This is a genomic window from uncultured Sphingomonas sp. (assembly GCF_913062585.1).
Classification (GTDB): Bacteria; Pseudomonadota; Alphaproteobacteria; order Sphingomonadales; family Sphingomonadaceae; genus Sphingomonas.
Genome location: NZ_CAJXWX010000004.1, coordinates 1 through 57,671 on the forward strand (window position 1 = coordinate 1; position 57,671 = coordinate 57,671).

At 66.9% G+C, this 57,671-nt stretch carries 44 protein-coding genes and 1 pseudogene (1 of these 45 running past the window's edge); 20 read left to right on the plus strand and 25 right to left on the minus strand.

Translation table 11 applies throughout. The features are described 5' to 3' along the window. Positions 1-134: 134 nt before the first annotated feature. The 3 genes from QZ546_RS04580 to QZ546_RS04590 all read right to left on the minus strand — a co-directional run bounded on the left by QZ546_RS04580 (position 135) and on the right by QZ546_RS04590 (position 2,450). Positions 135-1,151, minus strand: a complete 1,017-nt coding sequence (locus QZ546_RS04580; RefSeq protein WP_294235268.1) for an LLM class flavin-dependent oxidoreductase — start codon at positions 1,149-1,151, stop codon at positions 135-137. Between the two features lie 109 nt (positions 1,152-1,260). Further along, positions 1,261-1,968, minus strand: a complete 708-nt coding sequence (locus tag QZ546_RS04585) for an anti-sigma factor (RefSeq protein ID WP_294235270.1) — start codon at positions 1,966-1,968, stop codon at positions 1,261-1,263. Further along, positions 1,965-2,450 carry a sigma-70 family RNA polymerase sigma factor gene (locus QZ546_RS04590; protein WP_294235272.1) on the minus strand — a complete coding sequence of 162 codons (486 nt, stop codon included), beginning with the start codon at positions 2,448-2,450 and terminating at the stop codon, positions 1,965-1,967. Before QZ546_RS04590 ends, QZ546_RS04585 begins: the two co-directional genes overlap by 4 nt. Before the next feature lie 86 nt (positions 2,451-2,536). On the opposite strand from QZ546_RS04590, the gene QZ546_RS04595 reads away from it, so the two are divergent. Beyond that, positions 2,537-3,811 carry a S8 family serine peptidase gene (locus QZ546_RS04595; RefSeq protein ID WP_294235274.1) on the plus strand — a complete coding sequence of 425 codons (1,275 nt, stop codon included), beginning with the start codon at positions 2,537-2,539 and terminating at the stop codon, positions 3,809-3,811. Between the two features lie 66 nt (positions 3,812-3,877). Then, positions 3,878-4,750 (plus strand): hypothetical protein, encoded by an 873-nt coding sequence (locus QZ546_RS04600; protein WP_294235277.1) that lies wholly within the window; start codon positions 3,878-3,880, stop codon positions 4,748-4,750. Between the two features lie 66 nt (positions 4,751-4,816). Here the strand turns inward: QZ546_RS04600 and mgrA are convergent, their stop codons facing one another. Next, positions 4,817-5,893: an L-glyceraldehyde 3-phosphate reductase gene (gene mgrA, locus QZ546_RS04605; RefSeq protein WP_294235279.1), complete on the minus strand. Its 1,077-nt coding sequence runs from the start codon at positions 5,891-5,893 to the stop codon at positions 4,817-4,819. 77 nt (positions 5,894-5,970) lie between these two features. After that, a complete protein-coding gene (locus QZ546_RS04610) occupies positions 5,971-9,156 on the minus strand; it encodes a TRCF domain-containing protein (RefSeq protein ID WP_294235281.1) in 3,186 nt (1,061 codons plus the stop codon). A gap of 179 nt (positions 9,157-9,335) precedes the next feature. Here QZ546_RS04610 and QZ546_RS04615 point away from each other — a divergent pair, with 179 nt between their 5' ends. Together QZ546_RS04615 and QZ546_RS04620 are read left to right on the plus strand one after the other, a co-directional pair. Further along, on the plus strand, positions 9,336-10,139 hold the full coding sequence (locus QZ546_RS04615) for an SDR family oxidoreductase (RefSeq protein ID WP_294235541.1): 804 nt from the start codon (positions 9,336-9,338) through the stop codon (positions 10,137-10,139). A gap of 68 nt (positions 10,140-10,207) precedes the next feature. Then, positions 10,208-11,062: a glycoside hydrolase family 16 protein gene (locus QZ546_RS04620; RefSeq protein ID WP_294235283.1), complete on the plus strand. Its 855-nt coding sequence runs from the start codon at positions 10,208-10,210 to the stop codon at positions 11,060-11,062. 133 nt (positions 11,063-11,195) lie between these two features. Here the strand turns inward: QZ546_RS04620 and mgtE are convergent, their stop codons facing one another. Then, positions 11,196-12,554 carry a magnesium transporter gene (mgtE, locus tag QZ546_RS04625; RefSeq protein WP_294235285.1) on the minus strand — a complete coding sequence of 453 codons (1,359 nt, stop codon included), beginning with the start codon at positions 12,552-12,554 and terminating at the stop codon, positions 11,196-11,198. A 277-nt stretch (positions 12,555-12,831) separates the two neighbouring features. On the opposite strand from mgtE, the gene QZ546_RS04630 reads away from it, so the two are divergent. The 4 genes from QZ546_RS04630 (at position 12,832) to QZ546_RS04645 (ending at position 19,943) form a co-directional block, all read left to right on the plus strand. Further along, positions 12,832-15,981: an autotransporter outer membrane beta-barrel domain-containing protein gene (locus QZ546_RS04630; protein WP_294235287.1), complete on the plus strand. Its 3,150-nt coding sequence runs from the start codon at positions 12,832-12,834 to the stop codon at positions 15,979-15,981. 139 nt (positions 15,982-16,120) lie between these two features. Continuing rightward, a complete protein-coding gene (locus QZ546_RS04635) occupies positions 16,121-16,615 on the plus strand; it encodes an RNA polymerase sigma factor (protein WP_294235289.1) in 495 nt (164 codons plus the stop codon). Next, on the plus strand, positions 16,612-17,550 hold the full coding sequence (locus tag QZ546_RS04640; RefSeq protein ID WP_294235291.1) for a FecR domain-containing protein: 939 nt from the start codon (positions 16,612-16,614) through the stop codon (positions 17,548-17,550). The genes QZ546_RS04635 and QZ546_RS04640 overlap by 4 nt, the downstream gene beginning before the upstream one ends. A gap of 29 nt (positions 17,551-17,579) precedes the next feature. After that, positions 17,580-19,943, plus strand: a complete 2,364-nt coding sequence (locus QZ546_RS04645) for a TonB-dependent receptor (protein ID WP_294235542.1) — start codon at positions 17,580-17,582, stop codon at positions 19,941-19,943. Here the strand turns inward: QZ546_RS04645 and QZ546_RS04650 are convergent, their stop codons facing one another. Beyond that, positions 19,944-21,188 (minus strand): SGNH/GDSL hydrolase family protein, encoded by a 1,245-nt coding sequence (locus tag QZ546_RS04650; RefSeq protein WP_294235293.1) that lies wholly within the window; start codon positions 21,186-21,188, stop codon positions 19,944-19,946. A 107-nt stretch (positions 21,189-21,295) separates the two neighbouring features. Between QZ546_RS04650 and QZ546_RS04655 the strand changes: the two genes are divergently transcribed. Further along, complete coding sequence (locus QZ546_RS04655) at positions 21,296-23,761, plus strand: glycosyl hydrolase 115 family protein (RefSeq protein WP_294235296.1); 2,466 nt, start codon at positions 21,296-21,298, stop codon at positions 23,759-23,761. A gap of 2 nt (positions 23,762-23,763) precedes the next feature. Here QZ546_RS04655 and QZ546_RS04660 read toward each other — a convergent pair whose 3' ends face one another. Together QZ546_RS04660 and QZ546_RS04665 are read right to left on the minus strand one after the other, a co-directional pair. Then, positions 23,764-24,768, minus strand: a complete 1,005-nt coding sequence (locus tag QZ546_RS04660) for a cupin-like domain-containing protein (protein WP_294235298.1) — start codon at positions 24,766-24,768, stop codon at positions 23,764-23,766. Further along, complete coding sequence (locus QZ546_RS04665; RefSeq protein WP_294235300.1) at positions 24,765-25,454, minus strand: SapC family protein; 690 nt, start codon at positions 25,452-25,454, stop codon at positions 24,765-24,767. Before QZ546_RS04665 ends, QZ546_RS04660 begins: the two co-directional genes overlap by 4 nt. Before the next feature lie 320 nt (positions 25,455-25,774). Between QZ546_RS04665 and QZ546_RS04670 the strand changes: the two genes are divergently transcribed. Then, entirely contained in the window at positions 25,775-28,693 is a 2,919-nt protein-coding gene (locus tag QZ546_RS04670) for a TonB-dependent receptor (protein WP_294235302.1), read from the plus strand. Between the two features lie 70 nt (positions 28,694-28,763). Next, on the plus strand, positions 28,764-30,308 hold the full coding sequence (locus QZ546_RS04675) for a tryptophan halogenase family protein (RefSeq protein ID WP_294235304.1): 1,545 nt from the start codon (positions 28,764-28,766) through the stop codon (positions 30,306-30,308). A 110-nt stretch (positions 30,309-30,418) separates the two neighbouring features. Here QZ546_RS04675 and QZ546_RS04680 read toward each other — a convergent pair whose 3' ends face one another. From QZ546_RS04680 to QZ546_RS04695, 4 genes and pseudogenes are all read right to left on the minus strand, one after another. After that, positions 30,419-31,957 carry a glycoside hydrolase 43 family protein gene (locus tag QZ546_RS04680; RefSeq protein WP_294235306.1) on the minus strand — a complete coding sequence of 513 codons (1,539 nt, stop codon included), beginning with the start codon at positions 31,955-31,957 and terminating at the stop codon, positions 30,419-30,421. Then, the gene (locus QZ546_RS04685; protein ID WP_294235308.1) at positions 31,954-33,621 is read right to left on the minus strand and encodes a glycoside hydrolase family 43 protein; all 1,668 of its coding nucleotides are present in this window, start codon (positions 33,619-33,621) and stop codon (positions 31,954-31,956) included. The genes QZ546_RS04680 and QZ546_RS04685 overlap by 4 nt, the downstream gene beginning before the upstream one ends. Next, positions 33,618-34,754 (minus strand): endo-1,4-beta-xylanase, encoded by a 1,137-nt coding sequence (locus QZ546_RS04690; protein ID WP_294235311.1) that lies wholly within the window; start codon positions 34,752-34,754, stop codon positions 33,618-33,620. The genes QZ546_RS04685 and QZ546_RS04690 overlap by 4 nt, the downstream gene beginning before the upstream one ends. Positions 34,755-34,836: 82 nt before the next feature. Further along, positions 34,837-36,695 (minus strand): annotated as a pseudogene (locus QZ546_RS04695) (NPCBM/NEW2 domain-containing protein). 209 nt (positions 36,696-36,904) lie between these two features. On the opposite strand from QZ546_RS04695, the gene QZ546_RS04700 reads away from it, so the two are divergent. After that, positions 36,905-37,183: a hypothetical protein gene (locus tag QZ546_RS04700; protein WP_294235559.1), complete on the plus strand. Its 279-nt coding sequence runs from the start codon at positions 36,905-36,907 to the stop codon at positions 37,181-37,183. Here the strand turns inward: QZ546_RS04700 and QZ546_RS04705 are convergent. Then, positions 37,113-38,183, minus strand: coding sequence for an alpha/beta fold hydrolase (locus QZ546_RS04705; RefSeq protein WP_294235313.1), 1,071 nt, complete (start codon positions 38,181-38,183; stop codon positions 37,113-37,115). The two genes, QZ546_RS04700 and QZ546_RS04705, sit on opposite strands and share 71 nt — an antisense overlap. Positions 38,184-38,489: 306 nt before the next feature. Between QZ546_RS04705 and QZ546_RS04710 the strand changes: the two genes are divergently transcribed. The 3 genes from QZ546_RS04710 to xylA are packed head-to-tail and all read left to right on the plus strand — an operon-like array spanning position 38,490 to position 42,414. Further along, positions 38,490-39,632 carry a glycoside hydrolase family 43 protein gene (locus QZ546_RS04710; protein WP_294235315.1) on the plus strand — a complete coding sequence of 381 codons (1,143 nt, stop codon included), beginning with the start codon at positions 38,490-38,492 and terminating at the stop codon, positions 39,630-39,632. A gap of 9 nt (positions 39,633-39,641) precedes the next feature. Continuing rightward, the gene (gene xylB / locus QZ546_RS04715) at positions 39,642-41,090 is read left to right on the plus strand and encodes a xylulokinase (RefSeq protein WP_294235317.1); all 1,449 of its coding nucleotides are present in this window, start codon (positions 39,642-39,644) and stop codon (positions 41,088-41,090) included. Between the two features lies 1 nt (position 41,091). Then, positions 41,092-42,414: a xylose isomerase gene (gene xylA, locus QZ546_RS04720; protein WP_294235319.1), complete on the plus strand. Its 1,323-nt coding sequence runs from the start codon at positions 41,092-41,094 to the stop codon at positions 42,412-42,414. Positions 42,415-42,638: 224 nt separating this feature from the next. On the opposite strand, the gene QZ546_RS04725 is transcribed toward xylA, so the two are convergent. Next, positions 42,639-43,829: an amino acid aminotransferase gene (locus tag QZ546_RS04725; RefSeq protein WP_294235321.1), complete on the minus strand. Its 1,191-nt coding sequence runs from the start codon at positions 43,827-43,829 to the stop codon at positions 42,639-42,641. Positions 43,830-44,363: 534 nt separating this feature from the next. Here QZ546_RS04725 and QZ546_RS04730 point away from each other — a divergent pair. From QZ546_RS04730 to QZ546_RS04750, 5 genes are all read left to right on the plus strand, one after another. After that, entirely contained in the window at positions 44,364-45,083 is a 720-nt protein-coding gene (locus tag QZ546_RS04730; RefSeq protein ID WP_294235322.1) for a Crp/Fnr family transcriptional regulator, read from the plus strand. Positions 45,084-45,212: 129 nt separating this feature from the next. Then, positions 45,213-45,803: an SRPBCC family protein gene (locus tag QZ546_RS04735; protein WP_294235325.1), complete on the plus strand. Its 591-nt coding sequence runs from the start codon at positions 45,213-45,215 to the stop codon at positions 45,801-45,803. Continuing rightward, on the plus strand, positions 45,800-46,975 hold the full coding sequence (locus QZ546_RS04740; protein ID WP_294235327.1) for a zinc-dependent alcohol dehydrogenase: 1,176 nt from the start codon (positions 45,800-45,802) through the stop codon (positions 46,973-46,975). The genes QZ546_RS04735 and QZ546_RS04740 overlap by 4 nt, the downstream gene beginning before the upstream one ends. A gap of 10 nt (positions 46,976-46,985) precedes the next feature. After that, positions 46,986-47,768 (plus strand): SDR family oxidoreductase, encoded by a 783-nt coding sequence (locus tag QZ546_RS04745; RefSeq protein ID WP_294235329.1) that lies wholly within the window; start codon positions 46,986-46,988, stop codon positions 47,766-47,768. A gap of 22 nt (positions 47,769-47,790) precedes the next feature. Next, the gene (locus tag QZ546_RS04750; RefSeq protein ID WP_294235330.1) at positions 47,791-48,309 is read left to right on the plus strand and encodes a ferritin-like domain-containing protein; all 519 of its coding nucleotides are present in this window, start codon (positions 47,791-47,793) and stop codon (positions 48,307-48,309) included. A 51-nt stretch (positions 48,310-48,360) separates the two neighbouring features. Here the strand turns inward: QZ546_RS04750 and QZ546_RS04755 are convergent, their stop codons facing one another. The 10 genes from QZ546_RS04755 to QZ546_RS04800 all read right to left on the minus strand — a co-directional run. Further along, positions 48,361-49,068, minus strand: a complete 708-nt coding sequence (locus QZ546_RS04755) for a ZIP family metal transporter (RefSeq protein ID WP_294235331.1) — start codon at positions 49,066-49,068, stop codon at positions 48,361-48,363. Between the two features lie 69 nt (positions 49,069-49,137). Beyond that, positions 49,138-49,869, minus strand: coding sequence for a 3'(2'),5'-bisphosphate nucleotidase CysQ (locus QZ546_RS04760; RefSeq protein ID WP_294235333.1), 732 nt, complete (start codon positions 49,867-49,869; stop codon positions 49,138-49,140). Beyond that, complete coding sequence (cysN, locus tag QZ546_RS04765) at positions 49,866-51,779, minus strand: sulfate adenylyltransferase subunit CysN (RefSeq protein ID WP_294235335.1); 1,914 nt, start codon at positions 51,777-51,779, stop codon at positions 49,866-49,868. The genes QZ546_RS04760 and cysN overlap by 4 nt, the downstream gene beginning before the upstream one ends. Position 51,780: 1 nt before the next feature. Then, the gene (cysD, locus tag QZ546_RS04770) at positions 51,781-52,680 is read right to left on the minus strand and encodes a sulfate adenylyltransferase subunit CysD (RefSeq protein WP_294235337.1); all 900 of its coding nucleotides are present in this window, start codon (positions 52,678-52,680) and stop codon (positions 51,781-51,783) included. Between the two features lie 49 nt (positions 52,681-52,729). Beyond that, the gene (locus tag QZ546_RS04775) at positions 52,730-52,948 is read right to left on the minus strand and encodes a hypothetical protein (RefSeq protein ID WP_294235339.1); all 219 of its coding nucleotides are present in this window, start codon (positions 52,946-52,948) and stop codon (positions 52,730-52,732) included. A 39-nt stretch (positions 52,949-52,987) separates the two neighbouring features. Continuing rightward, on the minus strand, positions 52,988-54,241 hold the full coding sequence (locus QZ546_RS04780) for an N-succinylarginine dihydrolase (protein ID WP_294235341.1): 1,254 nt from the start codon (positions 54,239-54,241) through the stop codon (positions 52,988-52,990). Between the two features lie 5 nt (positions 54,242-54,246). Further along, a complete protein-coding gene (locus QZ546_RS04785) occupies positions 54,247-55,266 on the minus strand; it encodes an arginine N-succinyltransferase (protein ID WP_294235343.1) in 1,020 nt (339 codons plus the stop codon). Continuing rightward, the gene (locus tag QZ546_RS04790) at positions 55,263-56,465 is read right to left on the minus strand and encodes a hydrolase (RefSeq protein ID WP_294235345.1); all 1,203 of its coding nucleotides are present in this window, start codon (positions 56,463-56,465) and stop codon (positions 55,263-55,265) included. Before QZ546_RS04790 ends, QZ546_RS04785 begins: the two co-directional genes overlap by 4 nt. Before the next feature lie 50 nt (positions 56,466-56,515). Next, entirely contained in the window at positions 56,516-57,439 is a 924-nt protein-coding gene (locus tag QZ546_RS04795; protein WP_294235347.1) for a YdiY family protein, read from the minus strand. Positions 57,440-57,450: 11 nt separating this feature from the next. After that, on the minus strand, positions 57,451-57,671 hold the final stretch of the coding sequence (locus tag QZ546_RS04800) for an RNA pyrophosphohydrolase (protein WP_294235349.1). The gene runs 295 nt beyond the window's last position; the window shows 221 of its 516 coding nt (coding positions 296-516); its start codon lies off the right edge, out of view; the stop codon is at positions 57,451-57,453.

Genomic DNA, 57,671 nt, shown 5'->3' on the forward strand with positions numbered 1-57,671 from the left:
CGTAGCTCAGCTGGATAGAGCATCAGACTACGAATCTGAGGGTCGGACGTTCGAATCGTTCCGGGCGCGCCATTTTCTTCATCGACATCGCCAGAGATTCAGGCCCCGACCGTGGTCGAGGCCCGTGCTTCGCGTCATCGCCAGCCGAGTGCAGGCGCGATGTGCGTCAGGATGTTCTCGATCACATGGGCGTTGTAATCGACCCCAAGCTGGTTGGGGACGGTCAGCAGCAGCGTGTCCGCCTCCGCGATCGCCTCGTCGCCACGCAGCTGTTCGATCAGGCGTACGGGCTCGGCGGCATAGGAACGGCCGAAGACCGCGCGCATATCGTCGATGATCCCGACCTGATCGGCGCTGTCGTCGCGCCCGAAATAGGCGCGGTCCTGATCGGTGGTCAGCGCAAAGATCGAGCGGGAAACCGAGACGCGCGGGGTCCGGCTATGGCCGGCCGCCATCCAGGCGTCGCGATAGGCGCGAATCTGCCGGGCCTGCTGGACATGGAAGGGCTCACCGCTCTCGTCGGCCTTCAGGGTCGAGCTTTGCAGGTTCATGCCCTGCCTGGCCGCCCAGATCGCGGTCGCGTCGGAGGCGGAGCCCCACCAGATACGGTCGCGCAGGCCCGCCGAATGCGGCTCCAGCCGCAACAGGCCGGGCGGGTTGTGGAACATCGGGCGCGGATTGGGCTTGGCGAAGCCCTGGCCCTTCAACAGGTGCAGGAACACCTCGGCATGGCGCCGCCCCATGTCCGCATCCGTCTCACCCTGGGCGGGGCCATAGCCGAAATGCCGCCAGCCCTCGATCACTTGCTCGGGCGACCCACGGCTGATCCCGAGTTGCAGCCGCCCACCGCTGATCAGATCGGCCGATCCCGCATCCTCGACCATATAGAAGGGGTTCTCGTAGCGCATGTCGATGACGCCGGTGCCGATCTCGATCCGCGAGGTCTTCGCACCCACTGCGGCAAGCAGCGGAAAGGGCGAGGCGAGCTGCTGCGCGAAGTGGTGGACGCGGAAATAGGCGCCGTCGGCACCCAGCTCCTCGGCGGCGACGGCCAGGTCGATCGACTGGAGCAGCACGTCCTGCGCCGAACGCGTGGCGGACTGGGGCGAGGGCGACCAATGGCCGAACGACAGGAAACCGATCTTTTTCATCCCGCCAAGATAGGGCGAATGCGGGATCGGTACACCCGGCCGCGCGGAAACACTCGCTTTCCGAAAAGCACCGCCCGGCCAGCCGCTTGGGAAGGCCGGGCGCGAGCGCCTAGTTCTGCCAGTCCTTCGCGATTGCGGCCTTTTCGCCTGCCGCGTCGAGCGGCATGTCGGCCATCATGTCCTGCGCCGCCGCCATCAGTTCGGCATCGGACGATCCGGCTTGGGCATAGCCGCCGCCGCTGGCCACCGGCGCGGTACCGGGCATGGTGCGGCGGAGCGCCCAGCCCTTGGGGTCGCGACAGGCAATGCCGTCGGCTTGTGCCGATTGGAACACCCGGCAAAAGCCATTGTCCTGCGCACGGAAGCTGACCGCGACACGGACCGGCCCGCTGCCGCCGCTCGCCTGGTCGTCCAGCGCGCGTGCCAGCGATCCGGCGGCGTAGAGGCCGTGGTTCGTCGCGGCGACCGGGCCCTGGTCGACACGCTGGCCGACCACCACCCCGACGACCAGACACGCCGCCATCGCCGCCGCCGATTGCCAGGACGGCAGCGAAAAGCGCGAGGCAGGGCGGGCAGGGCGCACCGGCATCGGCACGATGTTGCTGGTGCCGGTCAGCAGGGCGGCCAGGCGATCGGGAACCGATTCTTCCGCCAGCGGGGCATAGGCCTGGGCGAGCTTCACCTTCAGGCGCCGATGCCGTGCGACCTCTTCGGCCAGGGCGGGGTCCGCTGCGATGGCCCGCTCCACCCGCTTCGTCGTCAGCGGATCGAGCGCATTGTCGGCATAGCCCATCAGCAGTTCGGGTTCGATCGTCATGCCGCTTCTCCCAGCCGCGCCATCAGTGCCTGTCGCCCGCGCACCAGCCGCGAGGTCAGGGTTCCCATCGGGATGTCCAGTATCTCGGCCGCTTCCTTATAGGCCAGCCCCTCGACCAGCACGAGGGCCACCGCCTCGCGCTGCTCGGCGGGCAGGGCGCGCATCGCGGCATCGACCTCGCCGAGCGCCACACGCGCCTCGGCATTGCCTTCGGCACCGATGGCCATGCCCGCCTCCTCGGCGACGAAGGTTTCCGCCGCCCGGCGCCGCGAGCGGGCGGTATCGATCCAGGCGTTGCGCATGATCCGGTACATCCAGCTATCCAATCTCGTCCCGACCTGCCACGAACCCTGCGCCACCAGCGCCTTTTCGATCGCGACCTGGCAGAGATCGTCGGCATCCGCGGCATCATGGGTGAGCGATCGCGCGAACCGCCGCAATCGCGGGAGCAGCGCCAACAACTCATTCTCGAACGCGGCCAAGCCAATTTCCTTCTTGCGGGGATGAAACGGATGACGAGAAGCGTTTAATCCATGTCAGCACGATTTTTGGCAATGGGAGACCGAGGATGAAGTGGGGGGCACGCCGCTACCTGACGCTGCTGGCCACCGTCGCCGCGATCGGCGGCGGGGCGGGCGTCGTCCATGCTCAGCTGGGCGGTGGCCTGCCGAACCTGCCGTCGCCGGGCGGCGTGCTATCGTCTCTCGGGCTGCCCAAGGCACCCTCTCTGCTGGAGCCGGTCGACGGGCTTGCCCGCGCCACGGCGGCCCGACTGGAGACGCTGCGTCGACAGACCTTCGCGCAGCTTGTCCACGATCATCCGGATGCGATCGCCCTCGACCCACAGGGTTTCCCCGCGCGTGCCGGGGAGGTGGTGGTCGATGCGCCGAGCGATATGCTGATCGCCGAGGCCACCAAAGCAGGTTACGGCGTCATCGAACGGGACGATGTCCTGGGTGTCGGCTTTGTCCGGCTCAGGGTGCCGCAGGGCCTGTCGTTGAAAAAGGCACTGGACCAGCTGCGCAGGCTGGGGGGCGAGGTCAGCGCGGATCAGCTCCACCTGGCGAGCGGCGGGATCGAGACCGGCGCCCCCTATATGACGGCTGAGGCGGCACGCTCGGACACGATGGTCGGCGTCATCGATGGCGGCGTCGAGGGCGCGGCGATGGTACGAGGGTTCGCCAGCGGCGCGCCGCGTCCTAACGATCATGGCACCGCTGTCGCGTCGTTGATAGCCGGCGGCAACGGCATTCGCGGTGCGCTGCCCGGCGCACGGATCGCGTCGGCCGATGTCTATGGAACGGACCCGGCGGGCGGCAACGCCACCGCCATCGCCAAGGCGCTGGGCTGGCTGGTCGGCGTGCGCGTGCCGGTCGTGACGATCAGCCTGGTCGGGCCATCCAATCCCCTGCTCGCGCGCGTCGTAGCAGCGGCACAGGCGCGCGGGACGATCATCGTCGCGGCGGTGGGCAATAACGGCCCGGCCTCGCCGCCCGCCTATCCGGCGTCCTATCCTGGCGTGATCGCGGTCAGCGGCGTCGATCGGCGCAACCGGCCACTGATCGAGGCGGGGCGTGCCTCGCACCTCGACTATGTCGCGCCGGCGGCGGACATGCTGGCGGCGGGCGTGGGCGGTCGGCGTTTCGCGGTGCGCGGTACGTCCTTTGCCGCCCCGCTGGTCGCCGGGCGGATCGCGGCGGTCTATCCTACGCCGGTACCCGACCAAATTCGCGCCGCCCTGGCCAAAATCGACGCCGAAGCGCGCCGTGCGGGTCTGAAAGGTGCGGAAAAAAACATAGGCCGTGGAATGGTTTGCGGTGATTGCCGCACCGTGGTTCAATAAAATCGCAAAAATCCGGGATTAAATCCGCAGCACCCATCGTTGTCCCGACAGAAGTTAAGGAGAACGATGATGAAGAAGTTTCTGTCTGGCACCGCGATCCTTGCCGTTGCTCTGGTCGCATCGCCCGCTTCGGCGCAGCTTCTTGGCGGCGGCGGTCTGGGCGGCGGCCTGGGCGGTCAGCTCGGTAGCGTTACTGGCGGCATGACCGGCGCGGCGACGGGTTCGCTTGAGGGTGCGACGCAGCAGGGCCGGATCGCGACCGAAGGTGCGACCCGCACGCGGGGTTCGGTCCGCGGCGATCGCAATGTCGACCTTCGCCGGGGCCAGGTGAGTGCCTCGGGCAATGCCTCGGGTGACTCGGCGGTGGACAGCGCGACCCGCATCGGTCGCCAGTCGGGCGGTGCGAACGGTTCGGCCTCGGGCTCGGTGGGCGGCGGCATCGATGCGCAGCTGGTCGGGACCGACGCGGTGCGTGATGCGGCCGGTCGCGGTGTGAATGCCGTCGGCAACGTCGCCCAGCGGACGCGCGATACCGCCGGAGCGGTGGCCAACCGGGCTCGCGGTGCGGTCGGGAGTGTCGCCGAGCGTGCGGCCAATGTCGGTGGCAATACGGCGGGGTCCGCGAACGGAGCAGCCTCGGGCACGCTGTCGACGGGCGCCGGAAACGGTTCGCTGGCGGGCAATCTGGCGCTGGCCGGTAGCGGTGCGGCAGGCGGCGGTGCCTTTCCGGTGAACCCGGGCATGGCCGTCACCGATGCGCAGGGCCGGACGATCGGCGCGGTCCAGTCGGTGCGCACCAACGCCCAGGGCGCGGTCGAGCGGGTGCTGGTCAAGGTCGGCAACCGGGTCGCCAACCTGCCCGCCGCCAATTTCTCTGGTTCGGGCAGCGCCCTCGTCTCGGCCATGGGACAGGGCCAGGTGAGCAGCGCGGCGAAGTAAGCCGGGCCTCCCTCGAACGCGATGCGTCCGGCCCTTACGGGTCGGGCGCATCGTCGCGTTCGGGTGCTAAGCCGGTTTGCCCTGCGCGGCGGGCAGCTCGGCGATGTCGGAGGATTCAGCCCACAGGTTGATGCCGCCATCCTCAGCCGCCTGGTCGATCGCGGACAGTTCCCCGGCGGTGAAGTCGAGCCGTTCGACCGCGTCAAGCGAGTCGTCCAACTGCTCGACCGTGCGCGCGCCGATCAGCGCGGAGGTCACGCGCGGATCGCGCAGGGCCCAGGCGATCGCCATCTGCGCCAGGGTCTGGCCGCGTGCCTCGGCAATGGCGTTCAGCCGCCGGATGGCAGCCAGATTCTGCTCGGTCAGCAGCGATTGCGACAGCGATCCGCCCCGGCTGGCGCGCGCATCCTGCGGCACGCCGTCCAGATATTTCGACGTCAGCATCCCTTGCGCCAGCGGCGAGAAGGCGATGCAGCCCGTGCCCAGCTCCTCCAGCGTGGCCAGCAGGTCGCGCTCGATCCAGCGGTTCAGGATCGAATAGCTCGGCTGATGGATGAACAGCGGCACTTTTTCCTCCGCCAGAATAGCGGCGGCACGGCGGGTCAGTCCGGCATCATAGGAGGAGATGCCGACATAGAGCGCCTTGCCCTGCCGGTGCAGCTGGACCAGCGCGCCCATCGTCTCCTCCAGCGGCGTGGTGGGGTCGACGCGGTGCGAATAGAAGATGTCGACATAATCGACGCCCATCCGCTTCAGGCTCTGGTCACAGCTGGCGATCAGATATTTCTTCGACGAGCCGACATCGCCATAAGGTCCGGGCCACATGTCCCAGCCCGCCTTGGTCGACAGGATCAGCTCGTCGCGGTGCGCCGCAAAGTCGCTGGCCAGCACGCGCCCGAAATTCTCCTCCGCCGAACCATAAGGCGGCCCGTAATTGTTCGCGAGATCGAAATGGGTGACGCCGCGGTCGAAGGCGCGACGCAGCACCGCGCGTCCCGTCTCGAACACGTCCGTACCGCCGAAATTCTGCCACAGGCCCAGGCTGATCGCGGGTAGCCGCAGCCCGCTGCGCCCCGTGCGGCGATAGGGCATACGATCGTCATAGCGCGCGGGGTCAGCGACATAGGGGGCGGGGAAGGGCATGGCTCGGTTCCTCTCAGATTGGCGACGATGTCTACGCGCCGACCGCGCGCTCGCCAATCGCCTGGGTCAAGACGCGCTCAGCCGAGCAGCATCGCCAGCCGGTCCAGCCGCGCGGCCGGATCGTCATGGCGTTCCTTCAGCAGATAGCGCCCGTCCTTTTCCTCCAGCCCCTCGATCGCGCCGAGATCGTCCCCGCGACCATGGGGCGTGAAGGCGATGGCGGCGGGGCCGGCGTCGATCCGCGCGATGCCGAGCGCCCGCATCCGCTGGCGCAGCCGGGCAAGGGTCAGCAGCGTGTTCGCCTCTGCGGGCAATTCGCCGAAGCGGTCCTCCAACTCCTCCTCGAACGCATCGAGCGCCGCCTGATCGCGCAGGCGGCCGAGCCGGGCGTAGAGCGACAGGCGCAGATCCTCGTCGGGGATCCATGCGGGGGGCAGACGGCCTTCGAGACCCAGGGATAGCTCGGGCGTCCAGCGTTCGACCGTCTCGCCGCGTGCGGTGCGCAGCGCGTCCTCCAGCAATTGCTGGTACAGTTCGACGCCGATCAGCCGCATATGCCCGGCTTGCGTATCGCCCAGCAGGTCGCCCGCGCCGCGCATGTCCAGGTCGCGTGCGCTGATCGCGAAGCCCGCGCCCAGCCGGTCGAACGCCTCCAGGGTGCGCAGCCGCTTCAGGGTGCGCGGCGCGATGGCGTCTTCGCCCTTGGCGAACAGCAGCACCTGCCCCCGGCGATGGCCCCGGCCGACCCGCCCGCGCAGCTGGTGCAGCTGGGACAGGCCGAACCGGTCGGCATGGACGATCGCCATCGTATTGGCGCGCGGCACGTCCAGCCCCGCTTCGATGATGTTGGTGGCCAGCAGCACGTCGCCATCGCCCCGGCCGAAACGGACCATCACGTCGTCGATCTCGGCCGCCGGCAGCTTGCCATGCGCCTGCATCACCTCCAGCTCGGGCACCACCCGGGCGAGCGTTTCGGCCAGCGGTGCCATATCGGCGATGCGCGGCACGACGACGAAGCTCTGCCCACCGCGCGAGCGTTCCCGCAGCAATGCGGCGCGCAGCGTCTCCGGTGCGAAGGTCGATACGGCCGTCCGGATCGGCTGCCGCCGCGCGGGCGGCGTGGCGATGACCGACAATTGCCGCAGGCCGACCAGCGCCGATTGCAGCGTACGGGGAATGGGCGTGGCGGTCATGGTCAGGACATGGGTCTCGGACAGCGACTGAAGCCGGGCCTTGTCGGCCGCGCCGAAACGTTGTTCCTCGTCGATGATGACCAGCGCCAGATCATGGTAGCGAATGCCCTTGGCCGCCACCGCGCCGGTGCCGATCACGATGCGGATGCTGCCATCGGCGAGGCCGGCCTTGACGCGGCGTTTCTCGACGGCGGTCGACAGTCGCGACAACCCGGCGACCGCGATGCCGCTATCGGCGAAGCGGGCGGTGAAGCTCTCCAGATGCTGGCGGGCGAGTACCGTGGTCGGCGCGGCGACTGCGACCTGGCGCCCGGCCAGCGCCGCGACGGCGGCGGCGCGCAGGGCGACCTCTGTCTTGCCGAAGCCGACATCGCCGACGATCAGTCGATCCATCGGTCGACCGGACGCCAGGTCGGCCCGCACGGCCGAGATCGCGGTCAGCTGGTCGGGGGTTTCGCTGAACGGGAAACCGGCGGCAAAGCGTTCGTAATCGGCCACGGGCGGGTCGAGGACGGGGGCGTGGCGCTCGGCCCGCGCGGCAGCCAGTTCGGTCAGCTGGCGCGCGGTTTGGGCAATGGCCTCGTCGATGCCGCGACGGCGGTCCTGCCAGCTCCGTCCGTCCAGCGTGTCCAGCCGGACCGCGTCGTCCTCGCCGCCATAGCGCCATAGCCGGTCGGCATCGGCGATCGGGACCAGCCGGGTGGCGGACCGGGCATATTCCAGCCTGATCGCGTCGCCGGAAACACCGTCCTGCGTCTCGACCGTTTCCAGCCCCAGGACGGTGGCAATCCCGTGATCCTCATGGATGACGGTATCGCCGACCCGTATCTCGGCCGTCTGCATCAGCGAGAGGTCGACCGTCCGTGCCGCTCCGTCCTCCCGTTCGGCACGGCTGCCCAGCAAATCGGCCGCGCTGACCGCCAGCACGCCGTCGCGCACGAAGCCGCGTTCGGCGGGCGCGGCGAGGGTCAGAACCTCGCCCGGCTTCGCCGCTGCCACGTCCCGCCAGTGCAGGACGCGCCGGGCGGTGGTCTTGAGGACATGGTCGACCCGCCGCCCCAGAAAACGCAGGTCGCGCTCGCCGCCGATCAGGACGACGCGGTCGCCCTTCCTCATCGCCGCCCGCGCGGCAGAGGCGAAGTCGCGTAGCGGTCTGGGCTGCTCCACGAAACGTGGCGGCGGCTCGGCGATGCGTCGGATGGTTGCGGTCTCTCGCCCCTTCAACGCCTTTTGCCACGGACCGTCGCCGATCATGTCGCGGGTAGCGCGTTTCGATCCCCGTTTGGCGACATCGGCACTGAGCAGCAAAAGCCGACGACGGCGCTCGTCCGCGGCCGGTTCGATGATAACGCAGGCACCGGGCATGTGATCGAGCAGGCTGGTGGGCTCTGTTCCCACGGAGGGTTGGGCGACGCGGCCGAGTTCGCGTCGCTCGACCTCGCCGGTGCTGCGCTGGTCGGCGGAATCATAGGATCGGATCGCCGTGATATGGCCGTCCGCCACCTCGATGCGCAGCGGGTTCTCCGCGTCGGCGGGGAAGATGTCGAGCACCTGTCCGCGCAGCGCGACCTCGCCCGGTTCGTCGACCCGCTCGTCCGCGATATAGCCCAGGTCGAGCAGCGTCGCGTGCAGCTGTGCCAGATCGCAGACCTCGCCGCGCACGACACAGGGCGGTTCGGCGGCGAATGTTTCGGGTGGCGGCAGGGCGCGGGCCAGTGCCTCGCCGGACGTCACCAGTGCGATCCGCCCACGCTTCCTGCTCTGAAGGGCAACGCGGAGCCGGTGGAGGGCGGACACGCGCTGGCCGACATTGGCGGGCGAGGCGGGGGCCTGGTCGCCGGGCAGGGCATCCGAGCCTGGGCAGAAGAGTATCGTCGCATCGGGCATAATGGCGCCCAGCATCCGGGCGACGGCCAGCGCGCGGGTTTCGTCGGTGACGGCCAGGATGATGTCGGCGCGCGCGAGTATCTCCGCTGCCCCGGCCGCCAGTTCGGCCAGGCCGAGCGGCGCGTGGTGCGCGTCCCCGGACGGGGGAAGGGTGGCGATTTCGGCCTCGGACAAGGTTCGCAAGCGGCGATCACTCCGGTGGGAAGGCGGGCTTGTCGAACGGGTGGGTCGCGCCACCGTTCCGCATGGGATCAAAGACTTATGCTGGGAACCCTATCCGGCTTCGGCGCTTGTGGGTCGGGCTGACGGATCCGCATGGCTGCACCGGCGCCGGTCCTGGCGAGATTTCTGGGAGAAAGATGATGGATCTGGGTATCGAGGGGCGCGTCGCGCTGATCAGCGGTGCGGACTCCGGCATGGGTAAGGAGACCGCCCGGCTGTTGCTGGAGGCGGGCGTGCGGGTCGCGCTGACCGACAAGCCGGGCGGTTCGCTCGATCAGGCGGTCGAGGAACTGACACCGTTCGGCGAGGTCATCGCGGTGACGGGCGACGTCACCCGGCTGGACGAGGTCCGCCGGCTCTGGGCGGACGTGCGCGAACGGCTGGGCGATCCGGACATTTACGTGAACGCCGCCGGGGTTACGGGGGCGACCGGCGATTTCCTGGAGACGGACGACAAGGGCTGGCTGGAGACGCTCGACATCGACCTGATGGGGGCGGTGCGCATGTGCCGTGAGGCCATCCCGGCGATGCGGAAGAAGGGCTGGGGCCGGATCGTCCTGTTCGCCTCGGAAGACGCGGTGCAGCCCTATGTCGACGAACTCCCCTATTGCGCGGCGAAGGCGGGCATCCTCAGCCTCGCCAAGGGTTTGTCCAAGGCCTATGGCGGCGATAATGTGCTGGTAAACACCGTCTCCCCGGCGTTTATCGCCACCCCGATGACAGACAAGATGATGGAGAAGCGCGCCGAGGAGAAAGGCGTCAGCTTCGACGAGGCGATCGACAGTTTCCTGGACGAGGAACGCCCCGGCATGGTCCTCAAGCGTCGCGGCAAGCCCGAGGAAGTGGCGGCCGCCGTGGCGTTCCTGGTGTCGGAGCGGGCGAGCTTCATCAACGGAGCGGGCATCCGCGTCGACTCCGGATCGGTGGCCACCATCGCGGGCTGAGCCTTGCCCGGCTTGGCGACGGGCCGTCTCGGGCGCTATGCTGTCCTAACCAGATTGAGAGGATGGCAATGAAACGAATGGCTTGGTGGTTGGCGGGCGCGGCCATGCTGGCGACGGGGGTGTCCGCGCAACAGGTGGAGGCCCCGTCGCTGGGTGCCACCAACTATGCCTATGACGGAGCGATGGCCGCACCGCGTTCGCGCCCGACCTTCGGCGACGAGTTTTCCAAGACCATCGACCCGACGCGCTGGCGTTGGGATGTCAGCCAGAACCGCAAGGGCTGGCCCAATCACGAACTCGAATATTATGCCGGACCGGATCGTTCCAATGCGCGGGTCGAGCAGGGCGCGCTGGTGATAGAGGCCCGCAAGGAAGCGCCGCGCGACGAACCCGATTGGGGCGGGCAGCTCTATACCTCGGCCAAGCTGGTGACCAAACAGACGCTGGGATATGGTTTCTACGAGGTACGCGCACAGCTGCCCTGCGGACGGGGCATGTGGCCCGCCATCTGGCTGCTCCCGATGGACGGCTCGCGCTGGCCCGATGGCGGCGAGATCGACGTCATGGAGATGGTCGGCTACGATCCCGATGTCATCCACGCGACGGTTCATTCGGCGCTGTTCAACCACCGGCTGAAGACCCAGCGCGGTGCGCAGACGCGGATCACGGGGGCGTGCAGCGCCTATCACCTCTATCAGCTGGACTGGACGCCCGACACGATCACCATCGGCGTCGACGGACGTGGTTATATGCGCGTGAAGAACGACCAGCCGGGCGGCGCGGCGGCCTGGCCCTTCACCCGGCCCTATTCGCTGATCCTGAACCTGGCGGTCGGGGGAGACTGGGGCGGGCAGAAGGGCATCGACGACACCGCCCTGCCGCAGGTGATGAAGGTCGATTACGTACGCTATTGGAAGCGGTGACGATCCTCCCCGGAACGGGGAGGGGGACCGCCGCGCAGCGGTGGTGGAGGGGGAGCCGCCGCAAGGTGCAGCCTTTGTGGAACTCCCCCTCCGTCAGGGCTTTGCCCTGCCACCTCCCCGTATCGGAGAGAATTTAGAGCAACGTTCCCGATAGGATCGCCAGTGCGATGGAGAAATAGATCACCAGCCCGGTGACATCGACCAGCGTCGCGACGAACGGTGCCGATGCGCTTGCCGGGTCGAAGCCCAGCCGTTGCAGGACGAAGGGCAGCATCGAGCCCGTCAGCGAGCCGAAGGTGACGATGCCGACCAGTCCGGTGCCGACCGTGGTCGCGACCAAGACCCAGTGCGGGCCATAGTCGTAAAAGCCCAGCGTCTGCCACAGCGTGATCCGCGCCATCCCCAGCACACCCAGGATCGCGCCCAACGTCAGCCCCGCGGGCAGTTCGCGCAGGGCCACGCGCCACCAGTCACGCAGGCGCACCTGGCCAAGCGCCAGCGCGCGGATGATCAGCGAGGTCGCCTGGCTGCCGCTATTGCCGCCCGAGCTCATGATGAGCGGGATGAACAGGGTCAGCACGACCGCACGCTCCAGTTCGCTCTCGAAATGCTGCATCGCGCTGGCGGTCAGCATTTCCGAGAAGAACAGGATGCTCAGCCACCCGGCACGCTTGCGGATCATCGCAAGGAAGCCGGTTTCCAGATAGGGATCGTCCAGCGCCTCGACGCCGCCGAACTTCTGCGTGTCCTCGGTATGCGCGGCGACCAGCGCGTCGAGCACGTCGTCGACGGTGACGATGCCCATCGGGCAGCCCTGTTCGTCGACGACCGGCAGCGCGAGCAGGTCGTGGCGGCGGATCAGATGCGCGACCTCCTCGCGGTCGGTGGTCGGCGCGACGGTGATCGGGTCATGGCCTCGTGCCAGATCGATCGCGGGTGATTCCGGCTCGGCGGCGATCAGTTGGCGCAGCGAGACGGTGGCGACCAGCCGCCCCTGCGGCTCGAGCAGGAAGACCGAATAGACGGTTTCCCGGCTGCGCTCGACGGTGCGGATATGCGCCAGCACCTCGGCAACCGTCGCGTCGGCGGAGGTGGCGACATATTCCGTCGTCATCATACCGCCCGCGCTGTCCGGTGGCCAACGCAGCAATGTTTCGATCGAGGCGCGCACGGGGGCGGGCAGCCCGGCGCGCAGCGCGGCGGCGTCCTCCTCCTCCATGTCGGACAGCACGTCGGCGGCGCGGTCCTCCGACATTTGCGACAGCAGCGCGACCGCGCGGGCCGGGGCCAGGCGCGACAGGATATCGGCGGCACAGCGCAGTTCCGGGCTGTCGAGCACGGCGACGGCGCGGGCGTCGGGCATTTGCGTCAGGGCATCGGCCGCTTCCTCGATGGGCAGCGACTGGAGCGTATCGACGAGATCGGCGATGGACAGGCCGCGTCGGGAGGAACGGAAACCGGCGGTGACACCGGCAATCAGATCGTTGACCATTTCAAACCTTTCGTCCGCACGACCCGGGGCGGACGAAAGCCAGTTTCGCGAAACTAGCGGACGACCCCGAGGCGTGCGGCGCTACTGGAACTGTCGCTGGACATGTTCTCGCTTTCTGGAACGACGCGGGGGCTCCCGCGCCTGGGGGCCATCTGATCTCTCGCGCGGTCATCGTCAACACCGCACGGCCACCTGACGAATTTTTAATGTGGCGACCAAGGTTTGGGCGTGTCGGCTCCGTCTGACGGGGCAAAGGCACATAAAGGGGACCTTATTCGTGCATCGCCTGCTCTTTGCCTCGACCGCCACGCTTGCCCTGGTCGCGGGGACGGCCGCCTCGGCCCAGACCGTCATCGACACCAAGCGGACCACGCCCGTCCGCACCGCCACCGTCAACAACGGCGCGGCGGCCGATATCAATATCGTGGCGGCGGGTAGTGTCGTGACGAGCGGCAGCGGCACGGCGGTCACGATCGACAGCAACAACAAGCTGGCCAATGCCGGGACCATCCAGACCACCGATGCCAATGACGCGATCGGCATCGGTGCCAATGCCGGGGTGACGGGCGAGATCGCCAATAGCGGCAAGATCATCCTGGACGAAACCTATAGCCCGACGGACATCGACAAGGACGGCGACCTGGACGGCCCCTTTGCGCAAGGCGCGCGGCGGACCGGCATCCGCACCGCGGGGGCGTTTACCGGCGCCATTTCCAATAGCGGCGAGATCACGATCAAGGGTAACGACTCGGCCGGGATCTTCCTGACCGGTCCGCTGACCGGCAACCTGACCCAGTCGGGCAAGATCAACGTGCTCGGCGACCGCTCGGTCGGCGTGCGGACGGGTGCCGTGTCGGGCAATGTCACGCTGGGCGGCTCGATCGTCGCGGTGGGCGAGGGCGCGGTGGGTGCGCGCGTCGATGGCGATATCGGTGGGGCGCTGACCGTCGAGGGCGGCATCGGATCGACCGGCTATCGTTACACCACGCCCCCGGCCGACGTGTCGAAGCTCGATCCCGACGATCTGCTGCAGGGCGGATCGGCGCTGGTCCTCGGCGGCAATGTCGCGGGCGGCATCACGCTGGGCAATACGACCGGCAAGGCGGCAGACCTGATCACCAACGGTTCGGCGCCGACAATGCAGATCGGCTCGGCGACCCGGGCGGTCGTGATCGGCGCGACCGGCGGGGCGACGCCCGCGCCGGGCCTGGTCGTCAACGGCCGGATCACCTCGGCCGGTGTCTATAGCGGCGTTCGCGCCACCGCGCTGGCGATCGGCGGGCTCGGCGGCACCGTGCAGATCGCGCAAGGGATCGGCATCGGCGGCACGGTCCAGGCGACCGCCAATGGCGCGGAGGCGACCGCGATCCGCTTCGGTGCGGGGGCCTCTACGCCCGAATTGCGTGTCAGTGGGGCGGTGACGGCCACCGGTGGCGGCGCGCCGACGGCGCTCACGACCGCCGTCCTGATCGACACCGGGGCAAGTGTACCGACGATCCGCAACACCGGCGCGATCCGCGCCTCCGCGACTGGCGCTAGTGCGACGGCGATCCTGGACCGCACCGGCGGCCTGACGCTGGTCGAAAATGCGGGGGCGATCGCAGGGGCGGGCGCTGACAGTTCGCGCAGCACCGCCATCGACCTCTCCGCCAACACCAGCGGCGCCGTGATCCGCCAGATCGCCCCCGCCACCGGTGCCGCCGCGCCGACCATCACCGGTGCTATCCGCTTCGGCAGCGGCGACGACCGGCTTCAGATCGGGGCGGGTTCGGTCAGCGGCGACGTGACCTTCGGAAGCGGCAGCAACCGGTTGGAGATGAGCGGCACCGGCACCTATGCGGGAACCGCGACCTTCGGTACCGGCGCGGATACGCTGACCATCGGCGACACGGCGCGTTTCGACGGGGTCGCCGATTTCGCCGGGCAGGGGCAGGATCTGCTGGCGATCACCGGCAAGGGCATCTTCGCCGGGCGACTGGCCAATGCGGGCCATGTCGCGGTGATGGTCGCCAGCGGCGGCGGCACCTTTGCGGCGAACGGCGTGACCAACATCGCCTCGCTCAGCCTGGGCGACCAGTCGATCCTCAGCGTCGCGCTCGACAAGGCGAACCCGACCGGCAACCTGATCCAGGTCGGCGGTGCGACGACCATCGGCGCGAACAGCCAGCTCGCTTTGCGCGTCTCGGGCGGGACCGACGTGACCGGCCGCTATATCGTCCTGCGTTCGGGCACGCTGACCGGTGCAAGCAACCTGACGCTCGCCCCCTCGGCCATGCCCTTCCTCTACAAGGGGGCGATCGTCGCCGCGCAGCCGAATGAGATCGCTGTCGAGGTCAGCCGCAAGGCCAAGACCGAACTGGGCCTGAGCAAGGCGGGCGTCAGCGCCTTCGACGCGATCGACGCGGCGATCGGCAGCGACGCCAAGCTGTCCGATGCGATCCGGGGCATTTACGACCGGGCGGCCTTCCGGGGCGCGGTCGAGCAGATGCTGCCCAACTATACCGGCAGCGTGTTCGAGGGGGTGACACTCGCCTCCCGCGCCGCCGCCGCGCAGTTGCGCGAACCGGCGGGTGAGTTCAGCGAAGAGGGCAAATGGGGCTATTGGCTGACCCCGCTCGGCTGGGACGCGTCCAAGGGCACGCGTTCGACCCGCAGCTATGACGTGCGCGGCTGGGGTATCAGCGGCGGCATCGAGCACAAGACCGATGCGGGCAATTTCGGTGCATCGCTATCGTACATGAATGGCCGGGACAATGAGGGCTCGGGCGTCAACCGCGTGAACCATGGCCAATATGAGCTGGCCGGGTTCTGGCGTGCCCGCTGGGGTGCGTTGGCGGCGCAGGCGCGGGCATCGGCGGCCTTCCTGTCGTTCGACTCGCAGCGCCAGTTCGACGGCGTGATCGGGACCGAGGCGGTGCAGCGCCGCGCCACGGCCGACTGGAACGGGATGCTCTATTCGGGCTCCGGCTCGGTGTCGTGGGAGCATTGGGTCGGCCAGTTCAACGTGCGGCCGATCCTGGCGGTCGACTATTACCGGCTGAACGAGGACGGCTATCGCGAGCGCGGCGGCGGCACCGGATACGACCTGACGGTCGCCAAGCGCACCAGCGACGAGCTGGCGCTGACGGCGAGCGTGGCGGCGGGCATCAATTTCGGCGGCGACAATCGCTATGCCCAGTGGAGCCGGTTGGAGATCGAGGGCGGACGGCGCGAACGGATCGCGGGCACGCTCGGCCGCACGGTCGCCCGCTTCGGCGACGGCACGCCCTTCATCCTCGATCCCGAGGCGCGCGACGGTGGCTGGATCGGCCGGGTCCGCGCGATCACTGGGACCAGCGAGATCCGCCTGAGCGGCGAGGTCAATGCCGAGCAGCGGCTGGGCGATGTCGCGCTGTCGGCGCGTGCCGCGCTGCAATTCGCCTTTTGACGGGTTCGTCCGCGTGCATCACCCCTGTAGCGTGCGCGGACGACGGGAGCCCCACCAAGCGTCCCGGTGGGGCTCCTTTTCACCGGGAGCCGGATCGTCTAAACGCCGACACTCCCAGACCATTTTTCCGGTTTCGATCATGCCGCCTACCGGCCTAGAGGCTGTTTTCCTGGCCCATCGCGACACGCTTGTCCGTTTCCTCAGGGCGCGCGGGGCGGGCGATACGGCGGAGGATCTGGTCCAGGATCTGTGGTTGAAGCTATCGGGCCGTATGGACGGACCGATCGCCAATCCGCTGGCCTATCTCTATCGCGCGGCGGACATGCTGATGATCGACCGCTATCGCGCGCGGCGCCAGGCGGAGCGGCGTGAACAGGATTGGGCCGGGGATCAGGACGGCACCGAGCCGCCCGCCGCCGAACGCGCAGTCGTCGCACGCCAGACCGCCGAGCGGGTCGCCACGACGCTGGCGGCGCTGGGCGAGCGGCCCGCCACCGTCTTTCGCCGTGTCCGGGTGGACGGCATCGCCCAGCGTCAGGTCGCGGCCGAGCTGGGCGTCAGTCTGAGCACCGTCGAAAGCGATCTTCGCATGGCCGCGCAGGCGCTCGCCGCGCTCAAGGAACAGATCGGATGAGCCAGGATCGCCACACCGCCCCGCAAGGCCCGGATGCCGAGGCGCTCGACTGGGCGCTGCGCATGGCCGATCCCGCCAGCGCCGACTGGGACGCCTTCACCGCCTGGTTGGAGGCGGACCCCGCCCATGCCGAGCGCTATGACCGGATGGCGGCCACGTTGCTCGACGCTGAGGATGCGCTGGCGGCCCACCCCGATGTCGTCGCCCCCGTGGCGGAGGACCATCCGCCCCGCCGTAGATTGCTGCCCTGGATCGGCGGTGCGGTCGCCGCGGCACTGGTCGGTCTGGTCGGCGTGAATGTCTGGCCTGACCGGTCGCAACCCTCTATCGCCGAGACGGCGGCGGGTGAGACGCGCATCCTGGCGCTGCCCGATGGCAGCTCGATCATGATGGCGGGGGGCAGCCGCATCGCCCTGGACCAGGCCGACCCGCGCCGCGCGGTGTTGGAACGTGGCGAGGCGCTCTTCCGGGTGAGGCATGACGTGCGGCATCCGTTCACGGTGCAGGCGGGTCGCGTGACGCTGGTCGACCTGGGTACGGTGTTCGACGTGCGCGTCGGGCACGAGACCCGTGTCGCCGTCGCGGAGGGCGCGGTGATGGTCGATCCGACGGGCGCGGCGGTCCGTCTCGATGCCGGGCAGGCAGCGACGGTCGAGGGCGATCGCCTGGTCCGTTCGTCGGTCGCGCCCGATATGGTCGGCGCGTGGCGCAATGGACGACTGGCCTTTGACGGGGTTTCCCTGAGCATGGTCGCGGAGGATATGTCGCGCTTCCTGACGGCGCCGATCCGGGTCGCTCCGGCCATCGCCGCGAAACCGTTCCGGGGCACGATCGACCTGGACGCGGTACGGCGCGATCCGGCGGTGCTGGGGCCGCTGATGGAGGTGACGGTTCGGCGGGACGCGATGGGCTGGATGCTGGAACCGCGCGGGTGAGATTTTCGGGCGGGGGAGCGGCGTGGGTGATGCTGGTCGCGGCGATACCTGCGACCGCCGCCGATCGCTGGCCCATCGACCTGCCCGCCGGGACCGTCGGCGCGCAGGTCATGGCGCTTGGCCGGAGCGCGCGGGCGAATATCACGGTGCCGGATGCGACGCTCTGGAACCGGCCGGTTCCCGCGCTTCGTGGCAGGCTGTCGGTCGAACAGGCCTTGTCGGCGATCGCACGGGGTAGCGGCGCGCGGGTCGAGACGCTGGGGCCGGGCAGCTGGCGGCTCACCCCGCGACGCATTGCCACGGCCCGGCCCAAACGCGTACGCGCACATCCCCAGCCGTCCGAGGTCGCGAGCGACGACATCATCGTCACTGCCAGCAAGCGCGATACGACCCGCGATCATTTCGCGGGCCAGGTCGTTCGGGTGGCGGGCGGCGATCTGGAGCTGGGCGGCGTCGGGGGTACGGGCAAGCTGGCCGACCGGATGACGGTCGTTGCCTCGACCTATCTGGGTGCGGGGCGGAACAAGCTGTTCATCCGGGGCATCGCCGATTCCAGTTTCACCGGCCCGACCCAGGCGACGGTCGGCCAGTATTTCGGCGACCTGCGGCTGAGCTACAACGCCCCCGACCCGGACCTGCGGCTGGCCGATCTGGCGGCGGTCGAGGTGCTGGAGGGGCCGCAAGGGACGCTTTACGGCGCAGGCTCGCTCGGTGGATTGATCCGGCTGGTACCCAACGCGCCCGATGCGACCCGTACGGGTGGATCGGTCAGCCTGGGCGGGTCGGCGACGATGCACGGAGAGCCGGGCGCCGATGCGCAGGCCGTGCTCAACCTGCCCATCGTCGCCGACCGGCTCGCGATCCGGCTGGTCGCGGATAGCGCGAGCGAAGGGGGCTATGTCGACAAGCCGCTGCTCGGCCGAACCGATGTAAACCGCACCCGGATCGCAGGCGGACGTGCGGCGGTAAAGGCCGATCTCGGCGGCGGCTGGAGCATCGAGGCGGTGGGCATCGGCCAGCGCATTCGCGGTGCCGACAGCCAATATGTCGATCGCGATGGCCCGCCGCTGACCCGATCGTCACCCGTGACCGAGGGGTTTTCCGCCGACTTCGGGCAGGCGCAACTGATCCTGTCCGGCAAAATCGGCCAGGTCCGCTTTCGCTCCAGCAGCGGCGTGACGGCGCACGACCTGATGGAGCGTTACGATGCGACCCCGCCCGGCGGCCCGGTCCAGCTCTTTGCCCAGGCCAATGCCACGCGGATGCAGGCCAACGAGACGCGTGCCTGGCGGTCGTCGCCCGACGGATCGGGCTGGCTGGCCGGGTTCAGCTATGTCCATAATCGCACCCGGCTGACCCGGTTGTTCGGCGAACCCGGCCAACTCGTGCCGCGTACCGGCGTCGTCAACACGGTCGAGGAGGCGACGCTTTACGGCGAGGCAAGCCTGCGGCTGTTGCCCGGGCTGCTGACCACCGGCGGCCTGCGCGTCACCCGATCTTTACTCGATGGCGCAGGCGAGGACCTGCCTGCCGCCCTGTCCCTCCAGGCGATGGCGCGGCTGCGTGAGGTGACGGCGCGGCGCGCGCAGACGATCCTGCTGCCATCCGCATCGGCGCTGATCGACCTGACGGCGGGCGCGCAACTCTTCCTGCGCTATCAGCAGGGGTTCCGGCCGGGCGGCTTGACGATCGAGGGGCCGCTGGTCCGCCGGTTCCGCAACGACCGGGTCGCCACGATTGAGGCGGGGCTGCGTACCGGACGGCCGGGTCGCGACCGGTTCGATGGATCGCTGACGCTCGCCCATACCGCGTGGCGCGACATCCAGGCGGACTTCATCGACGCGAGCGGCCTGCCCAGCACTGCTAATATCGGTGACGGCCAGCTCTGGACCGTCGAGGCGCTCGCCGGTTTCCGGGTCGTGGAGGGACTGCGGATCGAGGGGGCCGTGTCCTATAATGACAGCCGGATCGACGAGCCGTCGACCGCACAGGCCTTTGCCCTCATCGACGGGCAGGCAACCGATCGCGCGACGATCCTGGCACGGCTGAGCCAGATCCCGAACATCGCCCGCGTGACCGCGCGAACCGGGGCGGTGTATCGCCGCACCTTTGCCAGCGGTCGCGACCTGCGCGTCGATGGCTGGTTGCGCTATGTCGGGTCGTCACGGCTCGGCGTCGGGCCGATCCTGGGCGAGCGACAGGGCGACTATCTGGACAGCGGTCTGACCGCTAGGCTGGGGCTGGGCGCGTTCGGCGTGACGGTGGGGATCACCAACCTCGCCGATGTGCGCGGCAACCGCTTCGCCCTGGGCACGCCCTTCACCACCGGGCGCGACCAGGTCACGCCGCTCCGCCCGCGAACGCTGCGGATCGGACTGGACGCCGCCTTCTGATCAGCGGGCGCCGAACAGCGACAGGGGAATGGCGTCGGCCATCGCCTGATAGCCCGCCGCGCTGGGATGAAGATGATCGCCGGAGTCATAGGCGGGGAGCAGGCGGTCGGGCTTGGCCGGATCGCGGACCGCCCGGTCGAAATCGACTATGCCGTCGAAGATGCCCGATGTGCGTATGAAGCGGTTGATCGCCTGCCGATCGGCCTCGGTTTCCGGACCGGGGTGGTAATATTCATTGCCCTGAAAAGGCGTGATGGTGCCGACGATCAGCTTGATGCCATGCTCATGCGCGCGTTCGGCGAGTTGGCGATAGGCCAGGATGATCTGCCGCACCATCGCCTGGTGCGTGGCGGCATCGACCGGATGCTCGCGGGGCAGCACGCCCAAGTCGTTGACCCCTTCCAGCAGCACGGCATGGGTCACGCCCGGCCGCGCGATCACGTCGCGGTCGAACCGCGCCATCAGATTGGGGCCCAGCCCGTCGAGCAGGACCCGATTGCCGCCGATCCCGGCATTGACCACCGAGACACCGCGCGTCGTGGGCGAGGCGGCCAGTCGGCGCGCGAAATCGTCGGGCCAGCGGGTGTTGCTGTTATCGACGATGCCATAGCCGTCCGTGATCGAGTCGCCGATCGCGACCACGGTCCGCGTCTGCACGGCGTCGCGTACTTCGATGTCCGACAGGCTCCACCACCCGCCGATCTTCTGCGGCTCGGACAGGGACGGGCGGGCTGTGGCGTCTCCCTGGATCAGATAGGTGGTCGACCTGGCACCCGAATGACCGGTCGGTGTGGTCACGGCCTCCGGGAAATAGAGGCTGACCGCGACGTCCCCGCCCGCCGCAACGGGCAAAGCGATGGGGTCGGAATAGACCTCCGCACCCGGCGGCACGACCACCTCGCCCGATCCGTCGAAGCGCACGGGCAGCGGCGCGGCGACGTCCGGTCGTCCCGGTGTCGCCAGGCCGATGCTCGCCGCCCCGATCCAAAGCGGGGTCGTGCCGGCGACGTTCGACAGGCGCAGGCGGATGGTCCTGCCCGTGGCGGTCAGGTGCACGATCTGACGGATCGTCGCGGGTCCGGCCTTGGTCAGCTTGTCGGCATTGGCGCCGTCGATCCGCATCTGCGACGCGCCCCAGGCGGGGGTCCAGCGAAGCGGTCGCACCGGCGCGGCGGCGGTCATCGCCAAGGTCAGCGCGATCAGGCCCGTTACCCGCTGAATCTTGCCCAAGGAGGTCATCCGCATCCTCTCTCATTTGTCGATCCGCGCTTGCGGCCTGGAAGGATGGTAGCGATAACGTACGCCAAAGCCAATGGATAACACCCCTGGCGACGACCGGGATTCGGGAGAGAATGATGCGCGCTTTGTTATGGTCGGCCGCATGGACGGCGCTGTGTCCCGCTATGGCCTGGGCCGCGCCCGACTGCGCCGCTCCTGTCGCGGCGTGCGAGGGTGCGTCGAAGGGGGCGCTGGCGTTGCTCGCGCCGGGCAGGGTCGCATCGGTCGTCGTGGACCCGCACGACGAACCCGGCGTCCGCCGCGCCGCGACCGATCTGGTCGCCGACCTGCGGGCGGTCGGCGGTGGCGAGGTGCGTCTGGCCGACGATTCCGGCAGCGGTGCGACCGTGATCGCCGGAACGCTGGGCCATAGCGCGCTGGTCGATGCGCTGGTCAGGGCGGGCAAGCTGGACGTCACCGGGCTGCCCGGCCAGTGGGAAGGCTATGTCGAGCAGGTGGTCGACAATCCCGTGCCAGGCGTTGCGCGGGCGCTGGTCATCGCCGGCTCGGACCGGCGCGGCACGATCTTCGGCCTGTACGACATCAGTGCGAAGGTCGGGGTCAGTCCCTGGACCTGGTGGGCGGACGTGCCGGTGCAGCGCCACCCGACGCTCTATCTGACGGCCGGGCGCGTCGCGGATCATCCGGTGGTCAAATATCGCGGCATCTTCATCAATGACGAGGAGCCGGGTTTCGGCGGCTGGGCGCGGGCGCGTTTCGGCGGGGTCAATCACCGCGCCTATGAAAAAGTCTTCACGCTCCTCCTGCGCTCCAAGGCGAATTTCATCTGGCCCGCCATGTGGGGCAAGTCGCTGTGGGAGGACGATCCCGCCTCCGCGCCGCTGGCGCAAGACATGGGGGTGCTGCTCGGCACCTCGCACCACGAACCGATGCAGCGCGCCCAGGCCGACTGGAAGCGGGAGGGGCGTGGCCCCTGGGACTATACGAAGAACGCCCCGGCACTGCGGGCCTTCTGGCGCAAGGGGATCGAGCGGCGCGGCAAGGCCGAGGACCCGGTGACGATCGGGATGCGCGGCGACGGCGACGAGCCGATGACCGAGGGCACCGCGATCGACCTGCTCCAGGGCATCGTGCGCGACCAGCGTCGGATCATCGCCGACGTGACCGGCCGGCCGGCGGACCGGACGCCGCAGGTCTGGGCGCTCTACAAGGAAGTACAGGATTATTATGACAAGGGGATGCGCGTTCCCGACGACGTCACCCTGCTGTTCGCCGACGACAATTGGGGCAATATCCGCCGCCTGCCGCCGCCGGGACAGAAGCGGGCGGGCGGCTCGGGCGTCTATTATCATTTCGATTATGTCGGCGGCCCGCGCAACTATAAGTGGCTGGACACCAACGCGATCCCGCGTGTCTGGCAACAGATGCGCATGGCATCGGACTATGGCGCCGACCGGTTGTGGATCGTCAATGTCGGCGATCTGAAGCCGATGGAATATGCGACCAGCTTCTTCCTCGACATGGCGTGGAACCCGGCGCGGATGGATCTGGCGGCGATGCAGGCCTATCCGGCACGCTGGGCGACGCGGCAATTCGGCCCGGCGCATGGGCCCGCCATCGGCGCGCTGATCGCCCGTTACGGCCAGCTCGCCAGCCGCCGCAAACCGGAACTGCTCGACGCGACCAGCTATAATCTGAAGGCCGGCGAATGGGACCGCGTGGTCGGGCAATGGGATGCCCTGGAGGCCGAGGCCCGTCGCCTGGAAGGGGATCTGCCGCGCGATCAGCGTGACGCCTATTACGAACTGGTGCTGCACCGGGTCGAGGCGATGGCGAACCTCCACCATCTCTATCACGCGGTCGCGGTAAACCGGAGCATGGCGCAGGCGGGTCTTGATGCCGACGCGGCGCGCTGGGCGGAGAAGGCGCGCGGCTATTTCGCCCGCGATGCGGCCATTCGCCGCCGCTATGAGGTGGAGACGGCGGGCGGCAAATGGACCGAGATGATGGCCCAGACGCATATCGGCTATACCGGCTGGCAACAGCCCGACCGCGATGTGATGCCCGCCCTGGCGACGAAGGCCCAGCCGCTGCCCCTGCCGCCCCAACTGGCGCAGCGTCATCCCGCCATTGCGGCGGACGCAGGGCGGCCGGTGGATGGGCGGGGTATCCGCTGGCAGCGCGTGCCGGGCTTCACCGCAGAGGGGGCGGCGATGATCGCGACGCCGACGACCGCCCCGGCCATTACCCGGCCGGGCGGCGACAGTCCCCATATCGTCTATGACCTGACATGGGATCGGAGCGGTCCGGTGACGCTCGGCGTCGTCGCGGCGCCGGGGCTGGACGTGCGGGGCGGGGGCCATCACCGGGTCGCGATGTCGGTCGATGACGGTGCGCCGATCATGCTCGACCTGATGGCGAACGAGAATGAGGCGAGCTGGAGCCGGTCGGTCATCGAAAACCGCCGCATCGCCACGACCACGCTGCCCGGCTTGGCGTCGGGCAAGCACCGCGTGACCCTGTGGCTGGTCGACCCCGAGGTCGTGGTGGAGGGGATCATCGCTGACCCCGCCTCCTGACCCTATCCGCCGCGCAGCATCCGCATCGCCTGGGCCCGGAGCATCTTCCTGTTCTCCGGGCTGTCGGCCAGGATTCCCTGCCGGTCCTCGGCCAGATGAGCGAGGGGGGGGCCATCCGGGCGGAAGACATAATGGTCGAACCAGGCCCGCCAGCTGGCACGCTCCGCCTCGGGGCGGGCCGCGAGCGCGCTCATCGCCAGCAGCATGACGGCAAAGGGCTGGTCCGGCCCGACCGGAAACGCGTCCCACCAATAATTGACCAGGATGTTGAACGCGCCGCTCGCCTCCACCCGGTGCCACCAGAGCTTGGGCATGTAGAGCGCGTCGCCGGGGCCCAGGTCCACCGTGATCGCCCGGTCGCTTGCCTGCTCGAAACGGGGATAGCGGGGATCGCCTGGTGGGGCCTCGGCCGCGAGTGCGATGGGGCGGCCGGCCATGGTGTGGTCGATCGGCCCGACATAAAGGTCGCCGATCGCGTCGGGCGGATACAGGGTAAAACGTCGCCGCCCCGCCACCACGCAGGCGATATTGTCCATCATGTCGTAATGACAGGCGACGGTCGAGCCGTGGCCGATCCAGATCAGCGGTGAAACGCCCGGCGGCGCAAAGGGCAGGGGATTGTCCTCGGCCAGCCCCGGCAGCGCCGCCGCGATCGGCAGCGAACCGATATAGAGGGTCTCGCTGCCTGCGCCGTTCGCGATCCGCGCCACGGCGTCGCGAAGCGGCATGGCCTCGCGACGGAAATTGAAGCCCTTCAGATCGTCGGTATAGCCATATCGCCCGGCAATCGTCGGATCACCGACAAAGGCCTCTACCTGGCACCCCGCGTCGAACGCGCCCAGATAGCGGGTCAGTGCGTCGCCGCCGGTCGTGGCGGCGGCGGCGAGTGGCCAGTCGGAAACCGCGCCGCGGATGACGACCGGCCGACACGGCTCGACCACCAGCGTGCGAAAGGCCTCATGGTCGATCAGCTGCGCGCGACCGAGCTCGACCGCGACGTCGCTCACTGCGCCAGTCCGCTCAACCGGTCGTTGCGCCGCTTCGCCAGGAAGGGGATATGGCGGACGGACGCGGTCACGGCATAGATGAGCTGCAGGTCGCCGGACCGGAACAGCGCCAGCGCCGCCGCGTCGGGAAGGGCATGGAGCGCGTCGAGGCTGAGCGTGTAGAGTGCATCCAGGCGCAGGCTCTCGCCATTGTCGAACTGGAAGCTCAGGTCGATCGGCTCGACCAGCTTGTCGTTCATCAGCCGTGCGATGAACCCTTCGGTTTCCGGAAGTCCGGTATGAAGCGTGCGCAGCGCCGCCTGTACCCGCCGAAGCGCCGGGGCGGCGTCGCCATCGATGTCGAAGACGGGCGCGCCGTCGGCCTGGGTCAGCGCCGGATGGCCGGGGTCGATCGCGATATTCTCGCCCGAGACGTAAAAGGCCTGACGCTCGAGATCGGCCGGGCGATATCCCACCAGCTTGCCGTCCGTGCCGAGGCACAGATTTTCGTCCGGCACCAGGCCCATCAGCGCGCCGGGATAGAGATCGCCGGTATGAGGATTGCGGGCGAACAGGATGGGATAGTGCAGCGCGGCGGGGATAAATTCACCGGCGACGAGCTGGACGAAATGGCGGCTTGCATCGGGGGCGGCGGACACGCGCAGTCCCGCATGCCGTGCACTGTCGAGCAATTCCATGTCGGCCATGACCTTCGATCCTTTCGCATCCCATCCCCCAGGATCCGGTGTCCCTTCCAGGCATGCCGGACTGGCGAGGAGGTCAATTTTCTCTGTTTCCGCGCCCGCCGCAAGGTAGAGCGTTACCGTGTCGCGGGGCCTCTGACAAACGACTTGTTCGGGTCTCATTATAACGCTAACATGTTCGAGTCGAATGGACGGTACGGTAACGATAATGCTGGTCGCCCATAAAATATAAGACAGAAGGAGAGGGGAAGATGATGGCTCGCCCAGCTTGTGTGGCAGCATTCGTTTCGCGTCGTGCCCTGTTGGCGGGGGTTTCGCCCCTGATGGCCCTGGCGATGATCTCGCCCGCCACTGCCCAGACCCAGAGCACGACCGCCCAGCAGGCGGGGGCGCCGCAGGACCAGGCGACCACCCCCAGCGAGGCGAACAACAGTCCCTCGCCCGCCGACGATGCCAGCTCCCCCGAGATCATCGTCACCGGCCTGCGCAGCTCGCTCCAGCGCAACCTCGACATCAAGCGGACCGCGACCGGTGTGGTCGATGCGATTTCCGCCGAAGATATTGGAAAATTTCCCGATTCCAACGTCGCGGCCTCGCTGCAGCGGCTGCCCGGCGTGTCTATCCAGCGCTCAGGCGCGCGTGGCGAGCCGACCGGCATCACGGTGCGCGGCTTTGGTGGCGACTTCAACACCACGCTGTATGACGGTCGCCGCATCTCGTCCGCGACGGGCGGCCGACAGATCGACTTCAGCACCGTGGGTTCGGATTTCATAGGACAGCTGAGCGTCCTGAAGACACCCGATGTGACGCTGGCGTCCAGCTCAATCGGCGCCACCGTCGACATCCAGTTCCCCAAGCCCTTCGACCATCCGGGCTTCCGCGTTGCGACCAGCGCCTCCGGTTCGCTCCAGGATCGCGCGGGCCGTGTCGTTCCGACGCTGGGCGCATTGGTCAGCGATACCTTCGCCGATGATACGATCGGTATCCTGTCCAGCTTCATCTACACGCGGCGTGATACCGATACCAATCGCGTCTATGTGTCGGGTTGGCCGGGCGGCAATTTCGCGCCGTGCCAGCTGCAGGGCAGCACGGCCACGGTCTGCAACCCCACGTTCGATCCCACCGCCGACCCCTCCCAGGTCCGCACCATTACCGGCTGGTTCCCGCAGCAATATGGCGCCGAGCAGCAGCGGACCAAGGACGAGCGCGTCGATGGTCGCGTCGCGCTGCAATGGCATCCCAGCAACGACCTGATGGTCACGCTGGACAACAACTTCTCGCGCCAGACGATTTCGACCGACGTCTATGGCTTCGGCGTGTGGTTCAGCCAGGATGCGCTGCGCAACGTCAAGCAGGACGCCAATGGCACGGCGGTCAGCTTCACCCAGGCGGGGTCGCCGACCGACTTCACCGCCGCCAATAACAAGCAGATCCTGCAGACCAACCAAACCGGCCTGAACGTCAAATGGGACGTGACCGAGAAGCTGACCGTCGAGGCGGACGGGGCCTATTCCAAGAGCTGGCTGAACCCGGGCAATACCATCGGCAGCAGCAACGGCGATATCGGCTATGGCGGCGCGCTGGGCACGAATCTGGGCTTTAACGTCAACGCCGATAGCAACAAGGCCTTCCCGACGATCAGCAATTTCGGCCCCGCCGGTAATGGCGCGGCCTGGGCCGATCCGTCGGTGATCGGCTCGCACGTCACGGTGCTTCAGACCCAGAAGAATACCGACGAGTTGAAGCAGTTCCGCGGCGTCGTCACCTGGAAGGCCGCCGACGACATCACCCTGAAGGCCGGCGGTCAGTATACCGACGATACCTTCAACCTGCTCAACCGCAGCACCTTCACCAACAATTTCTGGCAGGCCTATGCCGGTTATGGTGGATCCTCGGGGCAGGGGTCGGGTATCTCGCCGCTGCCGTCGAGCCTGTATCAGGGGTCGATCAGCCTCAACAACTTCATCTCCGGTTTTTCGGGCAACCTGCCGCCCTCGGTCCTGATCTACAGCCCGGCGGCCTATCAGGCCTATCTGAGCAGCCTGGGCAATCCATATGCCCAGAACGTTCCCGGCTTCAATTATCCGTCTGCGACCGACACGACCAATGGCCTGCGGGGCTTCCGCGGGCAGTTCAACGAGGCGGTCGATCCCGGCAGCATCCTGTCGGTCAACGAAAAGACCCTGTCACTGTTCTTCAGCGGGGCGATGGAAGGCCGGATCGGTAATATGCCGCTGCACGCCGCCTTTGGCGTACGGACGGAAAATACGCGCCTGTTGTCGATCGGTCAGGGACGTGCACCGATCGGGATCACGACGAGCCAAGCGGATAAGACGCTGCTCTCGATCGCCTTTACGGGTACCCAGCCGATTTCGAACCGCAGCAGCTATACCTATGTGTTGCCTTCGGTCGACCTGCGGCTGGAGGTGACCGACAAGCTTCAGCTGCGCTTCGATGCGTCGCGCACCCTGACCCGGCCGGGCCTGAATCTCCTCAATCCCGTCGTCAGCATCGGCAACGGCCAGCGCGTCGGTGCGCTGTCGGGCAGCGGCGGCAATCCGAACCTCAAGCCCTATCTCGCCAGCAATTTCGACGTGGCGGCCGAGTGGTATTACCAGCGCAACTCGTACCTGGCGGTCGACCTGTTCCTGAAGAATGTCAGCAACTTCATCGTTGGCGGCGTGACCAACCAGACGATCAACGGCGTGATCGACCCGACCACCGGCCGTCCCGCGGTGTTCGCGGTCACCGCGCAGGTCAACGGCCCCGACGCGACGGTGCGCGGTATCGAACTTGCCTGGCAGCAGGTGTTCGGCGACAGCGGCTTCGGTTTCCAGGCGAATGCCACCTTCGTCGATACCAACAAGCCCTATAACCCGAAGATCGTCGGGCAGAGCGGCTTTGCGGTGACGGGTCTGGCGAACTCGGCCAATTTTGTCGGCTTCTATGACAAGAACGGCTTTCAGTTCCGGACCGCGCTCAACTGGCGCGACGAATATCTGTCGGGCTTTGGCCAGAACCAGAATACCGGCTCTTACGGCGCCGAACCGACCTTCGTGAACCAGAGCTTCCAGGTCGACCTGACCAGCAGCTATGACGTCACGAAGAACTTCTCGATCTTCGCCGAGGCGTTGAACATCAACAAGAACAAGCAGAGCACGCATGGCCGGTTCAAGAACCAGCTGCTCGACGTGTTCGATTATGGGCGCCGCTTCACCCTCGGCGCGCGCTATCGCTTCTGACGGTGGCATGGGGCGGGGATGTCCGGCTTCGGCTTGACATCCCCGTCGCTTATCGGACCTTCTCGATCCCATGGTTCAGCCCGTTCAGCATATCGTGATCGTCGGCGGTGGCACGGCCGGTTGGCTGACCGCCGGCGTGATCGCTGCCCGGCATCAGGGGCGGCGGCCGCACGGCTTCACCGTGACCCTGGTCGAATCCCCCAACGTGCCGATCATCGGGGTGGGCGAGGGGACGTGGCCGACGCTGCGTACCACACTGCGCAAGATGGGTGTGTCGGAAACCGTCTTTTTCCGGGAATGCGACGCCTCGTTCAAACAGGGGGCGCGGTTCAACCGGTGGACGACGGGCGCCGACGACGACGGCTATTATCATCCGCTGATGCTGCCGCAGAACTTCGGGCAGGTGAACCTGGCGCCGCACTGGTTGACGGGCGAAGGGGAGATCAGCTTTTGCGACGCGGTGACGCCACAGGGGCGGATTTGTGATGCGGGGCTGGCGCCCAAGACGATCGCGACGCCGGAATATGAGGCGATCGCCAATTACGCCTATCATCTGGACGCGGGGAAATTCGCCGATTTCCTGCGCCGCCATTGCTGCGAGCAACTGGGCGTGCGCCATGTCCTTGCCGATGTCGAAGAGGTGTTGCTGGCCGAGAATGGCGATATTCGCGCGGTGCGCACGGCCCAGGCGGGCGAAGTGACGGGCGACCTGTTCGTCGATTGCACCGGCTTTCGATCGCTTCTGCTGGGCGAGGCGATGGGGGTGCCGTTCAAGCCGCTGAATGACGTGCTGTTCTGCGACACCGCGCTCGCGATCCAGGTCCCTTACGGCGACCCCGAGGCGCCGATCTCCTCCCATACCATCTCGACCGCGCAGTCTTCGGGATGGATATGGGACATCGGCCTGCCGACGCGGCGCGGCGTCGGCCATGTGTTTTCCAGCAGCCATATCGACCGCGACGCGGCCGAACGGGAACTGCGCGCCTATCTGGGCGAGGCAGGGCGTGACCTGAGCGTGCGCGAGTTGAAGATCCGCGCCGGGCATCGCGCGCGCTTCTGGGAGCGCAATTGCGTCGGCGTCGGGCTGGCGGCCGGGTTTCTCGAACCGCTGGAGGCCTCGGCGATCGTGCTGATCGAGCTGTCAGCCAAGCTGATCGCCGAGCAGATGCCCGCCTGTCGCGAGGTGATGGACACCGTTGCCAAGCGGTTCAACGCGACGACGCTGTACCGCTGGGGGCGGATCGTCGATTTCCTGAAGCTGCACTATGCGCTGACCCAGCGGACCGACAGCGATTTCTGGCGCGACAATTGTCGGCCCGAGTCGATGCCCGACCGCCTGCAGGAGCTGATGGAGCTGTGGCGGTATCAGGCGCCATGGATGCATGACGAGTTCGACCGGGTGGAAGAGGTCTTCCCCTCGGCCAGTTACCAGTATGTCCTCTACGGCATGGGCCAGCGGACCGAGATCGCGCCCGGCAGCCTGATCGCGGAGACGATCGTCGCGGAGCGGGCGCGGCGGGAGAATGACGTGCAGACCGGGCGTTTGCTCCAGGGCCTGCCGCGCCACCGCGACCTGATCCGCAAGATCGTCGAGCGCGGGTTGCCGACGATTTAGCGGGTTGCGTGGCCTTCGACTTCGCTCAGGCTGAACGGATGGCTGGATGTGTGGCCTTCAACCCCCGCTCCGTTCAGCCTGAGCGAAGTCGAAGGCCACGGGAAACCGTATCAGCGCCCTGACAGCGTAAACCGATCCACGTCCATCCACCCGCCATTCGCCCCCGGATTGTAGCAGAACAGCGCATATTGCTGCCCCTGAAACGTGCCGGTCCGCCAGTCGAACGCCAAGGGGAAGTCGCCGCCCAATGTCCGCCAGTCGCGCCCGTCGGGGCTGTAGGCGACGCTCGCCCGGTCGGTCTTGAAGTCCATCGTGGTCCGCAGGAGCAAGCGATCGCCCGCGACCGGCTGCGCATCGACGCGAACATCCGTCTTTTGCGAAGAAGCCAGATCCTCGATCACGCGCATGGTCAGCGTCAGTCGCCCGTCGCTGCCCCGGCCGACCGCGATATGGCCGCTATATTTGCCGAACGTGCCGAAGCCACACTGGTCGCCCGCGACGATATGCGAGGCGTCGATCGCGACCACGCCCTGGCTGAACGGTCCTTGCCCCTTTTGCAGCAGCGTGTTGCGGGCGGTCCAGAGCGCCGGGGCCGGGGTGGCGCGCAGCCGCAGATAGCCCGGCCGCTGGGTCAGCGACCAATGGTCGGGCAGGGGATTGTGGTTCCACTGCCATTGCAGGCCGAGCTTAGCTCCAGCGAAATCGTCCGAAGCGGGAAGCAGGCTGACCGGCTGACCCTGGATGGGCTTGGTCGCGGTCGCGGGGACGCGGCCCGGCGCTTGCGGCGTGCCCCAGACCGGCCAGCCGTCCTGCCAGAAAATGGGGCTGATATTGGTCATCCGGCCGATCGCGCCCGCATCGGTCATGACGAAGCCATAGTCGGTGCCGTCGGGCAGATCGACGATCGCACCCTGATGGCCGCCGGTCTTGTCGTCGATCTGGTCGCGGGTTTCCCATGGCCCGAACAGGCTCTTGGCGCGCGAGACGGTCATGCCCAACCGCCGGGGGATGGCGTTGAAGAGGTAGTAATAGCCGCCGCGCTTGACGAGCTTCGACCCCTCCGCACCCTTGTTGAAATAGACGATGCGCTTGGCCGTCACGGTGCGCAGGTCGCGGTCCAGGCTGAGCAGCGTGTTGGTGCCATCCGACCCGACCGAGGTCATGATATAGGCGCTGCCATCGGTGTCGAAGAACAGGCCGGGGTCGAAGGCGGCCTCGCTGATCCGGTTCATCGCCCAGGGGCCGCGAATATCGCGTGAACGATAGATGCGCGTCTTCTCGCCCACCGGCGTCACCGCGATGTAGAAGACCCCGTCGCGATAGCGCAGGCTGGGCGCAAAAATGCCCTTCCGATACGCGCCGCCATTCTTCAGGTCATATTCGGGCAGGCCGTTGAGATGGTCGATGACATGGCCGACGAAACGCCAGTTCACGAGGTCGCGCGACGTCATGATGGTCAGGCCCGGCACGTTCGCGAAGGTCGTGGTGATGAAATAGAAATCGCGCCCGACCCGAATGATGTCGGGATCGGGATAATCGGCATAAAGTGGCGGATTGGCATAGCTGCCGTCCCCCCGATCCGACTGCCACGCCTGGGCTCCGGCAAGGGCGGGCACGGCGGCGAGCAAGGCGAGCGGAAGCCACTTCATTGCGGCGTGTACGCATAAGGGCCGATGACCGTCCCGACAAAGCCGCCCGCCCTGGCGGTGCTCAGGAACCGGACGTCGAGGTCATTCTTCAACGCCATGGTCCTGCCGCCAACATTATAGTCGAAGGCCATGGTGCCGCCCTTCGCGTGAAGTGACAGCGTGACCGGCCCCTTGTCATCCAGCGGTGCCGAGGCGACGAGCGTCTCCGGTGCCGCCTCGTCGCGCGTGTTCTTGCCCTGGCGGGTGTAGAGCGCGATCCGCGGCTGGCCGTCGATGCGGGTCACGCCGAAGAACAGATAGGCATAATCGTTCTGCATCGCGACCAGCCCGGCGCGTGCGCCGTCCCTGGCGGGCGAGAAGTCGACAATGGTCGAGACGTCCGCGACGGCATGTTGCTGCCGCCGTCCGACAAAGCCCGGAACACCCTGCCGATCGCCCAGCGCCGCGCCGACGTTCAGGCGCAGCGTCCCGTTGGCGACTGTGTAGAAGGGGGCCTTCGGCGGGCGCACGCCGATCCACTGCATGGCAAGCCGGTCGCCGTCGAACTCGTCAGTATAGCCGAAATCGCCGCTGGTGGGCAGCTTGGGCGGCGGGCTGGCGGGCTGGCGTGGTTTGGTGACGGTCCAGGGCACGGTCTTGCCGCGATCGAGGATGATCGGCCAGCCATCCTTCCACGTCACCGGCAACAGGAAGGTCTCGCGCCCGATATTATAATAATCCTCCGCATAGGGCCGCGTCGCCAGGAAGGTGGCCCACCAGTCGCCATTTTGCGTCTGGACCAGCTCGGCATGGCCCGCCGCGCTGATCGGATGCGGGCGCTTCGGATCGAGATCGCGCTGCGTCAGGATCGGGTTGTTCGCATAGGGCACATAGGGGCCGCGCAGTTCCTTCGACCGCAGCACGACCTGCGAGTGATTGACGCTCGTCCCGCCCTCGGCGGCGGTCAGATAATAATAGCCGTCCTTCTTGAAGATATGCGGCCCCTCGATCCAGACGGGCTTCTTGGACAGGTCGACGCCGCCATTGACCAGTTGGGTACTCTCGCCGACCATCTTGCCCGCGCGCCAGTCATATTCCTGGATCCAGATGGCGCGGTGGCCGTCATAGCGGGGCGGCTCGGCGGGGGCGCGGTTGTTGACGATATAGGCGCGGTCGCCCTCCCAATAGAGGGACGGGTCGATCCCCTCGAAGGGCAGCCAGATCGGGTCGGACCAGGGGCCGGCCGGGTCCTTGGCGGTGATGACGAAATTGCCCCGGCACTGGACGCAGGTGTTGACGATGTAGAAAATGCCGCCGTGATAGCTGATGTCGGGCGCGAACACCGCCTCCGACACCGCGCGGCCCGTCATGTCGAGCTGGCCCGGCCGGTCGATCGCATTGCCGATCTGGGTCCAGTGGACGAGGTCGGTCGAATGGAAGATCGGCAGGCCGGGGAAATGCGCGAAGGACGAGTTGACGAGATAATAGTCCTTGCGGACCCGCGTCACCGACGGATCGGGATAATAGCCCGAAATGATAGGGTTCAGATATTCGCCCGCCTTCGGCTTTACCTGCTCGATCGAGTGGCCCTGATAGGTGAACCGCTCGAAAATCGCGGTCTGCGCGGACCCCGCGCTTGCCAGGCCGAGCGAAAGGGCGAGCGCGGCGAGCGTGGCGCGGATCATGCGATACCCTTTCGGACGGGCGCGGCGCGAAGCGCATCGGCGATGGCGGCGCGCATCGGCTTGGGGCGAAGCGCCTCGTCATAGGGCAGGGGACGCTGGGGCAGGCCATCGGCGCGCGGTGCGAAACCGTTGAGCCAGCTATGCTTGTCCCACAGCCCCCAGCACAGCAACTGGTCGAGTTGCGGATAGGACAGCATCATGTCGAGATAGCTTTTGGCGACCGCCGCCACCTGGGCATCGCGCTGGGCGATGTCCCTGGGCATTTCGCGGTCGTTGATGTCGAACTCGGTGATCAGCAGGCGATAACCCATGGCGGTGACGTCATCGAGGAAGCGCTTCCACGCCGCATGCTGGACCCCGGAATGGCTGCCGTCATTGCCGAGATGGCTCTGGATGCCGAGCGCGTCGACAGGCACATTCTCCTTGCGGAACCGCTCCAGCAGGCGGAGCACGCCTGCGCGGTGGGTTTCGTTGCCCACCTCCCAGGACATATAATCATTATAGACTCGCTGGGCGTGCGGCGCATGTTCGCGCGCCGTCTCATAGGCGATCTTGAACACGTCGAAGCCGAGCGCCTGATCGAACACCGTGCCCCGGACCTGGCCGGTCTTGGGGTCGATCGTTTCGTTGACCACGTCCCAGCTATAGATCCGGTCGCCGAAATGCCCGGTCACGGCCGTGATATAGCTGCGCAGCCATTTTTCGGCGCCGGTCTTCGTCACCATGTCGGCCAGCGCGGGCGAGATATATTTGCCGTAGTTCCACAGCAGCGTATGGCCGCGCAGCTTCATCGCATTGTCGCGCGCAAACCCCGCGATCCGGTCGGCCGGACCGAAGTTCAGCCGGGCCGGATCATCGCCCAGCACATAGACCTTCATCTCGTTTTCCGGGACCAGCACGCCGCATTCGCGCGCGACGATCGCGCCGTAACCCGGATCGTTGATCGGCGATCCCCGGCCCGCATTGATGGCGGTGCCGAACACTATGCCCTTGGCGGCCGCGAGATCGCGCAGGGAAGCACCATCCTCCGCCGCCCATGCCATGCGAGGGAGCGCTCCCATCGCCAGGCCACCTGCGATACCGGCCAGCTGCTGACGACGGGTCAGCACCGGCCCTTGCCAATTGGGTTTCATCACCCTCTCCCTTATCCTTTACGCGGACAGTCGCATGGTCGCCGCCAAACGGCAAGGCCATGAGAGTGCACGCCAAATCTCGTCAGTCGGTCAGCCGTGCATCGCCCCACACGACCGGCAGGGCGGCACCGGGAGCGCTATCTGCGCGCGCGATCAACTCGATGATCTTACGGCCGCGCACATCGGCCTCGATCGTCGTCGGGGCCGCGTTGAGCGCGACGGGGGCGGAGCGGGCCAGCAACCGGCCATCGCCATAGACCTCGAAGACAACCCGCCGCCCCCGCGCGGTGGCGGAATCGTCGATCCCGACCGTGGCGGCGAAGTGCGACTGGCCCGGATTGCGGACCTCCAGTCGCGAATTGGCCAGAACCCCGATGCCGGTATCGTAGACTTTGCCCATCAGCCGGAGCGGCCGCCCGAACGGCGTGCGATCGGCCTGCGCACCACCCCATCCGCCATATTGCGGGAAGTCGCCCGGCCCATGGCTGCTGCCCCAGGGACTGAGTTCGTGATGGATGGTGGGATCGCCCTCGGGAATGGCCACGCCGTCCTCGGCCGGGTTCACGTCGCTGGGCACTTCCGACAGATAATGGCCGTTCGCCAGGCGGTGCTCGCCCGTCACGCGGTAAATCAGCGTTTGATGCGGCGCGAGGGTCAGCTTGGTCTCGCCCGAGAACCGGCTTTTCGCTCCCGTCCAGAGGTCGGTCATGGCGATCTCGCCACGCAGTTTCAGATGGTCTGCGGTCAGGACCGGCTGCACTAGCGCGGCGGTGCGGTTCAGGATTGCCACCGCCTTGTCGCCATTGGCCAGGCTCTTCACGAAGATCTGGACATCGTCGGACAGATAGGCGGGCACCGCCTGGTTGCCGCCCGCATCCTGGTTGAGCGCGATGATCGCGCGATTGCCCAGGAGCGCGATCTGCTCGGCATTGGCCTTGCGCAGGTCGAAGCCGATCAGCAGCGGTGCGTTCATCATCGCCCACATCGCGAAGTGCGAGCGCGCCTCGGTCATATGGTCCGCATCGAAATCGCCCGAGCCGACGAACAGCATGTCGGGATCGTTCCAGCCATGCGGATGGGCATAGAGCGCGCGCGTCGCGCTGGTATCGAGATTGGTCAGCATCCGCGACCAATGGGCGGTGATGTCGTCACTGGTCCGCGACACATTGCCGATCTGCTTGCCCCAGCTGCGCACATCGGCCGAACCCCAGAGGCACAGCGAGAAGAGATAGTCGCCGTCCGGATTCTCCCGGCGAAGGGCTGTCGCGGCCTGTTCGTACAGCGAACGGACCGCCGGAATGTCGGTGCGCGCCAGCGAATTCATGTCGATCAGCGGCGCCAGCGCGCTATAATCGCCGTTCCGGACATGCTCGCTGTCCTTGCCGAGCCCCCGGATACCGCAGCCATCGACCTTGATGTAGTCAAAGCCCCATTCGCGGAAATAGAGGGCGATATCCTGGTCGATATGGCCGTACAGTCCGACCTCGCGCTCGGCGACCGTGCCTTCGGGCTGGTTGGCGAAATTGGGGTATAGACCTGGCCGCAGCTATTGCGTCCGATATCGGAGTAGATCCCCGCCTTGAAGCCCATGGCGTGCAGCCGGTCGGTCAGTGGGCGAAAGCTGGTCTGCTGGTTCGGCCCCGCCTTGGCGGAGGGAAATTTGTCGGCGCGGATGACCATGCGGCCATCGGGCTGGCGACGGCGCAGCCACCAGCCATCGTCGATATTGATATAGCGATAGCCCGCATCGCGAAGGCCTTTGTCGAGGATCAGCCGGGCCGAGGCCATGACCTTTTCCTCGTCAACATCGCTGTTGAACGCGTTCCAGCTGTTCCAGCCCATCGGCGGCAGCGCGGCCTGTCCATCCTGATTGGCGCTCCACCGGCCCGTCGGGGCCAGCGGATCGACCGTGTCGGCGGCCAGAGCGGGTACGGACGTCATCCATGTCAGGGCAACGGCGCTGACCAACATCCTGCCGACGATGCGCGGCATGGCAAACTCCCCTTTATCGTGTTTGCGCTATCTTGTCGGACTAAAATCGCCCTGTCCACCGTTGAAAAGATACGCGAATTTCCGGTCAAACCCGTCGTCAACGTTGCCGATACCGTTATCAAAAATAGCGTTATGCGGGAGTGAGATGGCATGAAGGCATGGTCGAGCTCGACCTGTCCGCCGACCAGCAGGCGCTGCTCGAACAGGCCAAGGCGACGGGCCGCCCGCCGATCGTCGTGCCGATGAACGGCAGCCCGGTGAACCTGTCCTGGGCGAAAGCCAATGCCGATGCGGGTATCCCGGGCAAGCGGGCGGGCTGGCGGCGACCGCGCTCGGTCAGGCCTGACGGCCTGGCATGTAACGGCGTTACTTCGTCACCAGCGACCGGCCGAAAAAGGGCAGCACCTGCTCTTGAAAACGCACGCCGATCCGGTTGACATGATCGCCGTCATAGATCTGGAAGCTGTGCGCGATGCCATAACGGTCGAGCGTGTCGTGCAGCGCCTGGGCATCCGCCTTCAGCCCGTCCTGCGATCCGACGTCCAGCGCGATCGCGCGATATCGGCGCAAGGGGCCGACATATTGATCGACAAAGGCTAGCGGCGTGTTGGCGATCCACTTGGCCATGACGTCGTCGCGCACCTTGCCGTCCTTGATCGGCAGGTCGAGATAGAGCGGCGGGTTCTTCGGATCGGGCGACCAGGCGGCGGAGGCGGCGAGCATCGCGCGCTGGCCCCAGTTGAGCTTGGCGGATTCGGCAGGTGAGGACAGGCTGGTCAGCAGCTTTTCGTCGGTGCCCTCGGGCCGTGCCATCATGCGCGGCGACAGGCAGCAGGGGCTCATCATATAGATGGCGCCGTACATGTCGGCATGTTTCATCCCGATGCGCGCGGTGCCGTAGCCGCCCATCGAATGGCCCGCCAGCCCCCTGCTCTCGCGCCGGGGAATGGTGCGATAGCGTGCGTCGATCGCGGCGATCAGGTCATGACTGATGAACCGCTCGAAATCGCCGACCGTCTGCGACGAGGAATACATCGACCCGTTATGCATGGTCCGGCTGTCGGGAAAGACGAGGATCATCGGCGGCACGCCCCGTGCAAAGGCGCCCTCGACCGAGGCGGGTACATGGATTTCCTTCGTCCACTGGTCCGCGCCGATCGAATAGCCGTGCAGCGCATAGACGACCGGATAGCGACGTGTCCGGTCCTTCGCATAATCGGGGGGCAGGACGACGATGACGTCGCGATCCGCGCTATTGCCCTCCAAATTGCCTTCGATCGCGGCGGAATGGACCTTGATCCGTTCCACCGTCACCGCCTTGGCGCCCGGCACGACGGCGGGCGACTGGGTCGCCATTTGCGCTGGAGCCGCCGCCAGAGGCAGGGCGGCCAAACCGGCGGCCAGCAGCCAGTGGGCGTGGGAGAAGCGAAGCGCCATGCGGGTCATCCTCTGTCCTGGAAATACTGCCGACATGCGCGTGCCGGTCTGTCGTCATGAATATCGTTACCAACTATGGGGGCGGGGTGTTGTCAAGCTTGGCTCCCTTGGCCTTCGACTTCGCTCAGGCTGAACGGCTTTTGGATGTCCAGAGCGTTATCCACTCGCTCCGTTCAGCCTGAGCGAAGTGGAAGGCCACGCTCCACCCGCTTCCAGAAAACGACGAACCGACCTTGCATCTCTTCGACTGATAGCGCTATCGTGCAGCCAAAGCTCCAAAGATGGAGCGCATGGGAGAGGTAAGCGATGAAGCGCTTGATGATGGCCAGCGTGGTTGTGCTGGGTCTTGGCACGGCGGCCTGTGGATCTTCGAATACGGTAGGCAACGGCGCGCAGGAAAACACCGCGACCACGTCGAACGATGCCAATCCGACCGCGCCGGATGGCCGCCATTATCTGTCGCAGCCGCTGGTGAAGGACATTTTCACCGCCGATCCCTCCGCCCATGTCTGGGGCGACGGCAAGCTGTACGTGTATCCCAGCCACGACATCCCGACCGAGACCAAGGACGACGACCTGGGCAACCAGTACGCGATGCGCGACTATCGGGTGCTGCGCATGGACGAGCCGGGTGGGCCGGTCACGGTCGGCCCCGTCGCGCTCGACGTGAGGGACGTGCCCTGGGCTTCGCAGCAAATGTGGGCGCCGGACGCCGCCTATAAGGACGGCACCTATTATCTCTATTTCCCGGCGCGCGATAAGACCAAGGACAAGAACGGCCTTGGCGCCTTCCGTATCGGCGTCGCCACCTCGAAGAACCCGATGGGCCCGTTCAAGGCCGATCCCGAGGCGATCCCCGGCAGCTTCTCGATGGACCCCGCCGTGTTCCAGGACGCCGATGGCAAGGCGTACATGTATTTCGGCGGCATCTGGGGTGGCCAGCTTCAGCGCTGGAAGGACGGCAAATATGATCCGAACGGCAGTGACACCGACCTGAAGCAGGACGACCAGCCCGCCATCTCGGGCAAGATCGCCCGTATGAACCCCGACATGAAGACCTTCGCCGAAACCCCGCGCGACGTCGTGATCCTCGACGAACAGGGCAAGCCGGTGCTGGGCGGCGATCATGACAAGCGCTTCTTCGAGGCGTCCTGGGTCTTCAAGCGTGACGGCAAATATTATTACACCTATTCGACCGGCGACACGCATTTCCTGAACTATGCGATCGGGACCAGCCCCTACGGTCCCTTCACCTATAAGGGCCATATCCTGAGCCCGGTGCAGGGCTGGACCACCCATCATTCGATCGTCGAGTGGAAGGGCAAGTGGTGGCTGTTCTACGCCGACACGCAATTGTCGGGCAAGAACCACCTGCGCAACGTCAAGATGACCGAGCTGAAGTTCAATCCGGACGGGACGATCCCGACCATCGACCCGTTCGTGAAGTAAGGGCGGCGGATGTTTCTGGGCATCGACATCGGCACTTCGGGCGTGAAGGCCGTGGTGCTGGACGAACATGGCGCGGTCGTGGGGCAGGGGACGGCGGCACTGACCGTGCAGCGGCCCCAACCGCTCTGGTCCGAACAGGACCCGGAGGCGTGGTGGCAGGCGACGACGGCGGCGGTCCGCGCGATCGACCCGGCGGTCCGCCGGGCGGTTCGCGGCATCGGTCTGGCGGGGCAAATGCACGGCGCCACGCTGCTGGGCGCCGAGGATCAGGTGCTGCGCCCCGGCATATTATGGAATGACGGGCGCAGCCATGCCGAATGCGCGGAGCTGGAAACCAAGGCCCCCGCGCTTCACCGCATCGCGGGCAACCTTGCCATGCCGGGCTTCACCGCGCCCAAGCTGATGTGGGTCGCGCGGCACGAGCCGGAAACGTTCGCCGCCATCCGCACCGTCCTGCTGCCCAAGGACTATGTCCGGTTGCGGATGACGGGCGAGAAGGCGTCCGACGTGTCGGATGCGGCGGGCACCTTGTGGCTCGACGTGGCGGCGCGCGAATGGAGCGACGAGATCCTCGCCGCCACCGGCCTGACCCGCGACCAGATGCCGCAGGCGGTCGAGGGCACGGCGCAGACGGGCAAGCTGCGCGCCGAGGTGGCCGAAGCCTGGGGTATCGACCAGGTGCCGGTTGCGGGCGGTGGCGGTGACAATGCCGCCGGGGCGGCGGGCGTCGGTGTCGTCAAGGACGGCGATGCGCTGTTGTCGCTGGGCACGTCCGGCGTGATCTTCGCGGCCACGAAGGAATTCCGCCCCAATCCGGCGGGGGCGGTCCATGCCTTCTGCCACTGTCTACCCGATGTCTGGCATCAGATGTCGGTGCATCTGTCGGCGGCGGCGTGCATCGACTGGGTCGCGAGGCTGACCGGCACGCCCGGTGCGGCGGAGCTCTTCGCCCGTGCCGAAAGCGTCGGACCTGCCAGCGGCCCCGAAATCTTCCTGCCCTATCTGTCCGGCGAACGGACGCCGCACAATGATGCCGAGGTGCGGGGTGCGTTCCTTGGCCTCGACCATGACACCACGCCTGAGCGCTTGGCGCAGGCGGTGCTGGAGGGCGTGGCGTTCGCACTCGCCGATGGCCTGTCCGTGCTGCGCGACGCCGGGACCGAGCTGTCCCAGCTTTCCGTCATCGGCGGCGGCGCGCGGTCTTCCTATTGGGGCCAGACGCTGGCCGCCGCGCTGAACGTCGAGCTCGTCTATCTGCAGGGTGGTGAGGTCGGCCCGGCGCTGGGCGCTGCCCGGCTGGCCCAACTGGCCGTCGATGGGGGCTCGCCGGAGGAGGTCTGCGCACCTCCGCCCGTCAGTCACACCATCGCCCCCGACGCCGCGCTCGCCGAGCGTTTCGCCCCCAAGATCGCGCGCTTCCGCGAAAGCTATTCCCGCATCACTCCGAGGAATTCCTAACATGGCTACCGACTTTTTCGCCGACATCCCGACGATCCGCTATGAAGGCCCGGACAGCGACAATGAGCTCGCCTACCGCTTCTACGACAAGAACCGCGTCGTCTTGGGCAAGACGATGGAGGAGCATCTGCGCTTCGCCGCCTGCTTCTGGCACACCTTCTGCTGGCCGGGTTCGGACGTGTTCGGCGGCGGCACCTTCAACCGTCCCTGGCATGCCGGCGCGAACGACAGCGCGGCCGCCGCACAGAAGCGCGAAGTGGCGTTCGACTTCTTCTCGAAGCTGGACGTGCCCTATTACTGCTTCCACGATGTCGATGTGATGGCCGATGCGCAGGGCGTGGCCGAGCATCGCCGTCACTTTGCCGAGGCGGTCGATCACCTCGAAAAGCTCCAGGCTTCGTCGGGTCGCAAGCTCCTTTGGGGCACCGCCAACCTGTTCAGCCATCCGCGCTTCGCCGCCGGCGGCGCGACCAACCCCGACCCCGAAGTCTATGCCTTCGGCGCGATGCAGGTCCGCGATGCGCTGGAGGCCACGCATCGTCTGGGCGGCGCCAACTATGTGCTGTGGGGCGGTCGTGAGGGTTACGAGACGCTGCTCAACACCAATATGAAGCGCGAACTGGACAATCTGGGCCGTTTCCTGAGCCTGGTGGTCGAGCACAAGCACAAGATCGGCTTCACCGGCACCATCCTGATCGAGCCGAAGCCGCACGAGCCGACCAAGCACCAGTACGACTTCGACACGGCGACCGTGTACGGCTTCCTGAAGGCCTACGGCCTGGAAAACGAAGTGAAGGTCAATATCGAAGCGAACCACGCCACGCTGGCGGGGCACACCTTCGAGCATGAGATCGCGACCGCTGGCGCGCTCGGAATCTTCGGGTCGATCGACGCCAATCGTGGCGACCATCAGAATGGCTGGGATACCGACCAATTCCCCAACTCGGTCGAGGAACTGACGCTGGCGATGGTGGAGATCATCCGGGCGGGCGGCTTTACCACCGGCGGCTTCAACTTCGATGCGAAGGTCCGTCGCCAGTCAATGGACGCGGTCGATCTGTTCCACGGTCATATCGGCGGGATCGACGTGGTGGCCAAGGGCCTGCTCAATGCCGCCGCGCTGATCGAGGACGGCCGCCTCGATGCGATCAAGACCGAGCGTTATGCCGGTTGGGACGGTGCGTTCGGCCAGCAGGTCGGTAGCCTGGACCTGGCCGGGATCGCCGATCTGGCGGAGCAGAAGGGCATCGACCCCAAGCCGCGTTCGGGCCGTCAGGAGCGGATCGAGAATATCGTCAACCGCTTCGTTCATTCGGGCAAGTAAGGCGGGGCTGGCCGGATTTTCCGGCCCGCTGCCCTTATAAAAAGGGGCGCATCCGGCCGTTCGGATGCGCCCCTTTTTTTTGTTTGCCGGGTGGCGTGGCCTTCGACTTCGCTCAGGCTGAACGGAGTCAGGGAATATGCCCCATCCCAACCCCCGTTCAGCCTGAGCGAAGTCGAAGGCCAAGGGATTCCCGCCGCCCCATACGAACGGCGGGACCCTCCCGATCAAGCCACCCCGTTCGCCGCCATATCCCGAAGCGCATCATGGAAGCGTCCGATCGCGGCGGTGTTGAACCCGGCGATGTTGATCCGTCCCGACCCAGCCATATAGACGCCATGCCGATCGCGCAGCCATTCGACCTGTGCCGGGGACAAAGGCAGGGTGGCGAACATGCCCTTGCCATGCGCCACGGCGCCCAGGTCGATCGTACCGATCCTGCCACCTGCCGCCAGGGCCGCGCGAAGGCTTTCGAGCCGCTGGCGCATCGTCTCCAGCTCGTCGCGCCACTCGGCGGTCAGGCCCTCGTCCTCCAGGATGATGCGGACGATGGCCGCGCCATGGTCCGGCGGCATCGACCAGTTGGCCCGCGCCAGCGAGAGCAGGTTGGAAAAGACCACCGCGCCGGTGTCGCGGTCGGGTGACAGGGCGAACAGCGCGCCGGTCCGTTCGCGATAGAGCCCGAAATTCTTGTCGCAGGAATAGGCGAGCAGCGCCTCGGGCACCGCCGCCAGGATAGTGCGTGCGCCGTCCGCATCGCGGTCGAACCCGTAACCCAACCCCTGATAGGCCAGGTCGACCACCGGCAGAAGGCCGCTCGACGCCACCGCCTGTGCGATCGCGGTCCAGCCCGCCGCATCCGGGTCGATCCCGATCGGATTGTGGCAGCATCCGTGAAGCAGCACGGCCTCGCCCGGCTGGGCCTCACCCAACCCCTTCAGAAATCCATCCAGGTCGAAGGTCTGGCTGTTCAGGTCGAAACAGGGGATCATCGCCGGTTCGACGCCCGCCTGTCGGAACAGGGGCGCGTGATTGGCCCAGCTGGGGCTCCCGATCCAGATCTTCGACACGCCCGCCCTTGCGAGTACCTCCGCCGCCAGGCGAAGCGCGCCGGTGCCGCCGGGGGTCTGAAGGCCGACGACCCGGTCCGCCGCCACCGTGTCGCCGATGACGAGCGTGGCGAGCGCGCGGACAAAGCCGATATCGCCCTCCGGCCCCAGATAGGATTTGCTCGACTGATCGGCCAGCAACCGCGCCTCGGCCGCCTTCACCGCGGTCATGACGGGCGTGCGGCCGTCTTCGTCACGGAAAACGCCGACGCCCAGGTCGATCTTGTCGGGGCGAGGATCGGCGGCATGCTGGCCGATGATTCGCAGCAAGGGATCGTCGGGTTGGCGGGTCAGGGTCGCGAAACGCATCGAAAAAGCCTTTTGGACAGAAACGCGCGCACCATAGGGTTTCATTTGTGAAAGGGAATGTCCCATGCCCTTTTTCCCGACCGTCTCGAGGGCGCTGGGGCTGGTCGCCGATGACACGGGTCCAATGGCCCGCAGCCGTGTCGTATGACGGACCCGATTGCGAGCATTTCACCCCCATTGATCCAACTAAAATCCGAAAAGTGCGCGATATTGATGTGCATTATGGAGCTTCGCTGAGGGTTGTTCGTAGACCAGATGAACGGGAGATGTCGCGATGATGTCCAGTTCATCCGCCGAGAACGTGTTGGCGGAAGGGTTTGGTATCATCCCGCTATCTCGATCCGACCGAACTCCCTTCCCGTTCCCGGTGACGTATTTTGCGTTGTCGTCCCCGCCGATTGCTTTGCTGGTTATCGGCTGACGAGGATATTCCGCGATGCCCTGCTTTCGATCTTCGTCGCTGTTCCGGTTTCGTACAACATCAGGGGCATGTCTGCCTTTCGGGTCTGTCCCCCATCCCCGGGAGGCGTTGCCGTGACCGCCCGGGCGATCCCTCTGGCAGGCGTCGTGTCACCGGCGCTCCATCGTCTGTCGCGCCTGGCGCCGCTCGATGCCGCCGCCCATGCGGCGCTTGGATCGGCCATTGCTCGACCGCAGGCCTTTCGCGCACGCCGCGATCTGGTCGTTGAGGGGCGGGACATTGCCAGCGCGCACCTCATCCTGTCGGGATGGGCGGCGCGGGTGCGGATTCTGCCGGATGGGCGGCGCCAGTTCCTGAGCTTCGTGCTGCCGGGCGACGTGGTTGGCCTCTACGATCATCACCGGCCGGTCGCCCCGAGCAGCATCGTGACGTTGACCGATATGACCACCTGTGTGCCGCCCGACCCCACCATGTCGCCCAGCCTGGACCAGGCCTATGCCGTCGCCCATGCGCTCGACGAGGCCTATCTGCTCGCCCAGATCGCGCGGCTGGGGCGGATGAACGCCATGGAGCGGATTGGCGACCTGATGCTGGAATTGCAGGAGCGTCTGGCGATGAGCGGACTGACCCAGGGTCATAGCTACGACCTGCCGATCACCCAGGAGACGCTGGCCGACGCGCTGGGTCTGACGGCGGTGCACGTCAATCGGATGCTCCAGGCGGCGCGACGGGCGGGCGACCTGATCTGGTCCGCGCGATCCATGACGATCCCCGACCCGAAACTGCTTTCGCGCAAGGTCGGCCGGGCGCAGGTCCGCGTCACGGGGGCGTAAGACCGGGCCGATCGACCCGGTCTTGCAATACATCATTGACGCCTATCAAGATATTGTAAAAACATGAGAAAATAAGGAACAAGCCGCCTCATCCGACGCTGTCCGCGCAAGGAATGAGGAGAGAGGCTTATGCCGGACATCGCCGACAGACCCTATGACGACGCTCCGCTGTCCGCATCGAAAGACAGCGACGCCGCGGTCCGCATCGCAACCCACGAAGCGATCGAGGACCGGGGCGACAGCCTGACCGGCTGGGCGGTGACGATCAACCGCCCGGCCGCCGACCTCTATGCCTGGTGGCGCGACTTTTCGAACCTGGCCGACGTCATGGAGAATGTCGACCGGGTCGATGTGATCGACGACCGCCGCTCGCACTGGGTGGTGAAGGCCCCCGGCGGCACCTTGGTCGAGTGGGATGCGCTGGTCACCGAGGAAGAGGAGGGCAGGCTGATCGCCTGGGCCTCCGCCGAAGGTGCCGACATCGCCAATTCGGGCCGGGTGACGTTCCGCGACGCCGGCGCACGCGGCACCGTCGTCACCGCCACCATCCTCTATGACCCGCCCGCCGGGGTGATCGGCAAGCTCGTCGCCAAACTGTTCCAGCGCGAGCCCAATATCCAGGTCCGCCGCGACCTGACGCGGTTCAAGCAGCTGATGGAAACCGGCGAAGTCGCGACCAACGCGATGAACCGCGAACAGCATGAGGAGCAGGCCGCATGAAAGCGCTGACCTGGCATGGCAAGCATGACGTGCGCATCGACAATGTCGACGATCCCGGCATCGTCAACCCGCGCGACGCGATCATCAAGGTGACGGCGACCGCGATCTGCGGCTCCGACCTCCATCTCTATGACGGCTATATCCCGACCATGCAGTCGGGCGATATTCTCGGCCATGAGTTCATGGGCGAGGTGGTCGAGACCGGCTCCGCCTCGACCCTGAAAAAGGGGCAGAAGGTGGTGGTGCCGTTCACCATCGCGTGCGGGTCCTGCTATCATTGCGGCAAGCATCAATATTCGGGCTGCGAAAACGGCCTGCCCGCCGACAATCAGGATATCGCGCGCGAGTTGTACGGCCATCCCATGGCCGGGCTGTTCGGATACAGCCACATGACCGGCGGCTATGCGGGCGGACAGGCGGAATATGTCCGCGTGCCGTTCAGCGATACCGGCCCGATCGTCATCCCCGACGGGGTGGACGACGAGAAGGTCCTGTTCCTCTCCGACATCCTGCCCACCGGCTGGATGGCGGCGGAAAATGCCCAGATCGAGCCGGGCGATACCGTCGCGGTCTGGGGCTGTGGCCCGGTCGGGCTGTTCGCGGTCCAGTCGGCATTCCTGATGGGGGCCGAGCGGGTGATCGCGATCGACCATTTCCCCCACCGGCTGGAGCTGGCGCGCACGTTCGGCGCGGAGACGATCAATTTCGAACAGACCGCCACCTACGACGCACTGATGCAGATGACGGGTGGGATCGGCCCCGACGCGGTGATCGACTCGGTCGGGCTGGAGGCGCACGGGATGTTCGTCGACAATGCCATCGACCAGATCAAGGCGTCGACCTTCCTCGGCACCGATCGCATCCATGCCATTCGCCAGGCGATCCTGGCGTGCCGCAAGGGCGGCCGTGTGTCGATGCCCGCCGTCTATGGCGGCTTCGTCGACAAGTTTCCGCTCGGCGCGATGATGCAGAAGGGGCTGACGCTCAAGACCGGGCAGACCCATGTCCAGCATTACCTCCCCGGCCTCCTGGACGCGATCATGGAGGGGAAGATCGACACGACCTTCCTCATCTCGCACCGCCTCCCCCTGGAACAGGCGCCGGACGGCTATCGCATGTTCCACGACAAGCAGAACGAAGTCACCAAGATCGTGCTGAAGCCCGGTCAATAAGGAGCGCATCATGGCCGAGAAATTCGCAATCGTGACGGGTGCCTCGACGGGCATCGGTTATCATCTGGCAGCATGTGCGGCACGGGACGGATATGACCTGCTGATCGTCGCGGACGAGCCCGCCATCCACACCGCCGCGACCGATCTGGCCGCGCCGGGCACGCGGGTGCAGGCGGTCGAGGCCGACCTGGCGACCTTCGAGGGCGTCGACACGCTACTTGCTGCCGCCGATGGGCGGACCATCGACGTGCTGTGCGCCAATGCGGGGAACAGCAAGGGCGGCGCGTTCCTCGATCAGCCGGTCGCGGACTGGCGGCGCTCGATCGACACCAATGTCACCGGCACGGTCCATCTGCTCCAGCGCGTGCTGACCGGCATGGTCCGGCGCGGGGAGGGCAAGGTGCTGGTGACGGGGTCGATCGTCGGCTTCATCCCCGGTCCCTTCAACGCGATCTACAACGCGACCAAGGCGTTCATCGACAATTTCACCGAGGCGCTGCGTAACGAGCTGAAGGAGGATCGCGGCGTCACCCTGACCACGCTGATGCCGGGCCCGACCGAGACCGAATTCTTCGCCCGCGCCGACATGCTCGATACCCGGGTGGGTGCTGGCAAGAAGGACGATCCGGCGGAGGTCGCCCGCACCGGCTGGGAAGCGATGAAGGCCGGCGAGGGGCACATCACTCCCGGCCTCGCCAACAAGGCACAGGTCGCAGGCTCCGGAGTGGTGCCGCAGTCGGTGCTGGCCGAGGCCCACCGCAAGATTGCCGAGCCAGGCTCGGCCGACCGTTGAGTTTTTCTACAGGAGACGGATCATGGGCCTGTTTACGAAGGACATCGCGACGCTGGACGATCTGTTCGTCCACCAGCTCCAGGACATTTATTACGCCGAGCATCAGATTACCAAGGCGCTGCCCAAGATGATCGACAAGGCGACCGACCCGCAGCTGAAGGCCGGGTTCGAACAGCATCTGCGTGAGACCGAAGGGCAGATCGCGCGGCTGGAACGGGTGTTCGAGATGCATGGCCAGACGCCCAAGGCCGTGACCTGCCCGGCGATCGACGGCATCATCAAGGAAGCGAATGAGGTCGCGGGCGAGGTGGCCGACAAGAGGGTGCTCGACGCCGCGCTGATCGCGGCGGCGCAGGCGGTCGAGCATTATGAGATCGCCCGCTACGGCACCCTCGTGGCATGGGCACGGCAATTGGGGCGCAGCGACTGTGCCGCGATTCTGGACGAGACGCTGGCCGAGGAAAAGGCGACCGATGAAAAGCTGACCAATCTTGCCGAAGGTGGCGCAAATGCGGCCGCGGAGGCCAGCGCGACGGCTTGACGCCCTGGGCACCGTCGGCGGCCGCCCTTCCCGGCGGCGGTGCCCTTCCGGTCAATGCGCGACGTGGGTGATAGCCAGCATCAGCAGGATGCCGAAGATCGTCGCGATCCCGGTCTTCAGCCGCGGATCGAGCGACTGGCTGCGCGGCACCAGTTCGCACGCGCCGATATAGAGGAAAATGCCGGCGAACAGCGCCATCAGCGGGGCGAGCATCGCGGATGGAATGGCGATGCCCAGGCCGATCACCACCCCCAGCATCGGCGCGATACCGTTCAGGATCAGCCAGCGTCGCGCCGCCACTTCGCTCCGAGCCGCAAGGCTCAGGGACACGGTGTTGACGCCGTCCGCCACATCATGGGTCAGGACGGCGATGGCGATCATCCAGCCTGCGGCCGTGTCGATCTGAAAGGCGATGCCGATGCCGAGCCCGTCCATCAGGCTGTGCAGGCTGAGCATCGCCGGGCCCAGATCGCCCCGCCATGACGCGGCGGCGCGCGGAATCTTCGCCAGCATTCGGTCCAGCAGCATATAGCCGCCCAAACCCAAGGCCGTGAACGCCATCAGCGAATGCACCGACCAGCGATCCCCCGCCAGCCCCAACGCCTCGGGCATCAGGTCGAACAGCGCCACCCCGATGACGATCCCGGCGGTCAGGCCAAGCACGATCCCGATCCGGTGGCGCAGGCGCAGCGCCAGGAGCCCGCCCGCCAGCGTGGCGAGCATGGCCGCCAGTCCGAAGGCGAGGGGGATGAGCGTCATCGGCGACCCATGAACGAGGGGGTGAGACGTTACAAGGTCACATTTGTGAAACCTGTATCAGCGCCGGCATCACGCCAGCGCGATCGCCTCCAGCACCGTCGCGGCCACTTCGCGGCGACAGATCAGCAGGTCGGGCAGCAGCGGATTCTCGCAATTATAGACGAGCGGACTGCCGTCGATCCGCGAGGCATGGAGCCCGGCGGCGAGCGCGACGGCGGCGGGGGCGCAATTGTCCCATTCATATTGGCCGCCGTCATGCAGATAGACATCGGCCCGCCCCTCGACGACCGCCATCGCCTTGGCTCCTGCCGAGCCCATGGGGATCATGATCGCGCCCAGCCGGTCGCCGACGCAGCGTGCGATATCGGGTGCGCGGCTGCGGCTGACGACGACGCGTAGCCCTGCGGGGCAGGGGGGATGCTTGGGCGGCAGATCGTCGGTCGCGAAGACCCGCCCCAGCGCGGGCACAGCGACCGCGCCCAGCGCCGGGCGGCGGCCGATGGCAAGGCCGATATGCACCGCCCATTCGTCCGAACCGCTCGCATATTCGCGCGTGCCGTCCAGCGGATCGACGATCCAAACCCGTTCGGCCGCGCACCGCGCACGGTCGTCGACCGACTCCTCCGACAGGATGAAGTCGTTCGGACGGGCGGCGCGCAGGCGGTCGAGGATCAGCGTGTTGGCGTCGCGATCCCCCTTCTTGCCCAGCGCAGCGCCGTCCAGCCCGCTGGACGCACGAATAGCCTCGAGCAGATGGCCCGCCTCCAGCGCGACGGACCGCGCGAGTTCGGCGTCAGTCACAGGTCATAGCTCCAGACACCCAGTACATGCTCGACGATCCGCGCGGCAGCCTGTTCCGCCGTCTCCTTCGTCGTATCGACATGGATTTCGGGCCGCTCGGGCGCTTCATAAGGGCTCGAGATACCGGTGAACTCGGCGATCTCGCCCGCGCGAGCCTTGGCGTACAGACCCTTTACATCGCGGTTCTCGGCGACGGCCAGCGGCGTATCGACGAAAATCTCGACGAACTCGCCCTCGGGCAGCAGCGCACGAACCATGTCCCGCTCCGCCTTGAACGGCGAGATGAAGGCGGTCAGGACGATCAGCCCGGCGTCCGCCATCAGCTTGGCGACTTCGCCCACCCGCCGGATATTCTCGACCCGACCGGCTTCCGAGAAGTCCAGATCGCGGTTCAGGCCGTGGCGGATATTGTCGCCGTCCAGCAGGAAGCTGTGGCGGCCCATGGCATGCAGCTTTTGTTCGACCAGATTGGCGATGGTCGACTTGCCCGAACCCGACAGACCGGTGAACCACAGCACCTTGGGCGACTGGCCCTTCTGCCGGGCATGGGCCTCCCGGGTGATGACGGTCGATTGCCAATGGACGTTCTGCGACCGGCGCAGCGCATGGTCGATCATCCCTGCGGCGACCGTGGCGTTGGTCGCGCGGTCGATCAGGATGAAGCCGCCCAGCGTACTGCCCTTCGCATAGGGCTCGAACACGATCGGGCGGTCGGCATAGACCTCCGCCAGGCCGATATCGTTGAGCGCCAGCGTGTCGGCGGGGCGCTGCTCCTGGCTGTTGACGTCGACGACGTGGCGCGGCGGCTGGACGGTCGCGCCGACCAGCTGCGCGCCGAGCTTCAACGAATAGCTGCGCCCCGGGACCAGCGGTGCATCGGCCATCCAGACGATGGTGGCGACGAACTGGTCGGCGACCTCGGGCGGATCCTCGGCCGCCGCGATCACGTCGCCGCGCGAGCAGTCTACTTCCTCGGCCAGCACCAAAGTCACCGCTTCGCCCGCAATCGCCTGATCCCGGTCGCCGTCATAGGTGACGATCCGCGCGATGCTGGTCGTCCGGCCCGACGGCGTGATCCGCACGCGGTCGCCGACCGACACCCGGCCGCTGGCGATCAGCCCGGCAAAGCCGCGAAAGTCGAGGTCGGGCCGGTTGACCCACTGCACCGGCATACGGAACGACGCCGCGACCGCCCGGTCGCCGTCGATCGCCACCGTCTCCAGGTGCGGGAGGAGCGGCGGCCCCTCATACCAGGGCATGTCGGGCGAGGGGGTGGTGACGTTCGCGCCGGTCAGCCCCGACAGCGGAATGGCGGTGAAACGCTCGATCCCGATGCCACGCGCAAAGGCGGCATAGTCGGCGACGATGGCGTTGAAGACCGACTGGTCGTTGCCGACCAGATCCATCTTGTTGACCGCCAGCACGATCTCCTTGATGCCGACCAGATGCGCCAGATAGCTGTGCCGCCGCGTCTGGGTCAGCACGCCCTTGCGCGCGTCGATCAGGATCACCGCCAAGTCGGCGGTCGAGGCACCCGTCACCATGTTGCGGGTGTATTGCTCGTGACCCGGCGTATCGGCGACGATGAACTTGCGCTTCTCCGTCGCGAAAAAGCGGTAGGCGACGTCGATGGTGATGCCCTGCTCGCGCTCGGCGGCGAGGCCGTCGACCAGCAGCGCGAAGTCGATATTGGCCCCCTGCGTGCCGACCCGGCGGCTGTCCGCCTCCAGCTGGCTCAGCTGGTCCTCGAAGATCGTCTTCGAATCGTAGAGCAGCCGCCCGATCAGCGTCGACTTGCCGTCATCGACCGAGCCGCAGGTGATGAAGCGCAGCATCGACTTGGCGGCGTGCGTGGCGAGATAGGCGTTGATATCGGCGGCGATCAGCGCATCGGGTTGATAGGCGGTCATCTCAGAAATACCCCTCGCGCTTCTTCTTCTCCATGCTGGCGGCCTGATCATGGTCGATCGCGCGCCCCTGACGCTCCGAGGTCGTCGTCAGCAGCATTTCCTGGATGACCTCGGACAGCGTCGCCGCCTCGCTCTCGACCGCGCCGGTCAGCGGATAGCAGCCGAGCGTGCGGAAGCGGATCGAGCGTTCGACCGGCACCTCGCCCGGCTTCAGGCGGAAACGGTCGTCATCGACCATCAGCAGCATCCCGTCGCGCTCCACCGTCGGGCGGGGGGCGGCGAAATAGAGCGGCACGATCTCGATGCCTTCCTGCAGGATATATTGCCAGATATCGAGCTCGGTCCAGTTGGACAGGGGGAAGACGCGGATGCTCTCCCCCTTGTGGATGCGGCTGTTGTAGAGATTCCACAGCTCGGGCCGCTGCGCCTTGGGGTCCCAGCCATGCGCGGCCGAACGAAAGGAGAAGACGCGTTCCTTGGCGCGGCTCTTTTCCTCGTCGCGGCGCGCACCGCCGAACGCGGCGTCGTATCCGCCCGCGGTCAGCGCTTGTTTCAGCCCCTCGGTCTTCCACATATCGGTGTGGCGGCTGCCATGGTCGAAGGGGTTGATGCCCAACGCCTCCGCCTCCGGGTTGCGGTGGACGATCAACTCCATCCCCGCCGCCTCGGCCGCGCGGTTGCGCAGATCGTACATCGCGCGGAACTTCCAGGTCGTGTCGACATGGAGCAGCGGGAAGGGCGGGCGCGCCGGGAAGAACGCCTTCTTGGCGAGGTGCAGCATCACCGCCGAGTCCTTGCCGACCGAATAGAGCATCACCGGCCTTTCGGTCTCGGCGACGACTTCGCGCAGGATATGGATGCTCTCGGCTTCGAGGCGTTGAAGGTGGGTCAGGCCAGTCATCGGATTGTCAGATAATGTCGCCAGCGAACCGTGCGACCAACTTATCCTGTCAATCGCGATAGTCCCGCTCCAGCGAGTCGAGGATGCGTCCGCCCGCCATGAACACCGCAATGGGGCAGGCGGCGAACAGGATCTTGCCCGGAAGTCCGGGATAAGCCTGGAGATAATGCATCCCGCGTTCGACAGCGCCCAGGCCGAGCCCGTAGATGACGAGAAACGCCTCGAACTTGGACTTGATCGTGAACAGGGCGACCAGGCGGGACCACATGGGCTTGTTTAGACCACCGTCCGGTCCCCGCGCCAAGCGTCAAGTGTCTGCCAATATGAGACAGTCCAACGCGGTGAGGAGCGCCCGGCGCGCCGTTTCGATCCGGTCGATGAGGGCGGGGTCGCCTATGGCGGTCGGGTCGATCGCCTCGGGCCAATGCGCCTCGACGACTGCGGCGATCCGGTCGAGCCGGGCATGGTCGACCAGAAAGCGTTGGTCGATACTTGCCGGGTCGGCAACGACGCGCAAGCGCAGACAGGCCGGGCCGCCGCCATTGGCCATGGATTCGCGGACGTCGACCACCTCCAGCCGCCGGATTGGGCCGTTGCCGGCGACATGGTCCTGTAGCCAGGAAAAGACGGCGGCGTTGTCCTGTGCCTCCTGGGGCACGATCAGCGTCGGCTCGCCGCCGGGCGGGGTCACCAGCTGGGCATTGAACAGGTAGGACGCGATGGCGTCCTGCAGGCTGACGCGGGCGGCGGGCACCTCGACGATCTCGACATCCGGCATCAGCGTCCGGAGGTCGGCGTAGAAGGTGTCGCGATCGGCAAAGGCCTGTTCGTGCGCGAACAGGACGCGCTCATTGGCGACGGCGACCACGTCGTTGTGAAAGGCGCCCGCCGCGATCGCCGCGTCCGACTGGCGGACGAACAGTATGCGGTCGGGGGACAGGCGATGCGCGCGGGCGACCGCCTCGCACGCCTCCCGGTGCTGGCGTGCGGGGAAGGGCCCGCCGCCCTCGCCATAGACGAACACCTCGACGCCGGGATGGTCATGGCCGCTGCACAGTCGCATGTGATTGGCCGCGCCCTCGTCGCCGAACGGAGCCGGGACCGGCGGGTGAACGATAAAGGCCGGGTCGGCGAAGATCAGCCTGAGCTGTGCCAGCGTCGCGGGCCATTCATGGCTGCGATGCGGCATGGTCAGCAAATTGGCGACGGTCAGGTAGCAGCGGCCGTCGCGCGTATCGGGCGCGGGCGAGACGGTTGCGGCATTGGCCGCCCACATGGCGGAAGCGGACAGCGCCTGCGCCTTCAGGACGGACGAAGCGGCATCGTAATCGGTTGCCAGCCGCTTCAGCCAGCCATGGTCGGGGCGGGCATGCGGCAGCAGGATCCCCTGTACCAGCCCCAGGTCCAGGTTCGCGCGCACCTTGGCGATCCCCTGAAGCGCGGCCGCCTTGGGGTGGGAGGTCCTGCCCGCATTGCGGGTGGCGGCGAGGTTGCCGTGGCTCAGCCCGGCATAATTATGGCTCGGGCCGATGATGCCGTCGAAGTTGATCTCTCTCAGCATGATGGTCACCGGTCGATATGCAGGGCGGTATCGCCGACGGTCAGGTCGAGCGTGCGGGCGGTCTCTTCGGACAGGATGACGCCGCCGTCCGCGTCACGGATCTCGGCCAGTGCGCAGCGGAAGTCGGCCAGCCGCCCCGCCGCGACCAGCGCCTCGCGTCCCGGCAGCGCGTCGATACCGACGATGACACTTTCGCGCGCATCGCGGATGGTGCGCACCTGATCGGTCCGCGCCGTCATGGTCGGGCCGCCGTCGAAAATGTCGATATAATGCTCGAAGGCGAAGCCCTCATTCTCCAGCATCCGCATTGCCGCACGGCCGGACGGATGCGGCAGGCCGATCGCGGCGCGCGCCGTCTCGGTCAGCATCGCGGTATAGATGGGATGCTTGGGCATCAGGTCGGCGATGAACTGGTGGCCATGGATCGCATTGAACTGGTCGGCTTCCTGAAAATTCATGCCGAAGAAGCGGCCCGCCAGACCGTCCCAGAAGGGCGATCCCCCGGCCTCGTCGATCACCCCGCGCAGCTCGGCCAGCACCCGGTCGGCAAAGCGTGTCCGATTGGCGCGCATGAACAGGTAGCGGCTACGGGCGAGCAGCAGGCCCAGTCCCCCGGCGCGTTCGCCTGGGTGGAGGAACAGGCCGCCGACCTCGCTCGCCCCCTCCAGATCGGTGGTCAGCGACAGCATCTCGGCGCGGAACGTGCGGTCCAGCTCGCGGCTATGCTGGGTCAGCGTGCCGATGCGATAGCTGTAGAAGGGATGTTTCTGCCCGACATGCGTGAAGATCTGGCAGGTCCCGCGCACTTCGCCGGTCGCGCGGTCCTCCAGCATCAGGACGAACAGCTCGTCGCGAATGCCGCCGTCCGCCTCTCGGGCAAAGGCATCATGGCTGCGCGCCAGCTTGGCGGTGAGCGACCGGCGGTCGGGGGGCAGGTTGGTGAAGCCGCCGCCGGTCAGCTTGGCCATTTCATACAGGTGGCGAAGGTCGCTATCGACGGCGGGGCGGATGCAAAAGCTGCTCATGCGGCACCGATGATGCGCAGGATGGTCAGCGTCGACAAGCCCGCGCGCTCGGCCAGGCTGTCGATCAGCATAAATTCGTCCGACGAGTGGATCGCGCCGCCCCGCACCCCCATGGTGTCGACCACCGGCACGCCCGCTGCCGCGATATTGTTGCCGTCGCACACGCCGCCCGTCGCCCGCCATCCGATGCTAAGGCCCAGATCGGCGCCCGCGCTGCGCACCGTTTCGAATAGGACTGCTGCGCCATCGTCGATGGGCTTGGGCGGGCGGTTGAAGCTGCCATGGACCGCCACGGTCACGTCATGCTCGGCGGCGATCCGCTCGGCGATGGCCTTCATCGCGGTGCCGGTCCGCTCGATCGCGGCCAGCGCGCGGGGGCGGAAATTGATGTGCAGTATCGCCAGGTCGGGCACGACATTGTTCGGCCCGCCGCCGTCGATCCGTGCCGGGTTCACGGTGATGTCCTCGGCCGCGAGCCGGTTCAGCTCCAGCGTGATGCGGGCAGCCGCGACGATGGCGTTACGGCCCTCCTCGGGATTGCGGCCCGCATGGGCGCTGCGCCCGCGCACGACGATGGTGAAATTGCCGGTGCCCCCGCGTGCGCCCGCCAGCGTGCCGTCTGGCAGCGCGGGCTCATAGGTCAGCGCCGCGACCTTGCCGCTGGCACACCGGGCGATCAGCGCGGCGGACGAGGCGGAACCGGTTTCCTCGTCCGAGTTGATGAGGACGTCGTAACCGAACCGCCCCGCCGCCGGGCTCGCCTCCACGGCGGTCAAGGCGGCGAGGAGTACGGCCAGGCCGCCCTTCATGTCCGCCACGCCGGGGCCGCCCAACCGGTTGTCGTCGATCCGCGTCACCGTCTGAAAGACATGGTCGGCCGGATAGACGGTATCCATATGCCCCGTGAACAGCATCCGGACGGGGGCGTCCGGGCGGACCGAGAGGTGCAGGTGGCGGCCATGGGCCAGCGGCGCGGGATGGCCGTCCGCGCCGATACGCTCGACGGGATCGGGTTCGATCAGGTGCAGGTCGCCCGGCAGCGTCCCGAACGCCTCGGCCAGCCGATCCGCCATCACGGCCAGCCCGGCAAGATTGCGGGTCCCGCTGTTGATCGCGGCCCATTCCTCGACCAGCGGCAACATCGGGTAAGCGGCGGCGGACGCGACGGCGTCCCGCTCGAGGGGGTTCAGTCTCTCCATCGCGGCAACCTAGGCCAAGGATGGCGCCGAGGTGAACCCCGTGGCCGAAATTAGAAGCTGTAGACCACCGAGGCGCGGCCGGTCGTGTCCGTCGTCCGGCGGCCGATGGGCGGCTCGCTTTCATATTGGACATTGTAGGACAAGGCGGCGGACAAGGGTCCGAACAGCTTCGCGTTCAGCGCCGAATTGGTGCTGACGGTGCTGTTGAACCGCTGAAGATAGGCCGAGGCATTCTGGTTGAACGACAAAGCCGGGGTCAGCTTCCACACGAAGTTCAGATTGCCGCGCGCCGCCAGCGCGCTCTCCACGCGCGCATCGGTGAACTCGGTGTGCCGGAACGCTGGCCCCAGTTCGATGTCCAGCGTCATGCGCGGCTTGCGGATCGCGCTATAGCCTGCACCGGCCGAAGCCGAGAAACGGTTGAAATAACCGAGGAACTTGTCGCTTTCATACTGCGCCGCGCCATAGACATAGTTGTTGGCGCTGAGCTTGTAGTTCGGTTCGTAGGACGCGACATAATGTTCGCGGCTGGTGACGTTGAAACTCTCCTGATAATCGCCCTGCAGGTGCAGCTTGTGCCGCCATTGCAGGCCCTCGCGCGTCAGGTCGATGACGCCGGTCAGGCCGATATTCTGGCTGTTGCCGGTGGTCGCGAACCCGCCCAGCTCGGCGCGGCCATGCCACAGGTCGAAAAAGGTCGCTTCGCGGATGGTCCGGCTGCGGCTGGCGGTCTTTTCGTCGCGCCAGACATCGGCCATCGCGTCGATCGCATCGGCGGCGTCGGGCACGGCGTTGCGGGCATATTTGACGACCGTCGTGATCTCGGTCTCGTTGCCGCTGGCGATCGCGGCCTCCAGCATCGCGCGAATCGGGGGCGGGATGCGCGCGGGATCGGGATCGTTCTGCTGGGCGGCGGGCGCGGTGTTGGCGAGCAGGCCCAGCGCCAGCGGGATCAGGAGCAACCGCGTCTTCATGACCCCCAGCCTTAGGCCCTGGCGTCGCCATGGGAAACCGCATGATCGCCATGCGGTGCGGCGAAATGCTCCGCGAAGACGACCAGCAGTTCCTCGTACAGCGCCTTTTTGAACGGCACGATCATCGCAGGCAGCGTCTCCGGCTCGGACCAGCGCCAGGCGCGGAATTCGGGATGCTCGGTGTCGATGCGGATGTCGCCATCCTCGCCCAGGAAGCGGTAGAGGAACCAGG

Excerpts from the sequence above, each read along its gene's own strand:
- QZ546_RS04635 (WP_294235289.1), top strand. The coding sequence starts at position 16,121 with ATGCCGCCTACCGGCCTAGAGGCTGTTTTCCTGGCCCATCGCGACACG.
- mgrA (WP_294235279.1), bottom strand. The coding sequence starts at position 5,893 with ATGCCCTTCCCCGCCCCCTATGTCGCTGACCCCGCGCGCTATGACGAT.
- QZ546_RS04795 (WP_294235347.1), bottom strand. The coding sequence starts at position 57,439 with ATGAAGACGCGGTTGCTCCTGATCCCGCTGGCGCTGGGCCTGCTCGCC.
- QZ546_RS04680 (WP_294235306.1), bottom strand. The coding sequence starts at position 31,957 with ATGAAGTGGCTTCCGCTCGCCTTGCTCGCCGCCGTGCCCGCCCTTGCC.
- QZ546_RS04585 (WP_294235270.1), bottom strand. The coding sequence starts at position 1,968 with ATGACGATCGAACCCGAACTGCTGATGGGCTATGCCGACAATGCGCTC.
- QZ546_RS04675 (WP_294235304.1), top strand. The coding sequence starts at position 28,764 with ATGGTTCAGCCCGTTCAGCATATCGTGATCGTCGGCGGTGGCACGGCC.
- cysN (WP_294235335.1), bottom strand. The coding sequence starts at position 51,779 with ATGACCGCCTATCAACCCGATGCGCTGATCGCCGCCGATATCAACGCC.
- QZ546_RS04650 (WP_294235293.1), bottom strand. The coding sequence starts at position 21,188 with ATGCGGATGACCTCCTTGGGCAAGATTCAGCGGGTAACGGGCCTGATC.
- QZ546_RS04775 (WP_294235339.1), bottom strand. The coding sequence starts at position 52,948 with ATGTGGTCCCGCCTGGTCGCCCTGTTCACGATCAAGTCCAAGTTCGAG.
- QZ546_RS04615 (WP_294235541.1), top strand. The coding sequence starts at position 9,336 with ATGGATCTGGGTATCGAGGGGCGCGTCGCGCTGATCAGCGGTGCGGAC.
- QZ546_RS04670 (WP_294235302.1), top strand. The coding sequence starts at position 25,775 with ATGGCCCTGGCGATGATCTCGCCCGCCACTGCCCAGACCCAGAGCACG.
- xylB (WP_294235317.1), top strand. The coding sequence starts at position 39,642 with ATGTTTCTGGGCATCGACATCGGCACTTCGGGCGTGAAGGCCGTGGTG.
- QZ546_RS04665 (WP_294235300.1), bottom strand. The coding sequence starts at position 25,454 with ATGGCCGACATGGAATTGCTCGACAGTGCACGGCATGCGGGACTGCGC.
- QZ546_RS04620 (WP_294235283.1), top strand. The coding sequence starts at position 10,208 with ATGAAACGAATGGCTTGGTGGTTGGCGGGCGCGGCCATGCTGGCGACG.
- QZ546_RS04740 (WP_294235327.1), top strand. The coding sequence starts at position 45,800 with ATGAAAGCGCTGACCTGGCATGGCAAGCATGACGTGCGCATCGACAAT.
- xylA (WP_294235319.1), top strand. The coding sequence starts at position 41,092 with ATGGCTACCGACTTTTTCGCCGACATCCCGACGATCCGCTATGAAGGC.
- mgtE (WP_294235285.1), bottom strand. The coding sequence starts at position 12,554 with ATGGTCAACGATCTGATTGCCGGTGTCACCGCCGGTTTCCGTTCCTCC.
- QZ546_RS04780 (WP_294235341.1), bottom strand. The coding sequence starts at position 54,241 with ATGCTGAGAGAGATCAACTTCGACGGCATCATCGGCCCGAGCCATAAT.
- QZ546_RS04580 (WP_294235268.1), bottom strand. The coding sequence starts at position 1,151 with ATGAAAAAGATCGGTTTCCTGTCGTTCGGCCATTGGTCGCCCTCGCCC.
- QZ546_RS04655 (WP_294235296.1), top strand. The coding sequence starts at position 21,296 with ATGATGCGCGCTTTGTTATGGTCGGCCGCATGGACGGCGCTGTGTCCC.
- QZ546_RS04700 (WP_294235559.1), top strand. The coding sequence starts at position 36,905 with ATGGTCGAGCTCGACCTGTCCGCCGACCAGCAGGCGCTGCTCGAACAG.
- QZ546_RS04750 (WP_294235330.1), top strand. The coding sequence starts at position 47,791 with ATGGGCCTGTTTACGAAGGACATCGCGACGCTGGACGATCTGTTCGTC.
- QZ546_RS04640 (WP_294235291.1), top strand. The coding sequence starts at position 16,612 with ATGAGCCAGGATCGCCACACCGCCCCGCAAGGCCCGGATGCCGAGGCG.
- QZ546_RS04785 (WP_294235343.1), bottom strand. The coding sequence starts at position 55,266 with ATGAGCAGCTTTTGCATCCGCCCCGCCGTCGATAGCGACCTTCGCCAC.
- cysD (WP_294235337.1), bottom strand. The coding sequence starts at position 52,680 with ATGACTGGCCTGACCCACCTTCAACGCCTCGAAGCCGAGAGCATCCAT.
- QZ546_RS04745 (WP_294235329.1), top strand. The coding sequence starts at position 46,986 with ATGGCCGAGAAATTCGCAATCGTGACGGGTGCCTCGACGGGCATCGGT.
- QZ546_RS04645 (WP_294235542.1), top strand. The coding sequence starts at position 17,580 with ATGCTGGTCGCGGCGATACCTGCGACCGCCGCCGATCGCTGGCCCATC.
- QZ546_RS04595 (WP_294235274.1), top strand. The coding sequence starts at position 2,537 with ATGAAGTGGGGGGCACGCCGCTACCTGACGCTGCTGGCCACCGTCGCC.
- QZ546_RS04735 (WP_294235325.1), top strand. The coding sequence starts at position 45,213 with ATGCCGGACATCGCCGACAGACCCTATGACGACGCTCCGCTGTCCGCA.
- QZ546_RS04685 (WP_294235308.1), bottom strand. The coding sequence starts at position 33,621 with ATGATCCGCGCCACGCTCGCCGCGCTCGCCCTTTCGCTCGGCCTGGCA.
- QZ546_RS04710 (WP_294235315.1), top strand. The coding sequence starts at position 38,490 with ATGAAGCGCTTGATGATGGCCAGCGTGGTTGTGCTGGGTCTTGGCACG.
- QZ546_RS04600 (WP_294235277.1), top strand. The coding sequence starts at position 3,878 with ATGATGAAGAAGTTTCTGTCTGGCACCGCGATCCTTGCCGTTGCTCTG.
- QZ546_RS04790 (WP_294235345.1), bottom strand. The coding sequence starts at position 56,465 with ATGGAGAGACTGAACCCCCTCGAGCGGGACGCCGTCGCGTCCGCCGCC.
- QZ546_RS04705 (WP_294235313.1), bottom strand. The coding sequence starts at position 38,183 with ATGGCGCTTCGCTTCTCCCACGCCCACTGGCTGCTGGCCGCCGGTTTG.
- QZ546_RS04690 (WP_294235311.1), bottom strand. The coding sequence starts at position 34,754 with ATGAAACCCAATTGGCAAGGGCCGGTGCTGACCCGTCGTCAGCAGCTG.
- QZ546_RS04755 (WP_294235331.1), bottom strand. The coding sequence starts at position 49,068 with ATGACGCTCATCCCCCTCGCCTTCGGACTGGCGGCCATGCTCGCCACG.
- QZ546_RS04725 (WP_294235321.1), bottom strand. The coding sequence starts at position 43,829 with ATGCGTTTCGCGACCCTGACCCGCCAACCCGACGATCCCTTGCTGCGA.